We start from the raw sequence: 57,671 nt of genomic DNA, 5'->3' as shown, positions 1-57,671 counted from the left end.
GCCTGCCTTGTCGGCCAGAACCCGGCGTCGCGGTCGGTTGGAATATAGCGGTGGGCTTCCTCGCAGATTACCAGTGTCTGTAGGCTGCCCTCACTTGAAAGGGCGATATCGAATGCCAGTCTGCACAAGACGGAAGCAACAGCGTTGACAACCTCGGATGGTAAGCCTGCAAGCTGGAATGTGCAGATGGGTTTTCCGTTCAGCGGGATGCGAAAAATCCGGCCAATGGCCTGTCGCATTGTTTCCGAGCCGCCAGTTACAGCGAACATGAAACGGAAGCGGGGATCGGCAGAGATCGATTCAAGCCGAGCTTTGAGGCTGCGCAGATAGGGACGTTCCGCCTTGCTGTCGAGGAGACCCATACGCTCATCGATGAGGGCTATCAGGTCAAGCAGACGGTAGGCGATGGGCGTGTCGGCGCTGACGCTCTGGCGGTCGGCAAGCTGCCGTCGCAATGTTTTCGCGGCTGACAGTTCTGTGCCCTGCATTTTTTCGCGGGCTAGCTGGACCAGATCACGCAATATATCGAGTTCCATCGGGTCCGGCGCGCGCCCGCGAAAGATCACATCTGCAAATTCATCCAGCCGCAGCATCCAGAATGGCAGTTCGATATTCGTCTGATCGACCGCCACGGCCAGATCGGGAAATGCGCTCGCGAACTCATTGTGTGGATCAAGAATGAGCACACGCAGATTGGGCTTTTCGGCGACGATCCGGCGTAGCAGCAGGATGACTGCGCTCGACTTGCCGACGCCCGTTGTGCCGACGATAGCGAAATGCCGGGAGATAAGATCATCGACCGATATGTAAGCCGGAACGGTTGCGTCCTGCGTGAGTGTACCGATTGAAACGCTGCTGTGACCTGTTTGCGCATAAATGGCGGCAAGGTCGGTGGCGCGGATACGGTGAGCAATAGCGCCGGGATGGGGAAACTGCGAAATACCGCCGTTGAAAGTGGTCTGCCCGGTCGGTTGCACGCGAACTTCACCCAGAAACTCGACATGGACATGGAGCGTGTTGTCACCGCCGCGTATCCAGACATCACCGGGAACAAGCACGTTGCGGATGAGTCCCACGACGCGATTGTCGCCTGCCTGAATGGATATAAGCTGACCTACGGCCCAATAATCGTCAGATGCTGCCGAAGAGGGGCCTGATAGCGCTGAGACGATGGCACTCTCGCCATCGCATTGGATGACATAGCCTTCCGTGCGATTGCGCTGCACATATTCGCTCTGTTCTCGCGCGTTGGAACTGTCCCCAATTTCGCTCATGCTGCCCACTCCGCCCCAACTTTCAACAGGAGGTTTCGTGTCAGGATAAGAATCTTCCGTTGAAATAAAGTTATCGTTTGGGGCGGGTGAGCCTAAGAAAATATCGCGGGCGATGTATTTATGCGTTGACGACGCCAAATCCGGCTATTAGTGTCCGCCACCATGAACACGATTATTATTCTTGTGGTACGGGCGCGCATGGGCAGGATGGTGTAACCATCCGGCGAAAGCTCCCATGCGCGAAAGACAGGCTCCCTCGGGGGCCTTTTTTATTATCCAAATCAGAAATGAAATGCAGACGACGGGAAGAGAACAATGACTGCAGGTAAACGTGAGGCGGACGCAAACGCCGCAGAAACGCAGGAAGCAAGCAATCCACGCGAAATGACCGGCGCAGAAATGGTCATTCAGGCTTTGATCGATCAGGGTGTGGAGAGCATCTTCGGTTATCCCGGCGGCGCTGTGCTTCCGATCTATGACGAACTGTTCCAGCAGGACAAGGTTCAGCACGTTCTGGTCCGACACGAGCAGGGCGCAGGACACGCTGCGGAAGGCTATGCGCGTTCGACCGGCAAAGTCGGTGTGATGCTTGTTACCTCCGGTCCGGGTGCGACCAATGCAGTTACGCCGCTGCAGGATGCCCTGATGGATTCCATTCCGCTGGTTTGCATTTCTGGTCAGGTTCCGACAACGCTGATCGGCTCCGATGCGTTTCAGGAATGCGATACGATTGGTATCACGCGCCCCTGCACCAAGCACAACTGGCTGGTGAAGGACGTCAACGATCTGGCGCGCATCCTGCATGAAGCCTTTCATGTCGCTTCCACCGGTCGTCCCGGTCCCGTTGTGGTCGACATTCCGAAGGATATCCAGTTCGCCAAGGGTATTTACACGCCACCGGAAACCGCGCCGCGCACCAGCTACCGTCCGGTTCTCGACGGCAAGGCGCAGGCAATTTCGGACGCCGTTCGTCTGCTCGTCAATGCAAAGAAGCCCGTCATCTATTCTGGCGGCGGTGTGATTAATTCCGGCCCGGCAGCTTCCCGTCTGCTGCGCGAGCTGGTTGAGATCAGCAATTTCCCGATCACATCCACGCTGATGGGGCTGGGCGCCTATCCGGCCTCCGGCAAGAATTGGCTCGGCATGCTCGGTATGCATGGCACTTACGAAGCCAACATGACCATGCATGACTGCGATGTCATGCTGTGCGTCGGTGCCCGTTTCGATGACCGTATTACCGGACGTCTGAACGCATTTTCTCCGAACTCGAAGAAAATTCATATCGATATCGACCCATCCTCCATCAACAAAAGCGTTCGCGTTGATGTTCCGATCATCGGCGATGTTGCGCATGTTCTGGAAGATATTGTTCGGCAGTTCCGTGCCTCTGACAAGAAGCCGGAAAAGCAGGCAATCGGTGCCTGGTGGGAACAGATCGATCGCTGGCGTGCCCGCAATTCGCTCGCCTATGCGCCGAACAAGGACGTCATCATGCCGCAATATGCAATTCAGCGGCTTTATGAACTGACCAAGGATCGGAAGACTTACATCACCACGGAAGTTGGTCAGCACCAGATGTGGGCTGCGCAATTCTATGGCTTCGAGGAACCGAACCGCTGGCTGACCTCTGGTGGCCTCGGCACCATGGGTTACGGCCTGCCGGCAGCGCTCGGAGTACAGATCGCACACCCTGATGCACTGGTTATCGATATCGCGGGCGATGCCTCGATCCAGATGTGCATTCAGGAAATGTCGGCTGCCATCCAGCATAATGCGCCAATCAAGATATTCATCCTGAATAACCAGTATATGGGCATGGTGCGCCAGTGGCAGCAGCTCCTGCATGGCAATCGCCTGTCGCACTCCTATACCGAGGCGATGCCGGATTTCGTGAAGCTGGCTGAAGCCTATGGCGCACATGGTATCCGTTGTGACAAGCCGGGCAACCTCGATGCCGCCATTCAGGAAATGATCGACATCGACAAGCCGGTTATTTTCGATTGCCGCGTGGCAAATCTCGCCAACTGCTTCCCAATGATCCCATCGGGTAAGGCGCATAACGAAATGCTGTTGCCGGATGAAGCAACGGATGAAGCTGTCGCCAACGCCATCGATGCCAAGGGCCGCGCGCTCGTCTGATCCGGAGGAAAGAAATCATGAATGCACAGAACCTAGCTTCCGGATCGGCCTATTTCATTGCAGCCGAAACGCAAACGCCGGAAACGCATACGCTTGCGGTACTCGTTGACAACGAGCCGGGTGTCCTTGCCCGCGTGATCGGTCTTTTCTCCGGACGTGGCTACAATATTGAAAGTCTGACGGTTTCGGAAACCGAGCATGAAAAGCACTTGTCGCGCATTACGATTGTGACGCGCGGCACGCCGCACGTGCTTGACCAGATCCGCCACCAGCTGGCCCGGATTGTTCCAGTTCACCGCGTCGTCGATCTCAGCCATCGCGCCTCTGAGCTTGGCCACGACCGTCCGGTTGAACGTGAACTGGCACTGGTGAAGGTTGCCGGCAAAGGTGAGGCGAGGGCGGAAACGCTTCGTCTTGCCGACGCGTTCAAGGCCAAGGTGGTTGATGCGACGACGGATCACTTCATCCTGGAGATCACCGGGAAGACTGCCAAGATTGATCAGTTCATCTCGATCATGAAGCCACTCGGACTGGTTGAGACCTGCCGTACGGGTGTTGCAGCCATGAACCGTGGCCCGGAAGGCATGTAAAAGCTTTCAACTGAAATCGATACAATATGTTTGAAAACCGGCACAATGTTTCGATTGTGCCGGTTTTTTATTGAGCTAATTTGTCCCCATAAATTGGGGCCGTCCTATGTCTGTTGAAATTTTTCTGGCGCTTCTTGTCTTCGCCTTCGTGTCGTCCGTTACGCCGGGGCCAAATAATCTCATGCTTCTGGCATCAGGCGTAAACTTTGGTTTCCGTCGAACGATCCCGCATATGCTGGGGATCGGTGTGGGCTTCTTCGTGTTGCTGCTTGCGATCGGCTTCGGGCTCGGCGCTTTGATCGAAACGGTGCCGTCATTCTATGCCGCGCTGAAATTCGCTGGTGGCGCCTATATGCTCTACCTTGCCTGGAAGATTGCTATGTCGCGTTCCATCGGAGAGGCAAAGCATCGAGATAAAGCTGAGCCAATGACTTTCTTGCAGGCAGCGGCATTTCAATGGGTCAATCCGAAAGCCTGGGTAATGGCGATCACGGGAATTGCCACCTATGCCAATCACGACAACTATTATGTCGCCGTGCTCCTGGTCAGCTCCGCCTTCGCGATTGTGAATTTGCCGAGCGTTTCGGTCTGGGCAGGGTTTGGCACATTGCTGCGCAACTGGCTTTCTGACCCTGTTCGATTGAAATGGTTCAACCTTATCATGGCCCTGCTGCTCGTTCTGAGCCTATGGCCGATGCTGAAATAGAGAATGAAGAGGCGAATTATGAACCAGCTTCCAACTTATGATGATGTTATTTCGGCCGCAAAGCAGATCGAAGGATACGCACACCATACGCCGGTGTTCACGTCGTCAACTATCGACCGCGAAACCGGCGCTCAGTTCTTTTTCAAGTGCGAGAATTTCCAGCGCATAGGTGCCTTCAAATTTCGTGGTGCTTTCAATGCTCTGTCGCGGTTTACGGATGAGCAAAAAGCGCGAGGCGTGTTGGCTTTCTCGTCCGGTAATCACGCGCAGGCGATCGCGCTTGCGGCAAAACTGCTCGGTATTGGCGCGACTATCATCATGCCTGAGGATGCGCCGCGCGCGAAACTTGATGCAACGCGAGGCTACGGCGCGAAGGTTGTGACCTATAACCGTTACGAAGAAGACCGCGATGTGCTTTCGAAGCGTCTGGCCGAAGACGGTGGGCTGACCCTCATTCCGCCATTCAATCATCCGGATATCATCGCCGGGCAGGGAACTGCGGCAAAGGAATTGATTGAGGAAACCGGTCCCCTCGATGCCCTGTTCGTCTGTCTTGGCGGTGGTGGCCTGTTGGCCGGTTCGGCGCTAGCGGCAAAAGCCTTGTCGCCGGAATGCGACGTCTACGGTGTCGAGCCGATGGCGGGAAATGATGGCCAGCAGTCGTTCCGCTCCGGCAAGATTGTGCACATCGACGTGCCGAAGACCTTGGCGGATGGCGCCCAGACACAAGCTCTTGGCGACATGACCTTTGCCATCATCCGCGAAACTGTTCGTGATATTCTGGCCGTTAGCGACGATGAACTGGTTGACGGTATGAAATTCTTCGCCAGTCGGATGAAAATGGTGGTCGAACCGACAGGCTGTCTCGCTTTTGCTGGCGCACGACAGATGGCGTCGAAGCTGCAAGGCAAGCGTGTGGGGGTGATCGTCAGTGGTGGCAATGTCGATCTTGACAGATTTGCAGCGCTGGTGAGCAAAACCGTTTGATCACGGTTTGATCTTGTTTTCGGGCGGCGAATCCTGTCTGAAAGGATCATGCAGTTTTCACCGGAACAGGATCAGGCGCTGAAGGCCGTCGGGCAGTGGCTCAAAGACGGCCGCAGCCCTATTTTCAGATTGTTCGGCTATGCGGGTACGGGCAAGACGACGCTCGCCCGCTATTTTGCCGAGCATGTGGATGGCGATGTGCAGTTTGCGGCCTTTACCGGCAAGGCGGCACAGGTGCTGCGCTCGAAAGGCGCTAGCAACGCACGCACGCTTCATTCGCTGATCTATCGCCCACGTGGCGAAGAAGCGATTGAGGACGAAACGACTGGCAAGACTTCCATCGCGCCGACCTTCTCGCTTAACCGGCAGAGCCCTGTCGCCAAAGCGGCGATGATCGTCGTGGACGAATGTTCCATGGTCGATGAGGCGCTGGGGCGGGATTTGATGAGTTTCGGCACACCCATCCTCGTTCTTGGCGATCCGGGGCAATTGCCGCCGATTTCCGGCGGCGGCTTTTTCACGGAACACGAGCCGGATTATCTTCTGACCGAGATTCATCGTCAGGCGCAGGACAATCCGATCATCCGTATGGCGCTTGATGTGCGGGAAGGGCGTGAACTTCCTTATGGTGACCATGGCGCTGCAAAGGTTATCGGAAAAGGCGACGTCAATCAGGAGATGGTGTTAGCCGCCGATCAGGTGCTCGTCGGTACCAACCGGACGCGCCGCCGCTATAACCAGCGCCTTCGGGAGCTAAAAGGCTTTACTGCTGATTACCCGCAGGCTGGCGACAAACTGGTTTGCCTGCGCAACGATCCTGCCAAGGGACTTCTCAACGGATCGCTCTGGAAGGTGATGACATCGTCCAAGGAAACGGTGAAGCCCGGTATCAATCTGCTGGTTACACCTGAGGATGATGATCGCGGTGTGGCGAAGATCAAGCTGCTGAAGGCGCAGTTCGAAGACCCCGACAGTGAAATTCCGTGGCAGACCAAGAAACGCTACGACGATTTCGATTACGGTTATGCTTTGACTGTGCACAAGGCACAGGGCTCCCAATGGGATGAAGTCGTGCTCTTCGATGAAAGTTTTGCGTTTCGCGATACGCGTGAGCGGTGGCTTTATACGGCGATCACGCGGGCTGCCGAACGTTTGACCATTGTAAAATAATTACTCGTCTGTCGGTCGGGCACTCAGCCATTCCCAGGCCTCGTTTTCTTCGTCTGCTTCGAAAGCGCGAAGTTCTATCGACAGGAAAGGCTGCATGAGGGTTATGCTGGCCTGTATCCACAGGGGGCCGCCGACGATTGCATAGTGGCGAAGCTTTTTCAGGGATTTGGAGCGCATGGACAGCATGCTTTCCGAGAATGCAGCCGTCCAGTCGAAACCTTCATATCCGGTTAGGCGGATCAGGAGGTCAATTTCTTCATGTGTTTCGTAAGCTGCGTCAAGAAGCCCGTAGAGGTTCTCCAATGACGCATCGTCGAGATGTCCTTCGATTGCAAAAGCAAAAACGTCTTCCCGGTTTGTTGGAATGCGGCGAATGACGGGTATGTCCTCATTTCGCATCATAGACCTCCATCATTGATCAGATTTAAACGTCGAAGCGGGGGCAAAGGTTGCGGACAGTCTCCAAATTGATGCGAACTGGAAAAACTATGCAAACCCAGATTGTTGCAGGCAGATTTCATGGTTGGGGATTGCGGCTGCGGTGCGACGGCAAAGCACTCACATTTTTTCGTGGCAGGCGTTATAAAGCGGGATATCTATCCGGGAGTCTCCAATGCCTGCGAAATTATCGGTCAATCTCAATGCTGTTGCGATGCTGCGAAATCGGCGTGATTTGCCTTGGCCAAGCGTTACCGGTCTGGGCCGCGCTGCGCTTGCCGCAGGCGCTGCGGGATTGACAGTGCATCCGCGTCCCGATCAGCGTCACATCCGGTTTTCCGATCTGGGTGATATACGCGCTTTGATCGATGATGAGTTTCCGCAAGCGGAGTTCAATATCGAAGGTTTTCCAAGCGAAGCATTTCTCGATCTGGTGGAGAAACATCAGCCTGAGCAGGTGACGCTCGTTCCTGATGATCCAACACAGGCGACCTCGGATCATGGATGGGATTTCGTGTCGAGATCTGACTTTCTGGCTCCTATCGTGGCCCGTTTGAAAGCGGGCGGAATGCGGGTGTCATTGTTCGCCGACCCCGATCCGCTTGGATACGAACGCGCAGCTGCTATCGGTGTGGACCGTGTGGAGCTCTATACCGGCCCTTATGGTGCTACCTATGATGACCCGGCAGCCGCAACACGTGAACTGGATCGACTGGAAAAGGCTGCAAATGCCGCTACGGCGCTAGGCCTCGATATCAATGCGGGGCATGATCTTACAGTAGACAACCTGCCGGCGCTGGTAAAACGTATCCCTCAGTTGAGTGAAGTTTCCATTGGACATGGATTGACCGCCGATGCACTCATGTATGGAATGCCGGTAACTGTAAGCCGCTATATTGCGGCATTGGCATAAGATGTTAGTTAATGCGCTTGGTGCATGGCTCGGGTTGAAGCTTTGCAAAAAGCGCATTTGCATTCGGGTGAGACAAGCTTTAGGCGTCCGCCACTATTCAGATGCGTTGGGGGACGCAGGATCGTATGAGGGAAGCATTGAAGCAGTTTTCCGACGTCTGCTTTCTGCGCCGAGGCAGTTCTATTGCGGTTGCATTCGGACGAATTGCTACGTTCAATCGATACCAAGCTTATGATTAAAGCTGATTTGGGAAACGGTGCGGCGACGATGCGGCAATTCGCAACTTTTTGCGAATACACTCATTATCTGAAATCGATCTCCAGTAACTCCAGCCAGAATCTTTTCAGGAAGTTGCGAGGTGCCTGCATATGAGCGGCGAGCTAAATGGCAATGACACGCCCACACAGGCCGCTATGCCTGCCGTTGGTGTTCCTGAAAGCGTCGCTTTTGCTGAAGATGCCGAGCAGCACAATGAGAGCATGAAAACGCTGGTGCTTGGGGCGCTGGGCGTTGTCTACGGTGACATCGGCACCAGCCCCATCTATGCTTTTCGTGAAGCCCTTCATGCGGCGGCGAGCGATGGCATTCTCGCCCGCAGTGACATTCTGGGTGTTGTTTCTCTGATCTTCTGGGCACTGACGCTGGTTGTGACCATCAAGTATGTGCTGTTTGTTCTGCGCGCCGATAATAACGGCGAAGGCGGCATTCTTTCGTTGATGGCTCTTGTCAGAGGTGCGTTGAAAGGCCGGCCTGACCTTATCTTGGGGGTAGGCATCTGCGGTGCGGCGCTGTTCTTCGGTGACGCGGTCATTACGCCCGCAATCTCCGTTCTATCGGCGATGGAAGGTCTTGAGATTGTCGCTCCTGATCTTACTCCGTTCGTTGTTCCGATAACTGTCGTCATTCTTGTGACGCTGTTTTCGGTCCAGAAACTCGGCACTGGCAAGGTGGCCATCGTCTTCGGACCGATTATGGCATTGTGGTTTTTGGCGCTGGGTGCGTCGGGTCTCTGGCATATTTTCGATGATCCTACGGTGATGGTGGCGCTGAATCCCTATTATGCTGTACGCTTTCTGATGATCAGCCCGGGCATTGCCTTTATCACGGTTGGTGCCGTGTTCCTCGCAATGACCGGTGCCGAAGCTCTTTACGCCGATCTCGGTCATTTTGGACGCAAGCCAATCGTTCGCGCATGGCTTTGGATCGTGTTCCCATGCCTTCTGCTCAACTATTTTGGGCAGGCAGCCTTCATCCTTTCACATGGCGAAGCCGCTGCATTGCCATTCTTCCAGATGATGCCGAGCTTCGCGCTGTTGCCCATGGTCCTGCTGGCAACTGCAGCGACTGTTATCGCTAGCCAGGCAGTTATTACGGGCGCTTATTCGGTGGCACGTCAGGCCGTTCAGCTCAACATTCTGCCGCGCCTTGAAATCCAGCACACCTCGGAAAAGCTGCACGGCCAGATTTATATTCCGCGCGTCAATCTGCTTTTAGGGCTGGCGGTGGTTATTCTGGTGCTCGGGTTCGAGAAGTCCAGCAATCTGGCCGCTGCATATGGCATTGCAGTTACCGGCAACATGCTGGTCACGACGGTCCTTCTCTATATCGTGATGACACGCATCTGGAATTGGCGCGTGAGCCGCGCCCTTCCGATTATTGTTGGCTTCCTGATCATCGATATTATGTTCTTCGGTGCAAATATCATCAAAGTCCATGAGGGTGGTTGGGCTTCGATTGGTATTGCTGCGATACTTGTTCTCATCATGTGGACCTGGGTGCGCGGAACGCGGCATCTCTTTAACAAGACCCGCAAGGCCGAAGTCCCGCTTGATCTGATCGTCCAACAAATGACCAAACGTCCGCCGACCATCGTGCCGGGCACGGCTGTATTCTTGACTGGCGATCCCAAAAGCGCTCCCACTGCGCTCATGCACAGCCTGAAGCACTATAAGGTTTTGCACGAGAATAACGTCATACTGACGGTTGTGACGGCATCGAAGCCATGGGTTTCAAGTGCCGACCGCGCGCGTGTATCCCAATATAACGAACGCTTCATGCAGGTGACGCTTACCTTCGGCTATATGCAGCAACCGAATATTCCACGAGCGCTCGGCATCTGTCGAAAGCTTGGCTGGAAATTCGATATCATGACGACGTCGTTCTTCCTGTCGCGCCGCTCGCTCAAGGCATCGGCCCATTCCGGCTTGCCGCTCTGGCAGGACAAGCTGTTTATCCTGCTTGCCCGAACGGCATCGGACGCGACCGAATATTTCCAGATCCCCACCGGTCGTGTGGTGGAAATTGGAACGCAGGTGAATCTGTAACTCATCTGAATTGATAGTTTTAAAGAGCGCTTTTCCGGTTTCGGGGAGGCGCTTTTTTGCATTTGTTGTCGATGAAAATTAATCCCGCTTTAGGCGACCGTAATTTTTGAAAACATGCTTGACCGCTGAAGAAACAGTAATTATGAATTGGGAACCGTACCGTACGGTACAAGGTGGAGGAAAAGACCCGTGACTGATACCAGCGACGAAATGCAGGCTCAAAAGCAGCAGGCTCTTTCGCCGCGTCAGAACGATGTTCTGGAGCAGGCGTTGCGCCTTCTAGTGGAAGGCGGGGACCGCGCTTTGACGACGGCAAGTATTGCTCGTGCCGCCAACTGCTCGAAAGAAAGCCTCTATAAATGGTTTGGCGATCGCGACGGTCTGTTGACGGCGATGGTTCGCTGGCAGGCATCGAAAGTTCGCGTCGTGCCGCTGACCCGTGAAAAGCTGGATGCGGAATCTCTTTTCTCGAGCCTGGAACATTTCGCGCGCGACTGGCTGCTGGTGCTGTCGGGAAAAACCTCCATTGCCCTGAACCGGCTGGCGGTGAGCCATGCGGCGTCCGGCAAGTCCACATTAGGTGATATCGTTCTGGCCAACGGCCCTGTGGCCATGGCCAAGCGCCTCAAGCCCATTCTCCATATGGGGCAGGAGGCACGTTTGCTGGCCTTCGACGATATCGATGAGGCATTTCGCACGTTTTTCGGGCTTGTCGTCCGGGACATGCAAATACGGTTGCTGCTTGGCGACCATCTGGAACTGACTGACGACGTGGTCATCCGGGACGCCCGGCGCGCCACCAAGCAGTTTTTCGCCCTCTATGGGGCCTAATCACATCGGTGAACGCAAGGAAGCCGAAGAACAATCTGAACGAAGGGAATAAGGAAATGCGCGTTTACTACGATCGGGATGCAGACGTTAACCTGATCAAGTCGAAGAAGGTGGTTATCGTCGGTTATGGCAGCCAGGGCCGCGCCCATGCGCTGAACCTCAAGGATTCCGGTGCCGCTAACGTGCGTGTGGCCCTTCGTGAAGGTTCTGCGACCGCGAAGAAGGCACAGGCTGACGGCTTCGAGGTGATGAATGTTGCTGACGCCGCCAAGTGGGCCGATCTCATGATGATGGCAACGCCTGACGAACTGCAGGCTGATATCTACAAGGAACACATTCACGACAATCTCCGTGATGGCGCGGCAATCGCTTTCGCTCATGGTCTCAACGTGCATTTTGGCCTCATCGAGCCAAAGAAGTCGGTTGACGTCGTCATGATCGCACCGAAGGGCCCAGGCCATACGGTGCGCGGCGAATACCAGAAGGGCGGCGGCGTTCCTTGCCTCATCGCCATTCATCAGGATGCCTCGGGCAATGCTCATGATCTGGCTCTCTCCTACGCTTCGGGCGTTGGCGGCGGTCGTTCAGGCGTCATCGAAACCACCTTCAAGGAAGAGTGCGAAACTGATCTGTTCGGCGAGCAGGCTGTTCTTTGCGGCGGCGTGGTTGAACTGATCCGCACCGGTTTTGAAGTTCTGGTCGAAGCTGGCTATGCGCCGGAAATGGCTTACTTCGAGTGCTTGCACGAAATGAAGCTGATCGTGGACCTGATCTACGAAGGCGGCATCGCCAACATGAACTACTCGATCTCGAACACTGCAGAGTGGGGCGAATACGTCACTGGTCCGCGCATCATCACTGCTGAAACCAAGGAAGAAATGAAGCGCGTTCTGAAGGACATTCAGACTGGCAAGTTCACTTCCGATTGGATGCAGGAATATCGCGCAGGTGCTGCTCGCTTCAAGGGCATCCGTCGCAACAACGATAGCCACCAGATCGAAGAAGTCGGCGAAAAGCTCCGCGGCATGATGCCATGGATCGCAGCGAACAAGCTTGTCGACAAGGCTCGCAACTAAAATCGGCGGGGTTCAGGTTCTGGCCGTCTGCAAACGACATGGGCGCCAGAACCAGAATGCCATCTGGTTTTCGGCCGCGATGAAGGTCGAAAAGAGGGGGCGCTTCTTGCGCCCCCTTCATAGTTGGCACTCTATGGCCGGGTTGATCGTCAACGTAAGGCGAACGAAAAGAACCCAAATTCTGTGCCAGATTTTTCGTTTCGTGCACTTTGAGGCCCAAAACAATTCCGAATATCTTTATTCCATAGAAGCATGGGAAAAGCTGTTCTCGCTTGCCGAAAAGTGCGCTAGAGCTTCACATCCAATAGCCAAGTTTTGAGGAGACTTAGCTATTACAAGTTCCGTAAAATGTACGGATAGTCTAATTGAGGAGATTTCCCGTGTTGGACTGGGAAAATGTATTTGCAACGCGCTCGAAACGTATGCGCGCATCGGAAATCCGCGAACTGCTGAAGCTTCTGGAACGCCCAGATATTATTTCGTTTGCGGGCGGAATTCCTGATCCGGCTCTTTTCCCGCACGAAGAATTCCAGGCAGCCTATAAGGACATTCTTACGGGTCCAGAAGCCAACGCAGCGCTGCAATATTCCGTTTCGGAAGGCTACAAGCCGCTGCGCACCTGGTTGGTCGGAGAACTTGCCAAGATTGGCATTCCCTGCACGGAAGACAATGTGTTCATCACATCGGGTTCGCAGCAGGCTCTCGATTATCTGGGCAAGCTGTTTTTGTCGCCCGCCGACACAGCACTGGTGACCGCACCGACCTATCTTGGCGCGCTGCAGGCTTTCAACGCTTACGAGCCCAATTACGATATGCTGGCGATCAACGGCAACCGCACGCCGGAATCCTATGCAGAGGCTGCCAAGAAAGCCGGCGGTCAGGTCAAGTTCGCTTATCTGTCTGCCGATTTCAGCAACCCGACAGGGGAAACCGTCGATCTTGCCGGTCGTGAGAAACTGCTCGCACAGGCTGATGAGCTCGATATTCCGGTTATCGAAGATGCGGCTTATCAGTATCTTCGCTACAATGGCGATGCGATTTCGCCAATTCTGGCGTTGGACATTGCCCGCAATGGCAGTGACATCGAGAAGACCCGCACCATCTATTGCGGTTCCTTCTCCAAGACGCTGGCTCCGGGTTTGCGTGTCGGCTATGTGGTTGCGTCGAAGCCAGTCATTCGTAAGCTTGTTCTCATGAAACAGGCTGCGGACCTTCATTCGTCCACGATCAACCAGATCGCTATTCAGCGTGTTGCGAGCGGCGGCTTTGGTACTCAGGTCGCGAAGCTGCACAAGGTTTATAAGCACCGTCGCGACAAGATGCTCGAAGCGCTGGCGAAATATATGCCTGAAACCACAAGCTGGACGAAGCCTGAAGGCGGTATGTTCATCTGGGTCACGCTGCCGGAAGGCATGGATGGCGCAGCGCTACTTGCTGCATCCATCGATAGCGAGAAAGTGGCGTTTGTTCCGGGGCGGGCATTTTTTGCCGATGGTAGCGGTGCCAACACGCTGCGCCTCAGCTATTCATGCGCCAACGACGAGATGATCGATGAAGGCATCAAGCGCCTTGGTCGTTTGATACGTGCTCATACGAAATCCGCTGCCGCCTAGGTTGGTGGAAATAAAAAAAGCCGGGTTCAGACCCGGCTTTTTTCTTACTGGAATGGCGAATTGCAGCCTGTTCTGGGACCAGCCAACGGCTGGAATGTATTGTCGGATGTTCGGTAGCTGCGATAGCGGTTTGAACACCACTGGATATGATTGCTGCTGGGGCGCGCGCCCGCAGCCGGTGGCTGCATCGTGCGTCGATATTGCAGAGCATCGCCGTTCTTGTAGTTCAATACGCCATGTTCGGTGATATAAGTTCCACTTTCCCGGCAAAGCGTTGAACCGTAGCAGTTGCGAGCGCTCGGATCTGTGCGATTGGCACCTGCCTGACCGCCGATAATCAACGGTCCGCTCGGTTTCAGCGAGGGAAGATATTGGCTGTTACGCAGTTCGACGGCTGAACCCACACTTGCAATGCCTGCAACGAATAGCCCTGTCAGTATCGTCAGGCGCACAATTTTTCGCATCGTTTCAGCTCGCTTTAATCAACGTTCTCCCGATATATGGGTATACTTTATATCCAAGTCACCGCTTCGGCAGAAATTTATTGGTTTCGGAAATCATCCTCTTGCCAATCGCCCAGCAAGCAGAGAGATTGCGAAGACATGTTTACCATAGCTACTTTCAATGTCGAAAATCTGATGCGCCGGTTTGATTTTTCCGGCTTTCGCAATGAATTGCATCAGGATCGCACCCTGCAATTGTTCGAAATCAACGATGAGGCGCAGTATCGCCTTCTTGAGCAGGCGCGCGCTGTGGCGCACGCAGACGACACACGCCAGATGACGGCTCTGGCGATTGCCGAAACGCGGGCCGATATTCTCTGCCTGCAAGAGGTGGATAATCTGGCGGCGTTGAATGCGTTTGAATATGGCTATCTTTTCAAGATGATAGGCCACGGTTTCCGACATAAATATCTCATAGATGGCAATGACAGCCGCGGCATAGATGTTGCCGTTATGATGCGCGACACGACACGGGACGGGCAGCCCATCGAAGTCGACGAAGTCACCAGCTATGCTTATGTAACCTATAATGATTTTGGCCTCTACGAGCCCGTACTTGGGGAACTTGGCCTGGAACCCCATGACCGAATCTTCAAGCGGGATTGCCTGAATTTGGATATCCGCATTGCCGGGAAGCCCATATCGCTCTTCGTTACGCATCTGAAATCGATGACGGGCGCGCGCAACGGATTTGACGGACGGACAGCATCTCTGCCGGTGAGACGCGCAGAGGCGCGCGCCATGCGCCGTATCATCGAGGATAAGTTCGGACCATCCAATGTTGCAGATCGCCGCTGGCTGATTTGTGGTGATTTCAATGATTATCGTGAGCGGATCATTATCGGGGGCGATGAATGGAACGGCTATCAGTTCACGCCAATGGTTGAAGAAGAAAGTGCGTTGGACGTGCTCTTAGCCGATGGGTTTGCGGTCAATCTGGTCGAGCGCCGTCCCGTTATGGACCGCTGGACGCTTTACCATACGCGCGGGCCGCAGGAGCGTCATCTTTGCCAGCTTGATTACATCATGGCATCGCCTTCTTTTGCGAAGAAAAATGAGAAGGCGGTTCCGAATATCATTCGGCGTGGCCAGCCTTGGCGCACGATTTTTCCACCTGATCAGCAGATCGAGCGTTATCCTAGAACAGGTTGGGATCGCCCGAAAGCAAGCGATCATTGTCCGGTTGCAGTGACATTGAACATGGTTTGAGCGATGAAGCAGGTTCGGGAAAATACTGTCCACATTATTGACAGTGCCGATGTCCGGGTACTGCCCGGTCCTTTATCATATACCGTGGATAACCACGAAGCGATTGCTTCGAACTGGACACGTGAGCGGGCGGCCAACCCTACTTTGTTCGATGGCGAATTCTATCTGGCACCACACGCAGAACTGATTGGCGGCGTGTTTCAGGCTGGCTTCAAGCGCACCAGTTTTGCAACGCTGATGCACTGGCGGCATGACGTATCGCAGGAACGTCCGTGGCACATTTTCGGTGTCGGTGTGGTCGTCTCGAGCGAAGGACATTTGATCGCCGGGCGTATGAGCACACAAAATGCCGGGGCGGGAAGGGTCTATTTTCCGGCGGGCTCAGTGGATGATAATGACATTGTCGATGGAGCTGTCGATTATGACGCCAATCGGCAACGGGAGGTTCGCGAGGAAACGGGTCTTGATCTTCTTGACGCGCGTGCGGAGCGACAGATCAATCTTGTGACAGGAAACCGTAGCATCGCGCTTTTCCGCCGTTATTATTTCGATGCGCCGTCAACCGATCTGGTATCACGGATTGAACGATATCTTTCTGCGGAGGAAGAACCGGAACTATCAGAGATCATACCAGTGAAGGCAGCTCGAACGATGGGAGACGCAACACCGTCCTATGTGCGAGCATTTGCCGACTGGCATTTCAACAATCTCTAAAGCTTGGCCAGACTTGCAGATGACAGCGGCGCGAAATTGGCTATGCTCGCAGACAATGCGAAGCATGAGACATTGGAGTGAAACCGACCTCGCAGTCGGTTTTGTGTGTAGGTCGAGGGGAGAATAAGGGATGAATGACGCCGCCGTTTCCGGCAGATTTTATGAGGTTTTCGACGTTTTCGCCGACAAGGCTCTGGCTGGAAATCCGCTGGCTGTCGTCCATGATAGCGAAGGTTTGACCGATGCGCGTATGCAGGCCATCGCACGCGAGTTCAATCTTTCCGAAACGGTTTTCATTTTTCCCCCGAACAATCCCGCACATGAAGCGGCGGTGCGTATCTTCACGCCTGATTATGAGCTTCCCTTTGCCGGGCACCCGACAGTGGGGGCTGCCGTGTCGCTGGCTCGCCGTCGTAAAACTGGTGATGAGACCGACAGGCTCGTGGCTTTGGAAGAGAAGGTCGGTATTGTTCGCTGCGGCGTGATATTGGGCGAAAATAGCGCCTTCGCCGAGTTCGATCTGCCCCGCCTGCCGGAGCGAGTTGATGTCAAGGTCGAGAAAGAAGAGGCCGCTGCTGCGATCGGTCTCGGTACACATGAGATCGGATTTGAGAACCATGTGCCTGGCGTCTGGAGCGCGGGCACACCTTATCTGCTCGTGCCGGTTCACAATCTGATTGCCGCAGCAAAAGTGTCCATTGACCCGGTCTATGTGAACGAAAGCCTCCCACACGTCGATGGCCGACCTTTGCCGATTTACGTCTATTGCCGCGAAACGATTTTGTTCGACAGCAATTTCCATGCGCGCATGTTTGTAACGGGGGCGAATGTCTATGAAGATCCGGCTACGGGCTCGGCTGCAGCCGCCTTTGCAGGCATGATTCAGAAGAACGACAAACCTGTTGACGGCAGTTCGCAGTGGTGGATCGAGCAGGGAATGGAGATGGGGCGACCTTCGCGGATTCGTCTCGAACTGGACGTTGCCAAGCAGCAGCTCACGGGAGCGAGGATTGGAGGCACGGCGGTCAAGATCGCGGAAGGGCGTTTGTTCGTCTGATAAATTAGCTCTACTTGTGTTTTGATTACAGTCAAAGCTGTAGGCCCGCCCTATGTTAGTTTGTTGGCAGATAAACAAACAGCGGAGGCGTGCCATGATGATCAGGGAAATGTCGGAATACGATATCCGGGACATGATACAGCACACCCATCTCGGGCGGCTGGCTTATGTTCTCGACAATCGTCCGTTTATCGTACCGCTTAGTTTCCGGTTCAGTGGCGGCTCGCTCTATTCTTTTACCACCGATGGGCAGAAGACCGAGGCCCTGCGCAAGAATGATGCAGTTTGTATCCTCTTCGATCATATCGAATCCCGGACAAACTGGCACACCGTTGTGCTGAATGGTCATTATCGGGAAATCGATCGTGAGGACGAAAAAAATGCGATCGTCGCGCTTATGGCTTCGGAACCGACCTGGTGGGAACCGGCATACATAAAAACGGTCGCGAAGGACGGACACGAACGCAAACTTGAACCGATCTTCTTCCGTATCGATATCGAAAGCGCGACGGGTCACCAGACTGGCTGAAAAGGAAGAAGGCCCGATAATTTCGGGCCCTTTCGATGTGGCTTTATTTTACCACTAGAACCGGTGTGTTGCTGCGTGTCAGGACTTCGTAGGTTTGACTGCCAAGAAGCATACCTTTCAGTCCGCGACGACCATGAGAGGCCATGACGATAAGATCGTTGCGCAGTTCTTTAGAAGTTTCAATGATCGATGTCGCCGGATGTGGGGCAACCACATGAAGCGTATGAACTTCGACTTCCGTTTCAGCCGCCAGTTCGCGCGCACGAGCGAGGGATTTATCGGCATACTCGTTCCATTCTTGCTCGAAGCGCTCGATGAAGGCAGGGCTATCAGTCCAGCCGCCAGGAAGCCCCGAAACGGAATAGGGAGCGGTCACAGTCAGTACCGTCGCCTTCGCGCCGACTGTTCGTGCCAGTTTAAATGCGTGGACGAGCCCGCGCTCTGCAAATTCTGACCCGTCGGTGGTTACGAGAATATTCTTGTACATGCTGCCCTCGCTGTTGCTTTTCCATCTTTAAGCTACAGCATCGGGCCAAAAATCGGGATCGATTTTTTGGAAAGCACAATGCGTAATTTCAGTAAATTAGAGCGACCTTTGCGCGTCCAAATGGACGTACGGCGCTCTGATGCGTTAAAGAACCATTTCAAACCCTTGCCTGACGAGTTGTTTAGACGGAACGATTTCATGCCCCTCGACTGCGATGCATTTCATGCCAGCTGGATAGCGACAGTTCTCAATCTCGACTGGCCGTCACGCAGTTCGTCCCGTATCGAGGACGATGCTGAACGCATAAAGCGTCAGAAAGAAGAGCTGCTCAGACTTTTCGATGAAGCATCTGAGCATGGTATCAATGCTGTCATCTTTCAGGTTTCGCCGACTGCCGATGCATTTTATCAGTCATCCTATTTGCCGTGGTCGTCCTATCTGACTGGAACTCTCGGTAAAGATCCCGGCTTTGATCCGCTGAAATTTGCAATTCAGGAAGCGCATAAGCGCGGCATAGAACTGCATGCATGGCTTAATCCCTACCGTGTTTCGATGGATACGAAGCCGTCTACCCGCAAGGAATTGCGGAATTCGTCAAACGAGTCGCCAGTCAGTGTTTTCAAGTCCCACCCCGACTGGGTCGGTGTTTCAGCCGACCGTTACGTCCTTGATCCTGGCATTCCGGCTGTCCGTGAATGGGTGACGAATGTGACGGCAGAGGTCGTCCAGAAATACGATATCGATGGGATTCAGTTCGATGACTACTTCTACTACGAGACAGCATCGTCGAAACTTGACGACGACAAATCATACGCACGGTTTGGGACACGGTTCTCGAGCAAATACGAATGGCGTCGCTACAATACCCATACGTTGGTGCGAGAGATTTCAGACAAGATAAAAGCCATCAAACCAAATGTTCGCTTCGGCATCAGTCCGAGTGGCGTTTGGCGCAACGCTGCGGACGATCCGCGTGGTTCTGCAACTCGCGCCGGGAAAACGAACTATGACGGAGATTTTGCTGACACCCGGCGCTGGGTGAAAGAAGGCATGATCGACTATATCGCGCCGCAGATTTACTGGTCCTTTGGCCGCAAAGATGTGTCTTACGGGACGATTGCGAAATGGTGGGCCGATACCGTTCGCGGCACGAAGACCGATCTTTATATTGGTTTGGCACTCTATCGGGCCGGTTCTGGAACCACACTTGAACCCAGTTGGCAGGCGGGCGAGGGCGTGACCGAAATCAAGCGCCAGCTAGAATTCAATGAATCTTTGCCGGAGGTGAAAGGGAGCATTCTCTTTCGTCAGGGTTTCCTCTCCGACCCGAAGCTGAAAGGTGTGTCGAACTATCTGAAAAAGACGTGGGGCAAGTGCAGGCCACGGAAAAACTAACGGCAAAAAAACGACGACGATTTGCGGAATTGTTGTTTGTTTGATTGAAATCAAAGAGCTTCGTTTGAGCGGGTGCTAACCAACAATCGTTGCCGGTTTCCACCAGAGTCGGTGACCCGGGGTGCCGAGGCCCTACTCGAATGGCACCCCGGCTAAATCAATCTGTCGAGCGCATGAGCGCGATCTTTCTGTAACGTCGTCTGTCGACAGCCAGCGGGTGCTGTCGACGTTACTCCCCTCTGTTTCATAAAATCAGCACCCGCGTCTCTAGCAACATTGTTCTGTATTTTAGCGGTTCTTGATCCTAATCAAGGCGGGCAGCCTTTACTCCGATTAGAGCAGGTTTAACCGGGAGTTTACGATTCTGGATCGCTTCCCCCAATTCACCGGTTGCTAAATGAAAAGGTAGTTCCATATCCTCCCGAGAAGGTTCTGGCAGACGCCGGAGGCGGGGCGGTGGGGACAATCAAAACCCTTGCAGGCAGCGACCGCTTGCCGGTGCTTCATTTGAAGACGGTATTGTGACGACGATGGCAATGAGGGTGTTTCATTATGGCTTTCAACCGTAAGCAATGGATACTGGCTGGAGCGATTATCGTCCTTGCCGCAGGCGGGTACTATGCCTGGAAAGCGCTGAACGGCGATGGGTTGCCGGACGGTATCGCCAAGGGCAATGGACGCATCGAGGCGGTTGAAATCGATATTTCGACGAAGAGCCCGGGTCGCATTCGCGAAATCCTCGCAGATGAAGGGGATTTCGTTCAGGCAGATGATATTCTCGCACGTATGGATACGGATCAGCTGGAAAGCCAGCGCAAGCAGGCTGAGGCGCAATTGCGCCGTGCTGAGATCGGTATCGAGACAGCGCGCAGTCTTGTCACGCAGCGCGAAGCCGAACACACGGCTGCAGAAGCGACGGTGGCACAGCGCGAAGCGCAACTGGATGCCGCCCAGCGCCGTCTGGCCCGCTCCCAGCAATTGACGCAATCGCGCACGGTTTCCCAGCAAGTCCTGGACGATGACCGTGCAACTGCGCAGGGTGCGGAGGCGGCTGTCGGTGCAGCCAAGGCGCAACTTGCGGCCACTGAGGCCGCCATTGGGGCTGCCAAGGCACAGGTCGTGGATGCCGAAGCATCGGTTGAAGCCGCCAAGGCGGCAATCGCGAGCATTGAGGCCGATATCAACGACGCCACTTTGAGAGCGCCGAAGCCGGGACGTGTTCAATACCGCGTTGCCCAACCGGGTGAAGTGCTTTCCGCAGGTGGGAGGGTGCTCAATCTTGTAGACGTCAGCGACGTTTACATGACTTTCTTCCTGCCGACGGGGCAGGCCGGGCGGGTGGCCATGGGGGCCGACGCCCGGATTGTTCTCGATGCCGCGCCGCAATATGTCATTCCTGCAAAGATCAGCTTTGTGGCCGATGTGGCCCAATTTACGCCGAAGACCGTAGAAACGGAGGAAGAGCGCCAGAAGCTGATGTTCCGCGTGAAGGCAAAAATCCCGCAAGAACTGCTTCAAAAATATATCCAACAGGTGAAAACCGGATTGCCGGGCATGGCCTATGTCAAGCTTGACCCCAATGCCGAATGGCCGAAGAATCTCGCGGAAACCGTGAAATGAATGGTTCTACTGTCAAAGCTGGCGCCAATGACGACAGCTTTGTCGTCCGGGCGCAAGGCGTAGGGCTGTCCTATGGGAAGACGCGCGCTCTGCGCGACGTCAACGTTGATATTCCCGTCGGCTGCATGGTCGGTCTGATCGGACCTGACGGGGTCGGGAAATCAAGCCTGTTATCGTTGGTCGCCGGAGCGCGAACGATGCAACAGGGATGCATCGAGGTTCTCGGCGGTGATATTTCGGACAAGCGTCATCTCCAGTCTGCCTATCCCCGTATCGCCTATATGCCGCAGGGACTTGGGAAGAACCTCTATCCCACGCTTTCGGTGTTCGAGAATATCGACTTTTTCGGACGGCTGTTCGGGCATAATCGAAAAGAACGTGAGCGTCGTATCGCCGATCTTCTGGCGCGCACGGGTATGTCGGCTTTCGCCGATCGTCCGGCTGGCAAACTATCGGGCGGCATGAAGCAGAAGACCAGCCTCTGCTGTTCGCTCATCCATGATCCCGATCTACTCATACTCGATGAGCCGACGACCGGTGTCGACCCCCTATCCCGGCGCCAGTTCTGGGAGCTGATTGATGATATCCGCAAGGATCGCCCCGGAATGAGCGTCATTGTCGCGACCGCTTATATGGAAGAGGCCGAGCGTTTCGACTGGCTGGTCGCGATGAATGATGGACAGATTCTGGCGACGGGTACACCGCAGGAATTGCTGCAGCGCACCAACACTCCAAATCTCGATGCGGCCTTCATTGCGCTCCTGCCGGAGGAATTGCGGAAAGGCCATCAGGACATAGAAATTCCGCACCGGGATTTCGGTGCCGATGCTGAAATCGCCATTGAGGCAGAACACGTCACCGTTCGTTTTGGCAGCTTCACTGCGGTGAATAATGTAAGTTTTCGAATTCCGCGCGGTGAAATCTTCGGTTTTTTGGGTTCCAACGGTTGCGGCAAGACCACGACCATGAAGGTTCTGACCGGACTGTTGCCTGCCAGCGACGGAACGGCGCGACTGTTCGGGCGAGAGGTCGATCCCAAGGATATCGATATACGCCGCCATGTCGGATATATGTCGCAAGCATTTTCGCTTTATTCGGAGTTGACCGTTCGTCAGAATCTGGAACTCCACGCCAAATTGTTCGATATGGCGCCGGATCTGACCGAACGCCGTATCAAGGAATTGACCGAACGCTTTGATCTCATTGAGGTCATGGATTCCTTACCCGATGCCTTGCCGCTCGGCATCCGCCAGCGCCTGTCACTGGCTGTGGCTTTGATCCATTCACCTGATATTCTCATTCTCGATGAGCCGACATCGGGTGTGGACCCGGTCGCTCGTGATGCTTTCTGGCAAATCCTCGCTGATTTGTCGCGCAAGGACAATGTGACGATTTTCGTCTCCACCCATTTCATGAACGAAGCGGAGCTTTGTGACCGGATTTCACTGATGCATGCGGGCAAGGTGCTGATCAGCGATACGCCGAAGGCGATTACCAAGAGTCGCAATGCTGAAACTCTGGAGGAAGCCTTCGTCGCATATCTGCAGGACGCTATTGGCGAGACAGAACAGTCAGCGCCATTGCCGGTAGCCAATTCAGATCAAATGGGAGAGGTAGGCGAAACACACCCAAAGAAGACTCCAGGCTGGTTGCCAGACCTGCGGCGAATGCTGGCTTACACACGACGTGAGGCTTTGGAACTGAAGCGTGATCCGATCCGCGCAACGCTGGCTATTCTGGGTAGCGTTATCCTGATGTTCGTTATTGGTTACGGTATTAACCTGGATGTCGAGGATCTGAAGTTCGCCGTGCTTGATCGTGACGATACGACGATCAGCCGCGATTACACGCAGCAGATTGCAGGCTCGCGATATTTTTCTGAACAGGCTCCCATAACCGATTATGATGATCTGGACCGGCGAATGCGCGATGGAGAGATCAGTCTGGCTATCGAGATACCGCCGAATTTCGGCGCAAATGTCATGCGCGGCCGCCCGGTGGAAGTTGCTGCCTGGATTGACGGTGCGATGCCCACTCGTGCCGAGACGATCAAAGGCTATGTTCAAGGCATGCACGCCAACTGGCTGACGCAAAAAGCCCGCGAGCTTTATGGCAATGCGGCGAATGTTGGCAGTTTCAACCTGGAGATACGCTACCGTTATAATCCAGATGTGCAAAGCCTCGTAGCGATGGTGCCGGCAGTGATTCCGCTACTGCTTCTCATGATCCCTTCGATGCTGGCAGTGTTGAGCGTGGTTCGGGAAAAGGAACTGGGGTCGATCATCAATTTTTACGTGACGCCGGTGACGAAATTCGAGTTTTTGTTCGGCAAGCAGTTGCCCTATATCGGGCTGGCATTTTTGAATTTCCTGATGCTGACAGCCTTTGCGGTGTTTATTTTCCGGGTGCCGTTCACAGGGAGTTTTCCGACTTATGCGCTGGCGGCGCTGCTCTATGTCACAATTGCGACCGGCATGGGGTTGGTGCTGTCCACCTTCATGAACAGCCAGATTGCAGCGATCTTCGGAACGGCACTTCTGACACTCATTCCGGCTGTGCAATATTCCGGTATCATTGACCCCGTATCGTCGCTGCAAGGTGCGGGCGCGTTCATCGGTAAAATCTATCCCGCGACTTATTTTGTGACCATTTCTCGCGGGGTTTTCTCCAAGGCACTGGGTTTTGTCGATCTGGCAGGTTCGTTTTTGCCGTTGTTAATCGCGGTGCCGGTTCTCATGGCGCTCGCTATCGTTCTTCTCAAGAAACAGGCGAGCTAAGATGCGGATATCTAACATATTCCAGCTTGGAGTGAAGGAACTGCGTGGTTTGGCGCGCGATCCGATGCTGCTGATCCTGATTGTCTATGCCTTTACGCTTGCGATCTATACGGCATCGAAAGCAATGCCCGAAACCCTCAACAATGCGGCGATAGCGATTGTCGACGAAGATCAGTCGCCGGTTTCGAGCCGGATCACGACGGCATTTTATCCGCCATATTTCGTGCCTCCGAAGCTGATTTCATCCTATGAAATGGATGCCCGGATGGATGAGGGGCTTGATACTTTCGCACTGAACATACCGCCGAATTTCCAGCGTGATCTTCTGGCGGGTCGTTCGCCGACAATTCAGCTCAATGTCGATGCAACCCGAATGAGCCAGGCCTTTACCGGTGGCGGCTATGTGCAGTCGATTGTGTCGAGCGAGGTAAGCGAATTCCTCAATCGCTATCGCGGTAGCGCACAAACGCCGGTTGAACTCAATCTCAGAGCGAGATTCAATCAGGATTTGAACAAGGGCTGGTTTGGTGCGATCAACAATGTGATTTCATCGGTTACGATGCTATCGATCATCCTGACGGGCGCGGCGCTCATTCGGGAACGCGAACACGGAACCATAGAGCATCTATTGGTAATGCCCGTGACGCCGGTTGAAATCATGGTCAGCAAGATTTGGTCCATGGGGCTTGTCGTGCTGGTTGCTTCTGCATTCGCATTGGTCTTCGTGGTACAGGGGCTGCTTGCCGTTCCTATCTATGGGTCGGTGTCGCTGTTTCTCGTTGGTGCTGCGCTCCAGCTCTTCGCAACGACCAGCCTTGGTATTTTTCTGGCTACGGCGGCCGGTTCGATGCCGCAGTTCGGAATGTTGCTCATGCTGGTGCTTTTGCCTTTGCAGGTGCTTTCGGGAGGGACAACACCTCGCGAAAGCATGCCTGAAATCATCCAGACAATCATGCTGGCAGCGCCGAATACGCATTTCGTCATATTGGCCCAATCGATCCTGTTTCGCGGAGCAGGGCTGGGTGTCGTCTGGCCGCAATTTCTGGCGCTGATCGTCATTGGCTCTGTGCTGTTCTACTTCGCGCTTCAGCGTTTCCGTGCGTTCCTGCGATAGGAAAATTCTTTAAAATCAGGAGGCTGAATCCATTCCCTGCGAATGTGATTCAGTTTTCTGTGCCGGATTGTGCTTTAGTGGAGTTGCGAATCCTTAACCATGTTGCTATCGCAATTCTCAGGAAACGGTTCCGCTGTTCAGGCGGATGAAAAGGGAACACGGTGAAGCCATCCTGGTTGATGCCGCGACTGCCCCCGCAACTGTAACCGGAGAGCTATCCTCCACAGCCGTGCAAGCGGTAAAAGCCACTGAGAGCAGTCGATGCACTCGGGAAGGCGGAGGGAAAGCGACGACCCGGAAGTCAGGAGACCTGCCGTATCCGGTCACCCATGCATGGATACGGGGTGTGTCCAGGCGCGGCTGTCCGTGGCGGTGACATTGTTGAAATGTTGCCGTCAGGGAGAAGGGCCTTCAGTGCCACTATCACTTCAACCTGCGGTGCGAGGAAAAGCCGGTATCGTTCTTCGGTTCGGCGGGTTGAGGGAAAATGCATCTTTTGAAATCATCTGTTTTATTGGTATCGGCCAGCGTTCTTGCGCTGCCGTCCACGACGCTTGCTCAAAGTCTGCCGAATAGTGCTGACAGTGTCGTCCTCGATACAATCGTGGTTACACCATTGCGCCGCGCGTCTTCGCTGCAGCGCTCGACCTCATCTGTAACGGTTATCGATTCAGCCGATATCGAACGGTCGGCTGCTCCCGATCTCCAATCGTTGCTGAAGTCCTATAGCGGTATCTCCATAAAGACGAACGGCGGGCAGGGCTCGTCGTCGGACATTTACATGCGTGGCATGTCTTCCAAGCAGACGGTTGTTCTCATCAATGGTGTGCGCACGGCGTCGGCGACAACCGGAGCAACTGCGCTTGCGAACATTCCTCTGAGTTCCATCGACCGTGTTGAAATTGCCAAGGGCTCTCATTCTGCGCAATACGGCGCCGATGCCATGGGCGGGGTGATCAATATCATCACCAAGCAAGGCGGAGCCTGCGGTGCTCGCTCCTGGTGCGGCAGTCTTTCTACCGGTGTCAGCCATCCATGGGGTGGATATGCTTCCGGGACCATACAGGGAAGAAGCAATGATGGTGTTGACTATGCCTTTGGTGCGGCCATAACCGGCACGCAAGGATATGACTTCACCACATCGGATGCCTATGGCCACGAACCGGATCGCGATGGATTCTTGCAGGGCTCATTCAACTTTGCGCTGTCGAAGGATTTCGACTGGGGCAAAATTTATGCGGACGGTCTCCTTAGCCGAGGGCGCAATCAGTATGATGCCAAGGCACCATCACCGAACCAGGCCGATAGTACCGCATTTACCGGCAAGATCGGAACACGCATCGATCATACGGCGGATTGGTCATCGACGCTGGAATTCAGCACCGGTATCGACAACAGCCGTAACTTCAGGAAAGGCGTGAGCGGTTCGGACCGGTTTGAAACCAAGCGTTATGGCGTTTTTGCCTCGACCGAGAAGAGTTTCGACACCGGCACGGTCAACCACACCGTGACCGCTGGTGTGGAAGCCTATCGCGAGGAGATCAACACCACCGTTGCTTATGATGAAACCAGCCGCGATCTGGCTGCTGTATTTGGTCAGTATTCGCTGGAGTATGAGGCGCTGCGCTTCGATGGCGGGCTGCGTTACGACCATAATGGGCAGTTCGGCGATGTCGTGACCTACAATCTCGGTACGAGTTATGAAGTTCTGCCGGACCTTGTTTTGCGGTCATCCTACGCCACGGGTTTTAGGGCGCCGACTTTCAACGAGCTTTATTATCCAGGCTTCGCCAATCCTGATTTGCAGCCGGAAAAGTCCCGATCATATGAAATCGGCTTGAACTGGCAGGCTACGGCTTCGACAAGCCTTGATATGGCATTCTATCAGACATGGTTGCGCGATGCGATTATGAGCACTGCGCCAACCTATCTGCCTTACAATGTCGCAAGTGCAAGGGTTACAGGCTTCGAAGCTACGCTGGCGCATCGTTTTGATGATCGCTGGGGCGTCAAGGGTTCTATCGACCTGAAGCAGCCAATTGATGAGGATACGGAAAAGGATCTTCCTTATCGTGAACGTTTCAAGGCTGCGGCGGAGGTCAATTTCACGCCGATTGAACAGCTCGATCTGACTGCAAGAGTGATCTATGGCGGTTCGCGTTATGCTGATGCTGCGAACAGCAAGAAACTCGGAGACTATGTGACTGCTGATTTCGTGGCAGTCTATTCCATCGACAAGCAATCGCAGTTGAAGTTCTCGGTGGAGAATATCTTTGACAAGGACTATCAGACCAGCTCTGGCTATATTGCGCCGGGGCGCACCATCAATGTCGGATTGACCCGGAATTTCTGAGGCTGAACAGAGAATGAAAAGGGCGTCCGCAAATTGGATAACCAGCTTCTGCCTCGCGGCGGGGCTGGCCCTATTCGTTCGAAATTCAGCAAACGCGGGGGACATTCCCCATCACGTCGTTTCCATCAACGTATGCACCGATCAGCTGGCATTGTTGCTGGCCAATGAGGGCCAGTTGCGATCGGTTTCTTACTTGTCGCAGGACCCGGAACTATCCGTGATGGCTGCAAAAGCCCGCGAGGTGCCGGTCAACCATGCGCAGGCAGAAGAAGTCTTTCTGATGAAGCCTGACCTTGTGCTGGCGGGCACATTCTCGTCGAGGGCAACGGTAGGGCTGTTGCGCAAGCTGGGTGTTCGTGTGGAAGAGTTCGCGCCTGCCCGCACGTTCGGCGATATAGAGGATCATCTGCGTCGCATGGGCGAGGTGCTCGGAAGACAGGCGGAAGCCAGCCGGGAAATCGACAAAATGAAAACTGCTCTGGCGGCAATCCAGCCTCCGATCCGTCGCAAGACGGTCGCGCTTTATTATGCCAACAGTTACACATCCGGCCGGGGGATGCTGGTTGATGAGGCCGTGCGTCTTGCCGGGCTTGATAATCTGGCCGACAAGGCAGGGATCAGCGGTTCTGCGCCGCTGCCGCTGGAAAAGCTGGTGCTCGAGAAGCCGGATATTCTGGTGCGCAGTTCAAGAGATCGCGCGCCTGCGCTGGCTTTCGAGAATTTCGAACATCCGGCACTGCGGGCGCTTGAAAAACAGGCGAGGGCGGTGACGATAGCGGATAATCTGACGGTTTGCGGTGGTCCATTCAGTGTGGAAGCTGTGGCAGAGCTCGCGGAGGCGGCGCGTGACTGAACGGAACCGCTTCTATCTTCTGCTCGTCGGGCTGGCCATGCTTGTGGTTTTGCTTTTCATCGTTTCACTGCTGACAGGGCCTGCTGCGATCAGTATGACTGACAGCCTCAGGGCGCTTTTCGGCGATGATAGCGAAATGATCGCACTCGTCATGCGTGAAATCCGCCTGCCGCGGGCACTGCTCGCGCTCCTCATCGGCGCTTCTCTTGGATTGTCTGGCGCTGCCTTGCAGGGCTACCTGCGCAACCCGCTCGCGGAACCCGGCCTGCTGGGTGTGAGCGCATCCGCGTCATTCGGCGCTGTTATTGCTATTTATAGCGGTCTCTCGCTTCTGTTCCCGCTGGCTTTGCCGCTCCTCGCGCTTGCAGGTGCCTTTGTGTCGGTGTTTCTCGTCAAGCTTCTGGCGGGGCGCAATGCTGGTACGCTTGCGGTCATATTGGCCGGTGTCGCGGTGACCAGTCTCGCCGGTGCATTGACGGCGCTGGCGCTCAACCTGTCGCCCAACCCGTTTGCCGCAATGGAAATCGTGTTCTGGATGCTCGGATCGCTGGCGGATAGATCAATGACACATGTGGCACTCGCTGCACCGTTTATCCTCATTGGCTGGGCCATGCTTCTGGCGCTTGGGCGGTCGCTCGACAGTTTGACACTAGGCGCAGATGCTGCGGCCACAATGGGCGTCAATCTGGCCCGCGTGCAGCTTTTTGCCGTGCTGGGCACAGCTTCGTGCGTGGGCGCTTCCACCGCTGTTGCCGGTGCAATCGGTTTCGTAGGGCTGGTGGTTCCTCATCTTCTGCGACCGCTTGTCGGTGCGCGTCCGTCGCGATTGCTGGTTGCCAGCGGTTTCGGTGGGGCTGCTCTGTTGTTGGCTGCTGACGTGTTGGTGCGTGTCGTTATGCCGGGGCGTGAACTGAAACTGGGCGTCCTGACGGCAATCATTGGTGCCCCATTCTTTCTGTGGCTTGTGTTTAAATATCGGAGGCAGCTCGTATGACATCGCTTTCGGTAAAAAATCTTTCCGTTACGCTTGGCGGGAAGGCAGTACTCAGCGACGCAAGTTTCGATATGCATGGTGGTGAATTCATCGGACTGATCGGACCTAACGGTGCTGGCAAGACGACATTGTTGCGCGCCATTTTGGGACTTGTGAGGTCCAGCGGGGAAATTTCGTTCGACACAGGCGATGTGCGCCACATGAGCGCTTCGACAAAAGCACAGAACCTCGCTTATCTGCCGCAGGAGCGTGATGTCGCGTGGCCGGTATCCGTGGAGATGCTTGTTTCTTTGGGACGCTCCGCCTTGAAGCCGGTTTTTGCGAGCATGAGCGCACAGGATAAAATGCTCATCGAGACCGCAATGCAGCGTATGGATGTTACCCGATTTCGGGAACGGTCGGCGATCGAGCTTTCCGGCGGAGAACGGGCACGCGTGCTGATTGCGCGCGTTCTGGCGCAGGATACGCCCGTAATACTCGCCGATGAGCCGGTGGCTGGGCTCGACCCTTCTCATCAGCTTGGATTGATGGAAAGTTTTGCCGAACTTGCAAAAGAGGGGAGGACTGTTGTCGCCTCATTGCATGAGTTGAGCCTTGCGGCACAGCATTGCACGCGCCTTATTTTGCTCGACAAGGGACGTATCGTTGCAGATGGGGAGCCAACGAAAGTTCTCACGCCACAGTTGCTGCACGACGTCTATGGTATTCGAGCGAAAATCATGACGGTGGATGGCGAGTTCATCGTCCATCCGACCTCACGTATTGGCTAGACATTTTTCCACCGATGCTCGCGGGAAGAGGCGTAGATGGCTTCTACAGCCTTCTGGACTTCATAACCTTCGCGGAAATCGGCGTGATTGGTCTTCTGCCCCGCAATGGCCAACAGGAAGTCGCGAACTTCGATCGTCTTGAGATCGTTGAAGCCGATCTGGTGGCCGCCCGCTACGCAAAATGCGCCATAGGGTTCGTGTTCGGGGCCAGCAAAGATCTTGCGGAAGCCTTGTTGTCCTTTTTTGTCGGAAAAGAGAAACAGGTCGAGCTCATTGAAGCGTTCCTGTGAAAAGAAGAGGGAGCCTTTCGATCCGGAAATTTCGAAGTCGTGCTGCATCTTGCGACCGCTGGTGATCCAGCTCGCTTCGATTGTGCCCGTTGCCCCGTTTTCAAAACGCACGAAAGCGCGGCAGACATCGTCTGTTTCCACGGGTTTCATCTGCGAAAGGTTCAAACTATCTGGGCGCTCATTGATGATGGTGACGGCGTCTCCCATGACCGTCGTTATCGGCCCAACGAGATAGCGTGCGGCGGCAATGATGTGACTGCCGATATCGGCTAACGCTCCTCCACCGCCTGCCGGATCGAGACGCCAGGTCCATGGAATACGCGCATCGGCCATGAAGTCTTCCGCATGAATACCGCGAAAATTGCGAATTTCGCCCAGTTCACCGCTGTCGATGATTTCCTTGGCCAGTTTTATCATCGGGTTTTTCAGATAGTTGAACCCAACGGCTGTCTGAACACCTTGCCGTTCTGCGGCGAGCGTCATTTCGAGGCACTCGGCAGCGGTGGGTGCAAGCGGCTTTTCGCAATAGACGTGTTTGCCCGCTTCAATGGCGGCGAGCGCCATCTCCTTGTGAAACCGGTTTGGCGTCGTGATGTCGATGAGATTGATATCCGGGTTGGTGATCAATTCCCGCCAATCTCCAGTGGCATTTGCAAATCCCAGTTGTTTTGCGGCTTTTGACGCCGTTTCAGAATTCACATCGGCCAATGTGTGAAGCTGCACATCGATAGGTAGGTCGAAAACGCGATTGACGTTAGCGAGCGCAAGGGCGTGCGTCTTGCCCATGAAGCCGGACCCGATCAAGCCCGCCACCACAACCTCAGCTCTATCAGCCATTGTCATTCCTCCAGAAACGATGGTCGAAGCGTTTGGTGCTGCGCAACTCCTTTGGGAAATAAGCATATCGTCGGCAGCTTATGCGATTGACATGAGCTACCAGAAATGGAATTATAATTCTACGAGAATTTGTTATGAATGTTTCATTCTATTGAAAAGATCCACGATCTGCATGTGTTCACGGGTAAAACGCTTGGAGGAGCGCCGGAATACAGCAGGCGGAAGGTAAAGCGTTAACGCAAACCGGCGGGGAGTGCCGGACAAGGGAGGAGTGAACATGCAATCTCTATTGAAATCGGCAGTGGCCGGGGTGGCGTTGCTGGCTGCGTCTTTCGCAGCACACGCGGCCGATATTAATATCGTTGTCGTCAGTCACGGTCAGGCATCGGATCCGTTCTGGTCTGTCGTCAAGAACGGCGTTGCCGAAGCGGCAAAGGATACGGGCGCGAAGGTCGATTATCGTGCGCCAGAAACCTTTGACATGGTGCAGATGGCCCAGCTTATCGATGCGGCGATCAATCAGAAGCCGCAGGGTATTGTGGTTTCCATTCCAGATGCGGATGCGCTTGGACCATCGATCCAGCGTGCTGTAGCAGCCGGTATTCCCGTCATTTCCATGAATTCCGGTTCCGATGCCTCGAAGAAGCTCGGCGCTCTGCTGCATGTTGGACAGGATGAATTTGATGCCGGTAAGGTAGCAGGTGAAGCATTGAAGAATGCTGGCGGCAAAAAGGGCATTTGCGTCAACCAGGAAGTGGGTAACGTCTCGCTCGATCAGCGCTGCGCAGGCTTCAAAGAGGGCTTTGGTGATGTAACGGTTCTGCCGACATCGACCGATCCTGCTGAAAACGAAGCCAAGGTTCGCGCTGCTCTGGCATCTGATGCTGCCGTCGACACAATCCTGACGCTCAATGCGACACTTGCAGGTGAACCGGCCGTGAAAGCCGCCGCCGAAAGCGGTCGCAGCGGAATCCACGTTGCGACGTTCGACATGTCGGCTGGCTTCCTGGAAGCTGTTGAAAAGGGACAGGCGGACTTCGCCATCGACCAGCAGCAGTTCCTGCAAGGCTACCTTCCGGTCTCGTTCCTCGCGCTTAATGCGAAGTACGGTTTGATGCCGGGCGGCAATGTTCCATCGGGCCCGAACCTGATCACCAAAGACAAGGCCAAGCAGGTCGTGGAACTTTCGGCCAAGGGCATCCGGTAAGCATTGTTTCGACCATCTGATATCGAACCCGCCCATGAAAATGGGCGGGAACGGGTCTCTGTGCCCAGAATGCATCAGGAGAAGATCATGAGTGAGCCACTTCCCCATGAAAAGGCCAACACAGCGGCGCTATCGAAGGATGAGCGGCTTCAGTCGGCGAGCCCAATGCAACGGCTCCTGAGCCGACCGGAATTAGGAGCGGTATCCGGCCTGATCCTAATTACGGTCTTTTTCGTTTCAGTTGCCAATCCGGCGATGTTTACTGCTGCCGGCATCATGAACTTCATGGCTCCTGCTTCGCAGCTCGGCATTCTGGCAGTCGCCGCAGCGCTTCTTATGATCGGCGGTGAATTCGACCTGTCTATTGGCTCGATGGTAGCTTTTGCAGGCCTGATCTTCGCCGCTGCCCTTGTCGTCTGGCAGGTGCCGCTCGGTATTGCCATCATCGTCACACTGCTGTTCGCCGCTTTCGTGGGGATGGTGAATGCGCAGATTGTTATCCGGACTGGATTGCCATCATTTATTGTGACGCTCGCATTCCTGTTCATTTTGCGTGGTCTGTCGCTAGTCGGGCTGAAATGGGCAACAGGTGGCGCTACGCAGCTGCGTGGCGTGAAGGAAGCTGTAGCGGGCAGTTATCTTGCGGGCCTGTTTTCCGGCGATGCTTTTCAGGGACTTTTCGCCTGGATGGCTGAAAACGATCTGATTGACAAATTTCCCAATGGTGAGCCTTCGGTAAAAGGCGTGCCGGTCGAGGTTCTGTGGTTCATCGCCATCGCACTTATTGCAACCTATGTGCTGGTACGCACACGCTTTGGCAACTGGATTTTCGCGGCCGGCGGTGATGCTCTGGCTGCACGCAATTCCGGTGTTCCTGTCCGTCGCGTCAAGACAACGCTATTCATGTGCACGGCAATGGCTGCGGCATTGGTGGCTATTCTTACCGTTCTGGATGCCGGTTCAACTGATGCGCGCCGGGGCTTCCAGAAGGAGTTCGAGGCGATTATCGCTGCGGTCATTGGCGGCTGTCTGCTGACCGGCGGTTATGGTTCTGCAATCGGTGCGTTCTTCGGCGCGATCATCTTCGGCATGGTTCTGATCGGGCTGACCTATACCCAGATCGATCAGGACTGGTATCTGGTCTTCCTGGGAGGAATGCTTCTAATCGCGGTGCTCTTCAACAATTTCATTCGCAAGCGCGCGACCGGCGAGCGCTGAGAGGGAGATTTGCCATGACGACACCCATCATCGAAGTTCGCAATCTCGTTAAACATTTCGGTCCGGTCATTGCATTGAACGGTGTTTCATTGAGCGTCGAACCGGGGCAGGTCCATTGCCTGCTTGGCGACAATGGAGCCGGTAAATCAACCCTGATCAAGACGCTTTCTGGCGTGCACAAGCCGACCAGTGGCGACTTTCTGGTCGAAGGAAAGCCTGTCACCTTCAACAGTCCGCGCGATGCGCTCGATCATGGGATTGCGACAGTTTATCAGGATCTTGCGATGATCCCGCTAATGTCGGTCATGCGGAATTTCTTTCTGGGACGGGAACCGACCAAAGGCATCGGCCCGATACGCTGGTTCGATACGCAGCAGGCGGAAGAAGTTACGCGTGAGGAGATGCGCAAGATCGGGATCGATGTCCGTGATCCGCAGCAGGCTGTCGGAACGCTTTCCGGCGGTGAGCGGCAGTGTGTGGCGATTGCCCGCGCCGTCTATTTCGGCGCGAAAGTGTTGATCCTCGATGAACCGACTTCCGCGCTGGGGGTCCGGCAAACGGCGATGGTTCTCAAATACATCAATCTGGTGCGCTCACGCGGGCTGGGTGTGATCTTCATTACACACAATGTCCGTCATGCTCATGCGGTCGGTGACAAATTCACAGTTCTCAATCGCGGGATAACGCTTGGAACGCGAACGAAGAACGATGTGGACATGGACGAATTGCAAAGCCTCATGGCAGGTGGGCAGGAACTCGCCGACCTGACTGCTGAACTGGGCGGTCGGGTCTGACCGGGATTTTCGGAGCGTAGAATGAACGGACAATTCAATGGCAAAGTTGCCGTCATTACCGGAAGCACGCAAGGGCTTGGCGCAGCAACTGCGAAACTGTTTGCAGAGAGAGGCGCCAAAGGTCTCGTTATATGCGGGCGTTCGGTTGAAAAAGGGCGAGCGCAAGTCGATCAGTTGGCAAATCTCGGAGCCAAAGCGGTCTTCGTGCAGGCTGATCTTGAGAAGGTGGAAGACTGCCGCAAGATCGTTTCGGAAGCCGACCGTGTTTTTGGAAGGCTGGACGTTCTCGTAAACGCTGCTGGTTTGACGGATCGGGGCACCATTCTGGATACGAGCCCGGAATTGTTCGACCGCTTGTTTGCGGTGAATACACGAGCGCCATTCTTCCTCATTCAAGAAGCGATAGAGCTGTTCCGGCGCGACAAGATTGAGGGAACGATTGTCAATATTTCTTCGATGTCGTCCATGGGCGGCCAGCCTTTCATTGCAGCCTATTGCGCTTCCAAGGGGGCGCTGGACACACTGACCCGCAACGTAGCCTATTCGGTTTTGCGCAATCGTATTCGCATCAATAGCCTGAATATTGGCTGGATGGCATCAGACGGCGAAGACCGTATCCAACGCGAGTTTCACAATGCGCCGGAGAACTGGCTGGATGAAGCGGCTAAGAGCCAGCCTTTCGGAAGGCTGATTGAACCGGTCGAAGTTGCCCGCGCGATAGCATTTCTGGCTTCGGAAGAATCCGGCTTGATGACTGGCGCCATCGTGAATTTCGATCAATCCATTTGGGGCGCTTACGGTTCATCTCCACATCCCGATCAGCCGCTTTGAGCGTTTGATAGTATCTGTGTGTTTGAATGAACGGGATAGTAACCGGTTCAATAGCTGAAATGGCGCGGAAGGTATTTCGTTGAAATTACCAATGATTTTTGTGTTGCCTTGTTCGAGTATTGCTTGAGAAAGCCCAAAAATATTGTGAGGAACATTTACGATCCTGCTTGCGCTTGCAATTTCAGGTAGTTAGAGCATCTGTCTGCCTGACCGATTCAGGCTGTGTGTTTTAAGCAGTTGTTTCAGCCGTATTTACGCGATGTCGAAACCTCCCTTTCGTCAGTGAATTCGTTCTGGCAATGGCTTGCACAGACACCGTTTTAATTTGCGCTGAAAGGACCAGCATCGTGGAGCAGGCAAAGAACGGAACCCGTAAGGGTGGGCGCAAGGCGCTGTGGGCGGCAGTTGCGGTAATCGCTATCGCTGCTGCCGGTTTGACCGGATACAAGATCACACTTGAGAACACGATCACGTCGCAGCTTGAAAAGCGTGGCGGCAAAGCATCTTCCGTCGAAGCCGACTTTCTCGGACGTATTCATCTGCGCGACGTGACGTTGCCGTTGAAGGATGGCTCCAACGTCCGTATCGCTTCGGTTGACGGTCGCCCCAAGTTTCTGTTCCTGACCGGCATGTTGAATGCGTCGGGCATTGATACGGAGATCGGAAACTACAAGGTTTCCATTCCAAGCGTGGCAATCGAAGACGCTAATTTCGATACAGCCATGCTGAAGGATACTTTCGGCAATAGCGGTCTGACGCTGCCGGAACGCGTTGGTCGTTTCTCGGCAAAGCGCCTGACTGCGCAGGAAATCAAGGTTGTCCAGACAGTCGCGAATAACGAACAGAACATCGTCTATAAGGACGTTGCGCTGGAAGATATCAACCTCGGTAAGGTTGCTCGTTATACGGCGGGCGGCACGATTTTCGACTTCACGATCCAAGTGCCGGGTGAAGACGGCGAAAAAGTCACGGACAAGATGACAGGCACCATGGGTGCCGCAGAGGGCAAAGACATTGATGGTGTCTTCCTCGCCCGCCTCTATACCGAAAAGGCAGGCCCGGACGATAAGGAAGCAAAGCCGGTCTATGGCCCGTTTTCGGCGAAGAACATCGTCATGAAGACGAAGGATGCGAACTTCAGCTACGATGAGATTCGCAGCAACGGTTTCACGGCTCGTATGCCCGCCGTACCGTTCACCGAAACCTTGGAGAAGCTCCAGTCTCTCGAAAATGCGGACGAACTTTCACAGGAAGAGACGCGCGAGCTTATTCTTCAGTTGAGTTCCCTGTTCGACACGATCGGTAAGGGCGATGTCGAAATGCTCGGCATGAAGATCGAGCCAACTGATTCATCGAAAGGCAAGGGCAGTATCGAACGCGTCGCAGTTGCTTTCGACAATCAGAAGATGGATGCGACCATCAAAGGCTTGGCCTTCTCCGAAGGTCAGGACTACATGAAGATGGAGGAAGCTTCCTTGAAGGGCTTCTCCTGGGCGACTTCAGTCGAAGCCTTGAAGAAGTTTGCGGCGCTGAATGAGGACGAAGTTGAAAACTTCCCTTTCACGACCATGCTTCCGGAATTCGGCACGCTTCGGGTAGTGGGGATCGACGCCGATCTGCCGTACGAAAAGTCTGAAGATGTGGACGCAGGCGAGGAAAATGCGGATGAGGGAGAGCAGGCTGCAACCGAAGAATCGTCGGTTCCTTCGCTGCCTGAACGCATTCAGTTTGCCATGAAGAACTATGAAGTCGCTCTCAACAAGCCTTACAACGGTATTCCGACCGATGTGCGCGTCGCTTACGAAGACATGTCGATCAAAGTGCCGACACAGGCTGATGACGAGTTCTACCAGCAGCTTCGGAAGCTTGGTTATGATAGTCTCACCATGTCTTCAAACTTCGAAGCAAGCTGGGATGAGGCAAACCAGGATCTGATCATCAAGGACATTTCGATCAGCGGTAAGGATATGGGTTCCGTATCCATGTCTGGTTTGATGGGCGGACTGACGAAGGAATTCTTCTCTGGCGATAAGGTGATGATGCAGGTCGCTCTGCTCGGGCTCAAGGCCAAGCAGGTAAACCTGAAGGTTGAAGAAAAGGGCATTATCGCTAACGCGATCAAAATTTATGCCGAAGAAAAAGATATGTCGGAAGACGAAGTACGCGGCACGATGTCTCTGATGGCTGCAGCCGCTCTGCAAGAGCTGGCAGCGGAGCAGCCACAGTTGCAGGATGTTGCGACGGCGTTTTCGACGTTCTTGGCTAAGCCGAATATTTTCGAGCTGACCGTCAAGTCGAAAGCCGAAAAAGGCATTGGCGCTCTCGAAATGGTAGCTGCATCGCAGGATCCGACCTTGCTGCTCGACAAGGTCGATATCGAAGCCAAGGCGGAATGATCGACTATTCCGCTGATCTGAGTGAAACGCCGGCCTTTGGCCGGCGTTTCTGTAATCAGAGCTTCACCAAAACATTACACAAGGGTCATGCCCTTGATATATAAGGGTCCTAGTAAGCCTCGGAAATAACGAGGCCAACATGACCAGAAAAAATGTCCTGCTTATCGTCGTTGATCAATGGCGAGCAGATTTTATCCCCCACCTGATGCGGGCGGAGGGTCGCGAACCCTTCCTCAAAACTCCCAATCTTGATCGCTTGTGCCGGGAAGGCTTGACCTTCCGCAACCACGTCACAACCTGTGTGCCGTGTGGACCAGCAAGGGCAAGCTTGCTTACTGGCCTTTACCTGATGAACCATCGGGCGGTACAGAACACTGTTCCGCTTGATCAGCGCCATTTGAACCTCGGCAAAGCCCTCCGCGCCATCGGCTATGATCCCGCGCTCATTGGTTACACGACGACGACGCCTGACCCGCGTTCGACGTCCCCAAGAGATCCGCGTTTCACGGTTCTTGGCGATATCATGGACGGGTTTCGCTCAGTGGGCGCATTCGAACCCAATATGGACGGATATTTCGGCTGGGTGGCGCAGAACGGTTTTGAACTGCCGGAGAACCGGGAAGATATCTGGCTGCCAGAAGGGGAGTATTCCGTTCCCGGTGCTACCGACAAGCCGTCGCGTATCCCGAAGGAGTTCTCGGATTCCACATTCTTCACGGAACGCGCGCTGACCTACCTTAAGGGCAGGGATGGCAAGCCATTCTTTCTGCATCTAGGTTACTACCGCCCGCACCCGCCATTCGTCGCCTCCGCGCCTTATCATGCGATGTACAAGGCCGAAGATATGCCTGCGCCGGTTCGCGCGGAAAGTCCGGATGCCGAAGCGGCACAGCATCCGCTTATGAAGCACTATATAGATCATATCAGGCGTGGTTCGTTTTTCCATGGGGCGGAAGGCTCCGGCGCAACGCTGGACGAAGGCGAGATTCGCCAGATGCGCGCCACCTATTGCGGCCTGATTACGGAAATCGACGATTGTCTGGGGCGGGTCTTCGCTTACCTTGATGAAACTGGTCAGTGGGACGACACACTAATCATCTTCACCAGCGACCATGGTGAGCAGCTCGGTGATCATCATCTGCTCGGCAAGATCGGCTACAACGACGAAAGTTTCCGTATTCCTTTGGTTATAAAGGATGCGGGGGAGAACCGGCACGCTGGCCAGATCGAAGATGGGTTTTCCGAAAGCATCGATGTCATGCCCACCATCCTCGAATGGCTCGGCGGGGAAACGCCACGCGCTTGCGACGGACGTTCGCTGTTGCCATTTCTGGGTGAGGGAAAACCCGCCGACTGGCGCACAGAATTGCATTACGAATTCGACTTCCGCGACGTCTTCTACGATCAGCCGCAGAACTCGGTACAGCTCTCCCAGGATGATTGCAGCCTCTGTGTGATCGAGGACGAGAACTACAAGTACGTGCATTTTGCGGCCCTGCCGCCGCTGTTCTTCGATTTGAAGGCGGACCCGCACGAATTCAACAATCTGGCTGAAGACCCCGCTTATGCGGCTCTCGTTCGCGACTACGCCCAGAAGGCTTTGTCGTGGCGACTGTCTCATGCCGACCGGACACTGACCCATTACAGATCCGGCCCGCAAGGGCTCACAACGCGCAACCATTGATCTCAGGAGCAACCAAATGATCAATCTGACCCGACGCGGAATGCTTGGCCTTTCAGCCGGCGCCGCCGGTTCGCTCGTCCTGCCGCGATTTGCAATCGCACAGGCTGACAATCGCCCATCGATCACCATTGCTGTGCAGAAGGTGGCAAACAGCAACACGCTTGACGTTCTTCGCGAACAGTCGAATGTCGGCGAACGCGTTTTCTTTTCCAGTATCTGGGAGGCGTTGATCGACCGCGACTGGCTGGGCGGTCTTTCGGCTGTGCCTGGTCTTGCGACCGAATGGACCCGCATCGATGACAAGACGGTCGAGCTAAAGCTCCGTCAGGGGGTGAAGTTCCACAATGGCGATGAGATGACCGCCGAAGACGTTGCCTTCACTTTTGGCAAGGAGCGCATGTTTGGCGACACGCAACCAGCCGAAGGCAAGACGATTTACGTCACGGAGAAAAATCCGCTCGGTCGTGAAAGCAAGGAACTGCCGCTTGAAGTGCCAGCGACGGCACGTCGTTCCTGGCCAGCCTTGCTGGGTGTCGAAATTGTCGACAAATACACGGTGCGCTTCAAGAATGGTACGCCAGACGTCACCATGGAAGGCCGTATCTCCCGTTACGGTAGCCAGATTATGAGCCGTCGTGGCTGGGAAGAGTCGCCTAGCTATCTCGACTGGGCGCGCAAGCCGGTTACCACCGGGCCCTACAAGGTTGTCGAGTTCAAGCCGGACAACATGCTGGTGCTCGAAGCTCACGACGAATATTGGGGTGGACGCCCACCGCTGAAGCAGATCCGTTTCATCGAGGTGCCGGAAGTTGCCTCCCGCATCAATGGTCTGCTCTCGGGCGAATATCAGTTTGCCTGCGATATTCCACCGGATCAGATCGAAGGTATCGAAAAGAATGACGCTTTCGAGGTTCAGGGCGGTACGATCCTCAACCACCGTCTAACTGTATTCGACAAGTTCCATCCGCAACTGGAAAATCCGTTGGTGCGTCGCGCATTTACCCATGCGATCGACCGTCAGGCGATCGTGGATTCGTTGTGGGCCGGTCGTACGGTCGTTCCGGCTGGTCTCCAGTGGGACTACTATGGCGATATGTTCGTTCAGGGCTGGAGTGTTCCGGAATATAACCCGGATCTCGCCAAGCAGCTTCTAAAAGAAGCCGGTTACAAGGGCGATGCCATCCCTTACCGCCTGCTCAACAACTACTACACGAACCAGACCCCAACCGCGCAGATCCTTGTGGAGATGTGGAACCAGGTGGGGCTGAACGTCGAAATTCAGATGCAGGAAAACTGGCAGCAGGTTCTGGAGAAGAGCCCAGGACGTGCCGTGCGCGACTGGTCCAATTCCGCACCGTTCAACGATCCGGTTTCGTCTATCGTCAGCCAGCATGGCCCGAATGGTCAGCAGCAACAGGTCGGTGAATGGACGAATGAGGAGGCGAACAAGCTTTCCGTCATTATGGAAACGAGCACGGATCACGCCAAGCGCAAGGAAGCATTCAAGCGGATGCTGGAAATCTGCGAACGTGAAGATCCAGCCTACACCGTCCTTCACCAGAACGCGACTTTCACCGCCAAGCCGAAGTCATTGAAGTGGAAGGCGGCGCCCGCTTTCGCGATGGACTTCCGCAAAAACAACTGGGCCTGATCCATTTGTAGAGGCGAGCCCGGCTCAATCGGGCTCGCTTTTCCTTTGGGGTTTCAAACCCCGCGACTGTGAATGAACCAGAAGGATTGCATGATGCCGCTAGTCGAAATTTCCAATCTCAAAGTGGCCTTTGATGGCGTGCCGGTTCTGCATGGTATCGACCTTTCGATTGAGCGAGGCGAAGCTGTCGGATTAGTCGGGGAGTCCGGCTGCGGCAAGTCTGTGACCTGGCTGGCAGCGCTCGGTCTCTTGCCGAAAAAGGCGTCGATCTCCGGTAGTGTTCTCCTTGAAGGAACAGAATTGCTGACTGCATCGCGCAGCACACTCGAAGGTGTTCGGGGTGGCCGTATTGCGATGATCTTTCAGGACCCATCGAGTTCTCTAAATCCGGTTATTCGGGTCGGGCGCCAGATTGAGGAGGCCGTGCGGCTTCATCGCAATCTGAGAGGACCTGCAGCCCGATCAGAGGTTTTGCGATTGATGGAATTGGTGGGAATACCCGATGCGCGTCGCCGTATCGATAATTATCCGCACGAATTTTCCGGTGGCCAGAACCAGCGTTTGATGATTGCCATGGCGCTGGCGGGCAATCCTGATATCCTTATCGCGGATGAGCCCACGACAGCACTTGATGCTACGATTCAGGCTCAAATTCTTGATCTATTGGCCGCATTGCGTGCGGAAACCGGCATGGCTGTGGTCTTTATCAGCCATGATCTTGGTGCAGTGTCGCAAATTTGCGAACGTGTTTCCGTCATGTATGCCGGGCGTATCGTTGAACAGGCCCGGACCGAAGCGCTCTTTGCTGCTCCGCGCCATCCTTATACGCACGGCCTGTTCGATTCTATTCCGAACCTTGATGGCGGGCGCAATCGTCTGATCCCCATTGAGGGCACAGTTCCTGAGCCGGGCAAGCTTCCGCAAGGTTGCGCATTTTCGCCACGCTGCTTGAGCGCGAGTGATCTGTGCGCGCGAAGCCTCCCCAGGCTCGGTGTTCCGCAGGACGATGCCGGTGAGGGGCGCATGGTCTCGTGCTTTCATCCCTATCCGGCTACCTCGCATTTGCCGCCATCCATGAGTGACCATGTTTCAGTCCCGGCGAGCACAAGGGCAATAGCACAATGACAGCTGCTCTCATCGAAGCTCGCGACCTTGTCAAAACCTACACGTCGCGCAAAGGTCCGTTCGCAAAACCGGTCGCGGTGCGCGCGGTCGACGGGCTTTCCATATCGGTCGCTCCGGCAACAACACTGGGCATTGTTGGCGAGTCCGGTTCGGGTAAATCCACGACCGGGCGGCTGCTTCTCGGTCTGGAAGATCCCAGCGAGGGAGAGGTGACGTTTGAAGGTTCAGCCCTACCTCGCCAGAAGACCGCAAGCTGGCGCGCTTTGCGGGCGCGTATGCAGCTTGTCTATCAGGACCCTCTGGCAGCTCTGGACCGACGGTTGCCGATTGGCCGTCAGATTGCCGAACCACTGGAGATTCACGGAATTGGAACCGCTGCTGAGCAGAAAGCGCGTGTTGCAGAGCTGATGCGAGCGGTCGGCCTTCGTCCCGATCAGGCTTCGCGCTATCCGCATGAGCTTTCAGGCGGGCAGCGCCAGCGTGTCGTCATTGCACGCGCCATCGCATGCAAGCCGCAACTCATTGTTTGCGACGAACCTGTATCGGCGCTGGATGTTTCCATTCAGGCGCAGGTTGTGAATCTTTTGCGCGATTTGCAGGAACGCGAAGGCATCGCCATGGTTTTCATCAGCCATGATCTGAAGGTGGTACGCAATATTTCGGATCGTGTTGCGGTCATGTATCTGGGCCGGATCGTCGAAGAGGCGTCCTCGGACGAGATTTTTGCCAAACCGCTTCACCCCTACACGCAGGCGCTGGTGTCCAGTGTCCCTGTCGCTGGAACTCCTCTCAGCGATCGCATCATCCTGCAGGGAGAGCCGCCGAACCCTGCCGCGCGACCTAATGGCTGTGCGTTTCACCCCCGCTGCCGTTTCGCGGCTCCGCGCTGCAGCAGCGAGACACCTGAACTCCTCGACATGCCAGCGGGACGCAAAGTGGCCTGCCATTTTGCAGGAACCCTGCAGACGGACAATATTCATGCTTAGATTTCTGATGGTTCGCGGGGTTCGCGCATTTGTGACCATTCTTCTTGTGGTGACATTCGCTTTCGTCGTTTTGCGTATGTCCGGTGATCCGGCCCAGATCATCATGGGACCGGACGCGCCACCGGAAGCGATAGCTGCCTTCCGGAAGAACTGGGGGCTCGATGATCCGCTCTGGCAGCAATATTTGCGCTATTTCGGCGCTATTGCGCGTGGCGATCTTGGGATATCGATGCGCGATGGCCAATCTGCAATCGCACTGGTGACCGAGCGCATTCCCGCGACGCTTCAACTTACGATACCGGCATTGTTGATCAAACTTGGGCTTGGCATTCCGGCCGGAATTTATGCTGCGTTGCATCGCAACAGCTTCATTGACCGGGCTGTCATGGCTACTGCCGTCATCGGCTTCACTTTACCGAGTTTTGTACTTGGCTTGTTGCTCGTGCTGGTGTTCTCGGTTTCGTTGGGCTGGTTGCCCTCGGGCGGGCAGGACAGCTGGATGCATGCCATTCTACCCATAATCACCATGGGGCTCGGCGGCGCGGCCATTCTGGCGCGGTTCTCCCGCAGCGCAATGATCGAGATTCTGGGGCAGCCCTATATTCGCACGGCGAGCGCCAAAGGTGTGTCCTGGCGAAATGTTGTCTGGCGTCATGCATTGCCTAACGCGGCCATCCCGATTGTCACTATCGTCGGGTTTATGGTCGGATCGCTGATTGCAGGTGCGGTGGTGGTTGAATCGCTCTTTTCCTGGCCAGGCGTGGGCAGATTGCTCGTGGTTTCGGTAGCCAATCGCGATCTTGCTATCGTGCAATGCATATTGCTTCTCGTGGCCGCGACGATGGTGATCTCCAATTTCATTGTTGATCTTCTCTATGGTTATCTCGATCCGCGTCTGCGTCAGGCGCAGGGCAAGGCGTGAGGCTGAACCGATGACGGATATGACCGCCAATACCGCCACTGTTTCCACGCAACCGAAAAAGAGCCGTAAAAGCATTCCGCTGATGGTCATCATCGGCTTTGTCTGGATCGCCGCAATGATCCTGATTGCGCTGACTGCGGACTGGATAAAACCCTACAACATTACAGCCTTTGACCTGAAAAACCGCCTCGCACTGCCGGGGAACGCACAGCATTGGCTGGGTACTGATGAGCTGGGACGTGACGTGCTTTCACGCCTCATCGAATCCATTCGCATTTCGCTGCTCATCGCGTTTGGTGCGACGATCATTTCAGCGGTGTTCGGGACGACACTGGGTTTCCTCGCAGCTTATTTTCGAGGCGCGGTGGAGCAGGTTGTGGTCATGCTGGCTGATTTTCAGGCGGCGTTGCCATTCCTGATTTTGTCGCTTGCCGTGCTGGCATTTTTCGGAAGCTCGCTTTTGTTGCTGACCTGCCTGATGGGCTTCTACGGCTGGGAACGTTATGCCCGTATCGCGCGTGGGCTGGCTGTCTCAGCGAATGCACAAGGTTATGCAGCAGCGGTTACCCAGCTCGGCGCTACGCCGTCGCGGGTGTATCTCAAACATATCCTCCCGAACATTGCTTCAACGCTAATCGTCTCGATGACGTTGACATTCCCGGAGATTATTCTCCTTGAAAGCAGCCTCTCGTTTCTGGGCCTCGGCGTACAGCCGCCGATGACCAGCCTTGGTAATATGGTTGGTTATGGTCGCGAATATCTCACTCGCGCACCGTGGATCATGCTCGCGCCGTCATTTGTGATCATGTTCACGACGCTGTCGATCAGCTTTGTGGGTGATTGGCTACGCGACAAGCTGGACCCGACCACGAGATAAGACCGGTCAACTTCCAACACTTGGACCTTGCGATTCTGAAAGCGAGTTGTTTAGTGTGAGGCGACAGAATTTTTATAGGAACTGACGTCTTATGTTGAAGAACATCAATCCATTGCTGACCGGCTCGCTGCTCGAGGTTCTTGCCGATATGGGGCACGGAGACGATCTCGTGATTGTTGATGCCAATTATCCGGCGCAGTCCTCTGGTGTCCACGTGCTGGACTTTCCGGGGATCACTGCAACGGATATGGCCGAGGCAGTGTTGTCGCTGTTGCCTTTGGACGATTTTGTCGACAAGCCAGCCGCCGTCATGCAGGCGCCCAATGAAACGCCGGCGATTTTCAAGGAATTTGAATCGGTCATAGAAAAGGCTGAGGGGCGAAAGATTTCCGTCGATCCAGTTGAAAGATTTGCTTTTTATCACCGCGCTCGCGATGCGTTCGCGATCATTCGGACCGGTGAGAAGCGGCTTTATGGCAATATCATTTTCAAGAAGGGCGTCATCCGCTCTTGAACGGTGAAATTGACATCGGCGTATGAAAAACCCGGGCATTGAGCCCGGGTTTTTTATTTCAGCTTTATTCTTGTGGCTTCTCTGCCTGATCCTTCATCGGGCCTTTATGCTCACCACCTTTGTGGTTGCCCATATGATGTGGACCTTTGTGGTGAGAGCCTCTGGCTTGGTGATACATCTTCGCGGCGCGCATTTCGCTGCGATCGATTTTGCCATCCTCATTTCGATCCAGTGCAGCGAATTCCTTCTTACGCTGGTTCTCCACTTCCGCAAGCGTAACCTTGCCGTCGCCATTGACGTCGAGGCGACGCTCCATGCGGTCAGCTGCCCGGCTCACGATGCGCTTGAGTGCCAGTGCTTCGATTTCGGCGCGAGAAAGTACGCCGTCGCCATCGGTATCGGCGGCCTTGAGGTCATCCATGCGTGAGAATTTCTCAAGATCGACGGGGCCACGCTTGCCCTTCATGTCCTTGTTTGGGGCAACGGCCGTCTCTGCTGCCGGTTTATCAGTATTTGCACTGCTATTTTCTTGTGCCAGTGCGGGTACAGCAAGCAAAGATGTTGCAATTACAGCGATAAATGCGGTCTTCGATTTCATGGCTATTTGACTCCATTACTCTTTTACAGGGGCGCCGCTAAAAGGCGTGCGAGTAATGTCTGTCTTTTTAGATGAACCGCATATGAATATGCCAATTAATTATCGGTAATGTATTGGGGAGTGTATGAGCAAACCAGAGTTGAAGCATTCTCCAAAGCGAAAAATCATCCGCAGGCACTGAGACACATATTCGTTCGGGCAAGAAGAATTTTTCTGATCCATCAGGATCAGTTATCAGCGGAAGCGTTTGTTTTCAGAAGAAAAAGTGGTGGGTGATGTAGGGATCGAACCTACGACCCGCTGATTAAGAGTCAGCTGCTCTACCAACTGAGCTAATCACCCACTCGCTTTGCCGAGGCAGCGGCCCCAGTGAAGTGAGCGGTTCTATAACGGCCTCTTTTCCACCTGTCCAGCCTCCAACTGCAAAATTTCTGAAAAAAATAACAGCTTGCGTAAAAAGCCCGGAAATGCGGGCCTTCCGAAAATCCATAACTGCGCGTTACCGGTGTCTTTTTCAGGGTGTGTGCATTCTGGTTGTGTTTTCTGGTCGCTCTTTTGAGAATCAAAAATGAGAGATTCTTGATTTGATTCATTTTTTCACGTTTTCGGCGTTGTAAGCGGAACCCTGCGGCTCCATATTCGCCGATGCTGGACTAATACGTGCGGCGGGGAGGTTTCGTTCAGGGAGTAGAGTCACGCTGCAAATGTCGCAGCCATGTCATCAATTATTGATGCTTGTCTGAGAAACTACGGCATATAAAAGACTTGATCGGTTGGTAGTGGTTCTGAAGTCACGGACACCGGCGCCGCCCCTAAAATTTGTGAGAGCAAGGCGCTTTATGCACCGGGTTGCCCTTGCCGAAGAAAACAGAAACGGCTCATATCGTTTCAAAATCCGGTTCGCGACATTTGAGGACGGAATGGAAAGTATAATAGGCGATCTCGGACAGTTTATTTCCGATCATCGGGCATGGGCTGGGCCTATCGTGGGCGTTATCGCCTTCGGCGAATCTCTCGCCATTATAGGAATGTTCATTCCAGCTACGCCGATCATGATCGCTATCGGCGGCCTCGTGGGTGCCGGAATCATCGAACCCATTCCCGTTATAATCGGTGCGATTATCGGCGCAGTGATTGGCGATATCATCTCCTATTTCCTGGGCTGGTGGCTGGGCCGCAATATTATTCACAAGTGGCCGCTCAACAAACACCGCAGCGGTGTGGCGCGTGCACGCCTTCTCTTCCGTCGCTATGGTTTTTCTGCAGTGTTCCTTGGTCGTTTCTTCGGCCCTGTGCGCTGTACCGTGCCGATGGTTGCCGGTATGATGTCTATGGATCAGACACGCTTCCAGACAGCCAATGTCCTCTCCGCGCTTGTATGGGCTCCGCTGATGTTCCTTCCGGGCTGGCTGGCAGGTCGTGGAGCAGGCGTTTTCGCCAGAATGGATGGCGATCACATGTTCTGGTTCGTGATCGGAATCACTATCGTCACCATCATTGCGACGGTTATCGGTGTGCGCTTTTTCAAAGCTCGTCCACGTCGGGAGCGTAAGCGCCGCGTTCAGGTCTCTCCCGCCGAATAATCGACCTCTTGTGCTACAGGCTTCGGTCTGCATAATAACAGACCATATGTTCCATGTGGCAACCGGTGTGGCTGAGGATTCAGGCCTCGCGACACCTCATATAAGGTTCATCGCGCTTTATGCCCGACGACAGTTCTGACGATTCGTCTTCTCGAAGTCCGAATTCCCCGGAGGGGTGTTCGGGCTTCCTGCGCATTGAACAATTCCCGATAGCCTTTGCCTGCAAGAGACTGGACCGCACAGATGCGGCCCGGTCACAAAGCTGTTGCGACGAATTTCCCAATTTCCATTTCTGCTGATCTTTAAAGGAGCCGACATATCATGGACTGGTCCATGGACTGGATTGCTGACCCCAATGCCTGGATAGGTTTGGTGACATTGGTGGTGCTCGAGATCGTTCTCGGTATCGACAATCTCGTCTTTATTGCCATTCTGGCCGACAAACTGCCCCCACACCAACGTAATCGCGCGCGACTTATCGGCCTTACTCTGGCTCTTTTGATGCGTCTGGTGCTGCTGGCGTCGATTTCCTGGATCGTCACCCTCCGTGAGCCATTGGTTTCGCTGATGGGGATGTCGTTCTCGGGCCGAGACATCATTATGCTAATTGGTGGTCTGTTTCTCCTCGCCAAGGGCACGATGGAGCTACATGAGCGGCTGGAGGGTGATCATGGGCCTAAGAGTTCCAAGGTCGTGCATGCTGTGTTCTGGCAGGTGATCGTTCAGATTGTCGTGCTTGATGCCGTGTTCTCGCTGGATAGTGTCATCACGGCTGTGGGCATGGTTCAGCATCTGCCGGTCATGATGATTGCTGTCATTATCGCCATCGGCGTAATGATGCTTGCTTCCAAGCCGCTGATGGATTTTGTCAACAAACACCCCACCGTTGTCATCCTGTGTCTTGGCTTCCTGATGATGATCGGTTTCAGTCTGGTCGTGGAGGGTTTCGGCTTCCATATTCCAAAGGGATATCTTTATGCGGCGATCGGCTTCTCGGTGTTGATCGAAGCGGCCAACCAGATGTCGCGACACAATCGCGAAAAGCTGGTCACGACCAACGATCTGCGAGAGCGCACTGCGGGTGCCGTCCTGCGTCTACTCGGTGGCAGTCGCGGCGAAAACCCGCTTTCCGACACGGTTGACGTGATTGCTCAGCAGACAGCGGCCAGTGATGTCTTCCTGCCGGAAGAAAAGGAGATGATCCGCGGCGTTCTTGATCTGGCTGATCGACCTGTGCGTTCTATCATGTCGCCGCGCAACGAGATCGAGTGGCTTGACCTCGATGAAGACGAAGCGGAACTTGATGCGGCCATTCGTGAGCTGTCACATTCTCGCGTCATCGTTGCGCGCCGTCAGGTGGACGAGTTCATCGGCGTGGCGTTGGTCCGGGACCTTTTGCTCGATATTGGTGACAAGAAGCCTGTCGACTGGGACAAGATCGTAAAACAGCCGCTTGTGGTGCATGAAAATGCAAACGTGCTGCGCGTTATGGAGCAGTTGCGTAATTCACCTGTCCAGATCGCAGTCGTCGTCGATGAGCATGGCTCTTTCGAAGGCGTCGTGACGCCGACCGACGTTCTGGAAGCCATTGCTGGTGAGTTCCCGGATGAAGACGAAGAGGCGGCTGTCGCGCAGTCGGACGGGCAGGGTGGTTATCTTGTAGACGGCTTTACCGATATTCGCCGGTTAAGCGGCCTTCTGGAACGCGACCTTCTGGATGACGGTGACCGTTATACTACCCTTGCCGGCTATGTTCTCTGGCATCTCGGACACCTGCCTTTGGGTGGAGAAAGCTTCGTTGCCGATGGCCTGGAGTTCAAGATCGAGTCGATGAATGGTCGTCATATCGGCAAGGTACGCATTACGCCCTCAACCGACTATGAGGTTTAACAGGAATGAATTTGCGGGTTGTTTGGTCTGGCTCGCAAATTATTTCACGCAGTTAACTCCGATAAAATAAGTAGGTTATTGACAAAAGCCGAGAAGCCTTCAAAATTAACCTATCGTTCATTGTTGCGGCGAAAACGCGACAATATTTGAGCGTAAGGCAATGAGGAGGCCAGGCATGAAGCGAACCGTTCAACAGCTCGCTACGACAATGAAGAATACGGTTTTGCGTGTTCCGGCCCTTCTGGAGCGGCCTTGGAGCGAGATGAAGTTGAATGCAGAAGAGATTGCAGCCCGCCGCCGTAGTCGGCTGGAGCGTGGCGAGCATAATTTTCTCTGGTGCTGGCAGCATCGCGGTTTCTGGTAAGTCCAGAGTCTAAGAAAGTTATGAAGGCAGGAGACGGAGGTCTTCTGCCTTTTTGCATTTCTTTTTATGGTTTCGCTCCTGATGAGAATTATTTTCTCACGCCAGCATGAGGTTTGGGTACGGGTTCCATGAATGGTGATAAAAGTAGTTTATATATTTAAATCAATGATTTAGATTGATTTTGCCTCTTCTCACGTTAGATTTGTTTTCCGAAAACAATCCAGTTTAGAGCGCTTTTCGCAAACAGCGTGGTGGGGATGGGTCTAATGAGAAAAATTATTCTATATGCGGCGGTAGCCCTCGGTCTCGGCTCTGCACCGGTTCATGCACAGGAGCCGAAGGAAATACTCAATGTTTCCTATGACATTGCGCGGGAACTCTACGAACAGGTCAATCAAGCCTTCATCGCTGACTGGAAGACCAAGACCGGCGAGGATCTAACCGTCAATCAATCCCATGCTGGCTCCTCCAAGCAGGCGCGTTCGATTCTGGAAGGGCTTGAGGCGGATGTGGTGACCTTCAATCAGGTGACCGACGTTCAGGTCCTCCATGACAAGGGTAATCTGATTCCCGCGGACTGGCAGAAGCGGCTTCCTAACAACTCCTCGCCTTACTATTCGCTCCCTGCATTCCTCGTTCGTGAGGGCAATCCGAAGAACATCAAGAATTGGGACGATCTGGCGCGTGACGACGTGAAGGTGATCTTCCCGAACCCGAAGACCTCAGGCAATGCGCGCTATACCTATCTTGCTGCGACGGCCTATGCGAACGAGGCGTTCAAGGGTGATCAGGCGAAGGTACACGAGTTCATCGGGAAGATTTTCAAGAATGTTCCAGTCTTCGATACCGGCGGACGTGGAGCAACGACGACTTTTGCCGAACGTGGCATTGGCGACGTGCTGGTGACGTTTGAAGCAGAAACACGCGGAACCGAAAAGGTTCTCGGACCGGACAAATATGACGTTGTCGTACCGGAAGTCAGCCTGCTGGCAGAGTTTCCCGTTACGGTCGTCGACAAGGTGGTAGACAAGCGTGGATCGCGCAAGATAGCGGAAGCCTATCTGAACTATCTCTATTCGCCGGAAGGTCAGGAAATTCTGGCTCAGAACTTCAACCGTGTGCACGACAAGGATGTCATTGCAAAGCACAAGGACATCTATCCTGATGTGCGTCTCGTGACGGTTGAAGATGCTTTCGGTGGCTGGGAGAAGGTGCAGAAGGAACATTTCGCCGAAGGCGGGGTGCTTGATCAGCTATTCACAGGCAAATAACAAAGCCAACTGGCGATCCCGGACGGGATCGCCTTGCTTTTTGGAAAAATCCAGTGGCGCTTCTAAGCATGAAACGTAATTCTGTGCTGCCGGGGTTCGGACTGACCCTCGGCTGCACTTTGCTTTATCTGGCTGTTATCGTGGCCTTGCCACTGCTGGCCATGATTCTGAAAACGGCAAGTCTTGGCTGGAGTGACTTCTGGAGCATTGTGACTTCAGATCGGGCGCTAGCGACCTATAAGATCACCTTGAGCGCAGCCGCAGTGGCCACTGTTTTTAACGGCTTGTTCGGTCTTCTGCTGGCTTGGGTACTGACGCGATATGAATTTCCCGGCAAACGTCTGATCGATGCCGCCGTCGATCTTCCTTTCGCGCTGCCGACTGCCATAGCCGGTCTGGCATTGGTGACGCTATTCGCCCAAAATGGCTGGTTCGGACGGTTCCTTGAACCGATCGGGATAAAGGTTGCTTATGCGCCGCTCGGCATCATGATCGCGATGTTTTTCACCAGCATCCCGTTCGTTATCCGCACGGTTCAGCCGGTGCTTGAAGATATGAGTGCTGATGTGGAAGAAGCTGCCCGCAGCCTTGGGGCCAGCTCCTGGCAGACATTCTCACACATTATCTGGCCGACCATCTTTCCAGCTTTCCTTGCAGGCTCGTCGCTGTCCTTTGCCCGCAGCCTCGGTGAGTTTGGTTCGATTGTCTTCATCTCTGGCAATCTCCCCTTTGAAACCGAAGTGACGTCGTTGCTCGTTTTCATCCGACTCGACGAGTATGACTATCCTGCAGCCGCTGCACTTGCATTCGTGATGCTCATTACGGCTTTCGTGATGCTTCTTGTGACCAATCTCATTCAGGCAAGGCAGCTTCGTTATGCAGAACGCTAGCGCAAGCCTGCAGGCACGAAATTCCGGACCAGTGCGCAATCTGTTGATCTGGCTGGCGGCTGGCTTGTCGGTGGTCTGCATTGGAGCGCCTCTGGCCATTATCTTCTCCTACGCATTCAGCAAGGGCGCCGATGTCTTCTTCGGTGAAATATTGAAGCCTGATACGTTGCATGCGGTCTGGCTGACCATTCTCACAGCAATCGTCGTGGTGCCGATCAACATGGCCTTCGGTGTCTGTGTCGCATGGCTTGTGACCAAGTTCCGTTTTCCAGGACGGCGGTTGCTGATCACTTTCGTTGAGATACCGTTTTCGGTCTCGCCCATCGTGGCCGGCGTGACCTACCTCTTCCTGTATGGATCGCAAGGTTTGCTGGGGCCATTGCTGGAAACTTATGACATCAAGGTGATGTTTACGGTTCCGGCGATCTTCCTTGTCAGTCTCTTCGTCACTTCACCTTTCGTGGCGCGTGAACTGATTCCGCTAATGGAAGTGCAGGGGAGCGATGAAGAAGAAGCGGCTCTGACGCTTGGCGCCAATGCCTGGCAAACCTTCTTCTATGTCACCTTGCCCAATATCAAATGGGCTTTGCTCTATGGTGCGGTGCTTTGCAATGCGCGCGTAATGGGAGAGTTTGGGGCAACGTCTGTCGTTTCGGGTGCAATCCGAGGCAAGACCAATACGCTGCCGCTTCAGGTGGAACTACTGTTCAATGACTATAACGTCGCTGGTGCATTCGCTGCGGCTTCGACGCTCGCTTTGATCGCTCTTCTGACGCTCGTCTTGAAGGTTCTGCTTGAACGCAGGCAAGGTGCTTAAATACAAAAGAGCTGGAGCGGTTCCATTTTGACTGGAACCGCTCTCACGGTCACGCTGCTTGGGAAAGCGTGTTGGCTACCGGTTCTCTGTGAAGAGAGGATGCAAGGATAATCCCCTCCGGCCAGCGACTGAAACCACTTGCTACGTTGATGTGGCCAGAATGGCCAAGATCGACAAAACCCGATCCCCAAACGTGCGAAAGGGCTTCAGCTTTGGCAAAGCTCATATATTCATCGTTGCGGCTTGCCACGACGATGGAAGGGAAGCCCAGCTCATGGCGCGGCAGCGGGGCAAAGCTCTGGAAACGGCTGTCCTTGCGGGCCATAGTTTCCGCGTCGGCAGGTGCAACGAGAAGGGCGCCCGCCACATGTGCTGCCGACGGTCGGCTGGCCAGATGTGCGACCAGTGCGCAGCCGAGACTATGGGCGACCAGAACGGCGCCCGGATTTTCGGCGAGTTTGGCTTCGAGTGCGTGCATCCAGTCGGATAGCACCGGATAGTGCCAGTCGTCCTGTTCGACAAGCAATGCTGACGGATCGTCATGCAACCATTGGCGCTGCCAGTGGCCTGCTTCCGATCCCTTGTAGCCGGGGATGATCAATGTCGCAGGCATGCGTTTTTCCTCTTGGATAAAGCCTTGGGAGGGCGTTCAGTTTCGCAATTTGTTCCATTTGCGAAACTGGTTCCAAGATAGGCGGCCATGGCCGCCATTTTAAGGAAAAAAAATTCAAATTATGGCGGGTTTTGTGAAGAATATACTCCGTCGTTGATCTGCTTCTATTTTCGCTGTTTATCGTTCCAGCGCAGGAGAAACTGGGATTTCTCGAAGACCAACACGACCACAAGCGACATCGCGAATGGGATAAGCAGGTAGAGCAGACGGAAGACGATCAGCGCAGCCAGAACATCAGCCTGATTCATATCCGGCAAGCCAGTCAGGAAAACGAGTTCCAGAACACCAAGGCCGCCCGGAGCGTGCGATATCAGGGCTGCAGAGAATGAGACCAGGAAAATGCCAAGAATAATGAGGAAACCGGGATTGCCGGCCTCTGGCAAGGCAAAATAAATGATACCAGCGGCACCGATCAGCTCCAGCGGTGCGACGATGAGCTGCTGCACTACAACCGACAGCCGCGGATATTCCAGACGGAAACTGCCGATCTGAAGCGGACGCAGGCGCAGCCAGCTACCGAAGACATAAAGCAGTACGAATGCCAGCATTAGAAGTGCAATGACGATGGAGACGGTTGGTGTCAGTTCCTCGTTGAAGCGCATGAGAATATGCGGCTCCAGCAGGAGAACGACGCTGGAAGTAATGACAACACCAAGAATGAATGTGAATGAACAGAAAGCGATGAGGACGGCGATTTCGCTGCCGGGCATGCCTTGAGAAGAATAGGCCCTGTAGCGCACCACGGCACCGGAGACGACTGAAGCGCCAATATTGTGCGACAGCGCGTAGGTGGTGAAGGAGCAAAGCGCGATAAACAGCCAGGAAATCTTGCGTCTGAGGTGCAGCAGCGCGATGCGATCATAACCAGCAAGCGAACTGTAGGCCAGAAGTGCTGAAGCCGCCGCGAGCGCCCAATGATGGGCGCGGATGGCGTAAAGACTGTCCAGAACATCATCGAGCGAAATGCTGCGAAGTTCGCGATAGAGAAGCCAAGCCGAAATACCGACTGCGCAAATGCCCACGACCGGCCAGATGTAATCCTTTGCTTTCATCAACCGGTCACCATGCCTTCATGCTTCATATCATCCCCTTTTTTGCCCATGATATCGGTCGACCCATCTCCCGATATTATCCCTAATGCGTCGGCCTGAAATTCGTTTTCCTCTGAAACGGTTTCGGTATTTTTCCTCTTGATCTCAGTTCCGATTGCCTTTGCCATGGCTGCTGCGATTTCTTCTTCTCCCAGAATGACGAAATCTGCGCCAAGATCATGCAAATATTGTGCTTCTGCCTTTGAACAGGCCCGCACGACGATGCTGATTTCCGGATTGGCGGCTCTGGCCAATGCCGTCACCCGCCCAGCCTCGAAAGCGTTGGGTATTGCAATAACCAGGTTTCGAGCCGTTACCGGATTGGCCGCCTTCAGTATATCTGAATCCGAGGCGTTCCCTGTAATAACCTGGATGCCTTTATCCTTGAGCGAGGCGCTGACTTTCGACGAATCCTCAATGACGAGAAAAGGCGTCTCTGCCTGCAATCCTGCTGCGATCCTTTCGCCGATCTGGCCGTAACCAACGATAATCGTGTGTGCGGTCAGTAAAGTCTGCGGCAATGGCTCGGGCTCAGAAATATTGAGTTCGGCACTGGTGTTATCACCGGCTGACGTTTTGCCTTTGCTTCGCTTTTCGATCCATGGTCGCATCCGTTCCGCGACAATGAACATGACCGGGTTGAGGAAAATCGAGAGGATTGCGCCTGCGAGAATGAGGTCGCGTCCGGCTGGCGGGAGGAGATTAAGGCTGACGCCCAATCCCGCAAGAATGAAGGAGAACTCACCAATCTGCGCAAGGCTCGCCGAAATGGTGAGCGCTGTGCTGACAGGGCGACGGAAAGCGCGCACGATGAAGAATGCTGCGACCGATTTACCGATCAGAATGATGGCGAGCGTTCCGAGCAGGGGCAGCGGATCGCGAAGTAGACTCATCGGGTCGAACAACATGCCGACAGAGATGAAGAACAGCACCGCGAAAGCGTCGCGCAAGGGGAGGGACTCCTCCGCGGCTCGATGGCTGAGTTCGGATTCGCTCATCACCATGCCGGCGAAGAATGCGCCCAATGCGAAGGAAACGCCAAACAGATGGGCTGCGCCGAAAGCGACGCCCAGCGCAATCGCGAGCACACCAAGACGAAACAGTTCGCGAGAGCCGGTCTGAGCCACGACGTTCAGAAGCCACGGTATGACCTTACGCCCGACGATGAGCATCAGGGCGACAAACAGAACAACCTTGGCAATGGTGAGAAGGATGATGCCACCAATGCCGAGGCCAAGCCATGAAACGATAGGATCACTCGCTGCTGAGCCTTCTGCACGGCCGGTTACACTGGCGACTGCCGGAAGCAACACCAGTGCCATGACCATGGCAAGGTCTTCGACGATCAGCCAGCCTACTGCGATGCGTCCACGTTCGGTGTCGATCAGGCGGCGCTCTTGCATGGCGCGCAACAGGACGACGGTACTGGCGGTCGAAAGTGCGAGGCCAAAAACCAGACCCGCCTGTACATCCCAACCAAGGGCGAGCCCAAGGCCGGTGCCGAGGGCTGCGGCTGCTGCAATCTGCGCGAGCGCGCCGGGTACTGCTATGGCTTTGACGGAAAGAAGATCTTTGAGGGAAAAGTGCAGGCCGACGCCGAACATCAGCAGGATGACGCCAATTTCGGCTAGCTGCAGAATCAGATCCTGATCAGCGACGAATCCGGGCGTGTGCGGGCCAGCAATGACACCGGCCAGAAGATAGCCGACGAGGGGGGAGATTTTCAGGCGGGTGGCTATCGCACCGAAGATGAAGGCCAGGCATAACCCGATGACGATTGTCGCTATCAAAGGCGTGTCATGGGGCATCAGGTGCCTTCCCCCTCTGGCTTTTCAATTGTGTAAGTGGGAGCCGGGCAAGGTTTGAGCCTTGCCCGGCAAGCGGGCTATTTCTGCGCTGCGGCGCTGTCTTCAATTGCCTGATGGGCTTCCTTGCGGTGTTGCCACCAGTTGCCGAGCAGAAGCAGGATCGGAGCGGCGATGAAGATCGACGACGATGTAGCGATAAAGATACCGAACAGCATCGGCACGGCAAAATTATGAACCGCGCTACCGCCCCAGATTGCCATCGGGAGCATACACAGGAACGTCGTCATCGATGTGTAAACACAGCGGACGAGCACCTGATTGATACTCATATCGACAATCTCGCGTAGCGGCTTTGATTTATAAAGACGCATGTTTTCACGCATGCGGTCATAAACCACGACCTTATCGTTTACCGAGTAACCGATAGCGGTCAGAAGCGCTGCAATGGCTGTCAGGTTAAAATCGAGCTGGAACAGCGCGAAGAAGCCGACCATCTTCGTGGTGTCGAGGATAAGCGTGATGATTGCGCCCATCGCAAAGAACCACTCGAAGCGCCACCAGAGATAGATGAGCATGCCGAGTGCCGACAAGATGACGGCGATGAAGCCTGAACGGGCCAGTTCACCGGAGACTTTCGGGCCGACGACTTCTGTCCGCTCGATTTTCACACCTGGATCAAGTTCGGTCACGGCTTCGCGCATCTTGTTGACGGCAACGGTCTGCGCTTCCTCGCCACCTTCCTGACGCTGGACGCGGATCAGGACATCATTCGGGCTACCGGCTGACTGAAGCGCTACTTCGCCAAGACCCAGTGCGCCTAGCTTGGCGCGAAGTTGCGCCAGATCGGCTGGCTGTGACGTGACGATTTCCGCCTGAATGCCGCCCTTGAAGTCAATGCCGTAATTCAATCCCGGTTTG

General features: G+C 54.6%; 50 protein-coding genes, 1 tRNA gene and 1 riboswitch (2 of these 52 cut by a window edge). Of the genes, 40 read left to right on the top strand and 11 right to left on the bottom strand.

The window, feature by feature from the left end; genetic code table 11:
- Positions 1–1,274, bottom strand: partial view of an ATP-binding protein gene (locus KWJ32_RS12970; RefSeq protein ID WP_010659771.1) — the 5' portion only. The gene continues 607 nt to the left of window position 1, outside the view; 1,274 of the gene's 1,881 nt are visible here — the first part of the coding sequence; its start codon is at positions 1,272–1,274; its stop codon lies off the left edge, out of view.
- Between the two features lie 315 nt (positions 1,275–1,589).
- On the opposite strand from KWJ32_RS12970, the gene KWJ32_RS12965 reads away from it, so the two are divergent.
- From KWJ32_RS12965 to KWJ32_RS12945, 5 genes are all read left to right on the top strand, one after another.
- Positions 1,590–3,413, top strand: coding sequence for an acetolactate synthase 3 large subunit (locus KWJ32_RS12965; RefSeq protein ID WP_012091798.1), 1,824 nt, complete (start codon positions 1,590–1,592; stop codon positions 3,411–3,413).
- 17 nt (positions 3,414–3,430) lie between these two features.
- Positions 3,431–4,003, top strand: coding sequence for an acetolactate synthase small subunit (gene ilvN, locus KWJ32_RS12960; protein WP_010659773.1), 573 nt, complete (start codon positions 3,431–3,433; stop codon positions 4,001–4,003).
- Positions 4,004–4,109: 106 nt separating this feature from the next.
- On the top strand, positions 4,110–4,709 hold the full coding sequence (locus KWJ32_RS12955) for a LysE family translocator (protein ID WP_010659774.1): 600 nt from the start codon (positions 4,110–4,112) through the stop codon (positions 4,707–4,709).
- Between the two features lie 18 nt (positions 4,710–4,727).
- On the top strand, positions 4,728–5,696 hold the full coding sequence (locus tag KWJ32_RS12950) for a threo-3-hydroxy-L-aspartate ammonia-lyase (protein ID WP_012091799.1): 969 nt from the start codon (positions 4,728–4,730) through the stop codon (positions 5,694–5,696).
- Between the two features lie 48 nt (positions 5,697–5,744).
- Positions 5,745–6,866 (top strand): ATP-dependent RecD-like DNA helicase, encoded by a 1,122-nt coding sequence (locus KWJ32_RS12945; RefSeq protein ID WP_010659776.1) that lies wholly within the window; start codon positions 5,745–5,747, stop codon positions 6,864–6,866.
- On the opposite strand, the gene KWJ32_RS12940 is transcribed toward KWJ32_RS12945, so the two are convergent.
- Entirely contained in the window at positions 6,867–7,265 is a 399-nt protein-coding gene (locus KWJ32_RS12940) for an STAS/SEC14 domain-containing protein (protein ID WP_012091800.1), read from the bottom strand.
- 214 nt (positions 7,266–7,479) lie between these two features.
- On the opposite strand from KWJ32_RS12940, the gene KWJ32_RS12935 reads away from it, so the two are divergent.
- The 5 genes from KWJ32_RS12935 to KWJ32_RS12915 all read left to right on the top strand — a co-directional run bounded on the left by KWJ32_RS12935 (position 7,480) and on the right by KWJ32_RS12915 (position 14,061).
- Positions 7,480–8,217: a pyridoxine 5'-phosphate synthase gene (locus KWJ32_RS12935; RefSeq protein ID WP_012091801.1), complete on the top strand. Its 738-nt coding sequence runs from the start codon at positions 7,480–7,482 to the stop codon at positions 8,215–8,217.
- A gap of 368 nt (positions 8,218–8,585) precedes the next feature.
- On the top strand, positions 8,586–10,541 hold the full coding sequence (locus KWJ32_RS12930; protein WP_010659779.1) for a potassium transporter Kup: 1,956 nt from the start codon (positions 8,586–8,588) through the stop codon (positions 10,539–10,541).
- A gap of 189 nt (positions 10,542–10,730) precedes the next feature.
- Positions 10,731–11,372, top strand: coding sequence for a TetR/AcrR family transcriptional regulator (locus KWJ32_RS12925; RefSeq protein ID WP_010659780.1), 642 nt, complete (start codon positions 10,731–10,733; stop codon positions 11,370–11,372).
- Positions 11,373–11,428: 56 nt separating this feature from the next.
- The gene (gene ilvC / locus KWJ32_RS12920) at positions 11,429–12,448 is read left to right on the top strand and encodes a ketol-acid reductoisomerase (RefSeq protein ID WP_010659781.1); all 1,020 of its coding nucleotides are present in this window, start codon (positions 11,429–11,431) and stop codon (positions 12,446–12,448) included.
- Between the two features lie 380 nt (positions 12,449–12,828).
- The gene (locus KWJ32_RS12915; RefSeq protein WP_012091803.1) at positions 12,829–14,061 is read left to right on the top strand and encodes a PLP-dependent aminotransferase family protein; all 1,233 of its coding nucleotides are present in this window, start codon (positions 12,829–12,831) and stop codon (positions 14,059–14,061) included.
- Positions 14,062–14,105: 44 nt separating this feature from the next.
- Here the strand turns inward: KWJ32_RS12915 and KWJ32_RS12910 are convergent, their stop codons facing one another.
- Positions 14,106–14,525 (bottom strand): BA14K family protein, encoded by a 420-nt coding sequence (locus tag KWJ32_RS12910; protein WP_012091804.1) that lies wholly within the window; start codon positions 14,523–14,525, stop codon positions 14,106–14,108.
- 138 nt (positions 14,526–14,663) lie between these two features.
- On the opposite strand from KWJ32_RS12910, the gene KWJ32_RS12905 reads away from it, so the two are divergent.
- From KWJ32_RS12905 to KWJ32_RS12890, 4 genes are all read left to right on the top strand, one after another.
- On the top strand, positions 14,664–15,773 hold the full coding sequence (locus tag KWJ32_RS12905) for an endonuclease/exonuclease/phosphatase family protein (protein ID WP_012091805.1): 1,110 nt from the start codon (positions 14,664–14,666) through the stop codon (positions 15,771–15,773).
- A gap of 3 nt (positions 15,774–15,776) precedes the next feature.
- Positions 15,777–16,487, top strand: a complete 711-nt coding sequence (locus KWJ32_RS12900) for an NUDIX domain-containing protein (protein WP_012091806.1) — start codon at positions 15,777–15,779, stop codon at positions 16,485–16,487.
- A gap of 130 nt (positions 16,488–16,617) precedes the next feature.
- Positions 16,618–17,544 carry a PhzF family phenazine biosynthesis protein gene (locus tag KWJ32_RS12895; protein WP_010659786.1) on the top strand — a complete coding sequence of 309 codons (927 nt, stop codon included), beginning with the start codon at positions 16,618–16,620 and terminating at the stop codon, positions 17,542–17,544.
- A 94-nt stretch (positions 17,545–17,638) separates the two neighbouring features.
- Positions 17,639–18,073: a pyridoxamine 5'-phosphate oxidase family protein gene (locus tag KWJ32_RS12890; RefSeq protein WP_012091807.1), complete on the top strand. Its 435-nt coding sequence runs from the start codon at positions 17,639–17,641 to the stop codon at positions 18,071–18,073.
- A 43-nt stretch (positions 18,074–18,116) separates the two neighbouring features.
- On the opposite strand, the gene KWJ32_RS12885 is transcribed toward KWJ32_RS12890, so the two are convergent.
- Complete coding sequence (locus tag KWJ32_RS12885; protein WP_010659788.1) at positions 18,117–18,560, bottom strand: universal stress protein; 444 nt, start codon at positions 18,558–18,560, stop codon at positions 18,117–18,119.
- A gap of 198 nt (positions 18,561–18,758) precedes the next feature.
- Here KWJ32_RS12885 and KWJ32_RS12880 point away from each other — a divergent pair, with 198 nt between their 5' ends.
- From KWJ32_RS12880 to KWJ32_RS12845, 8 genes are all read left to right on the top strand, one after another.
- On the top strand, positions 18,759–19,955 hold the full coding sequence (locus tag KWJ32_RS12880; RefSeq protein WP_040129204.1) for a glycoside hydrolase family 10 protein: 1,197 nt from the start codon (positions 18,759–18,761) through the stop codon (positions 19,953–19,955).
- A 552-nt stretch (positions 19,956–20,507) separates the two neighbouring features.
- Positions 20,508–21,575, top strand: coding sequence for an HlyD family efflux transporter periplasmic adaptor subunit (locus KWJ32_RS12875; protein ID WP_012091809.1), 1,068 nt, complete (start codon positions 20,508–20,510; stop codon positions 21,573–21,575).
- Positions 21,572–24,352: a ribosome-associated ATPase/putative transporter RbbA gene (gene rbbA / locus KWJ32_RS12870; protein ID WP_012091810.1), complete on the top strand. Its 2,781-nt coding sequence runs from the start codon at positions 21,572–21,574 to the stop codon at positions 24,350–24,352. The genes KWJ32_RS12875 and rbbA overlap by 4 nt, the downstream gene beginning before the upstream one ends.
- Position 24,353: 1 nt before the next feature.
- Positions 24,354–25,466: an ABC transporter permease gene (locus KWJ32_RS12865; protein ID WP_012091811.1), complete on the top strand. Its 1,113-nt coding sequence runs from the start codon at positions 24,354–24,356 to the stop codon at positions 25,464–25,466.
- 108 nt (positions 25,467–25,574) lie between these two features.
- Positions 25,575–25,799, top strand: a riboswitch (cobalamin riboswitch).
- Between the two features lie 154 nt (positions 25,800–25,953).
- The gene (locus tag KWJ32_RS12860) at positions 25,954–27,819 is read left to right on the top strand and encodes a TonB-dependent receptor (protein ID WP_012091812.1); all 1,866 of its coding nucleotides are present in this window, start codon (positions 25,954–25,956) and stop codon (positions 27,817–27,819) included.
- A 13-nt stretch (positions 27,820–27,832) separates the two neighbouring features.
- Complete coding sequence (locus KWJ32_RS12855; RefSeq protein WP_012091813.1) at positions 27,833–28,672, top strand: ABC transporter substrate-binding protein; 840 nt, start codon at positions 27,833–27,835, stop codon at positions 28,670–28,672.
- Positions 28,665–29,666 carry an iron ABC transporter permease gene (locus tag KWJ32_RS12850; RefSeq protein ID WP_012091814.1) on the top strand — a complete coding sequence of 334 codons (1,002 nt, stop codon included), beginning with the start codon at positions 28,665–28,667 and terminating at the stop codon, positions 29,664–29,666. The genes KWJ32_RS12855 and KWJ32_RS12850 overlap by 8 nt, the downstream gene beginning before the upstream one ends.
- Entirely contained in the window at positions 29,663–30,436 is a 774-nt protein-coding gene (locus KWJ32_RS12845) for an ABC transporter ATP-binding protein (RefSeq protein ID WP_012091815.1), read from the top strand. Before KWJ32_RS12850 ends, KWJ32_RS12845 begins: the two co-directional genes overlap by 4 nt.
- On the opposite strand, the gene KWJ32_RS12840 is transcribed toward KWJ32_RS12845, so the two are convergent.
- Positions 30,433–31,563 (bottom strand): Gfo/Idh/MocA family oxidoreductase, encoded by a 1,131-nt coding sequence (locus KWJ32_RS12840; RefSeq protein WP_012091816.1) that lies wholly within the window; start codon positions 31,561–31,563, stop codon positions 30,433–30,435. The genes KWJ32_RS12845 and KWJ32_RS12840 overlap by 4 nt on opposite strands.
- Before the next feature lie 277 nt (positions 31,564–31,840).
- Between KWJ32_RS12840 and KWJ32_RS12835 the strand changes: the two genes are divergently transcribed.
- The 12 genes from KWJ32_RS12835 to KWJ32_RS12780 all read left to right on the top strand — a co-directional run bounded on the left by KWJ32_RS12835 (position 31,841) and on the right by KWJ32_RS12780 (position 45,768).
- Positions 31,841–32,770 carry a sugar ABC transporter substrate-binding protein gene (locus tag KWJ32_RS12835; protein WP_012091817.1) on the top strand — a complete coding sequence of 310 codons (930 nt, stop codon included), beginning with the start codon at positions 31,841–31,843 and terminating at the stop codon, positions 32,768–32,770.
- Between the two features lie 87 nt (positions 32,771–32,857).
- On the top strand, positions 32,858–33,988 hold the full coding sequence (locus tag KWJ32_RS12830) for an ABC transporter permease (RefSeq protein ID WP_012091818.1): 1,131 nt from the start codon (positions 32,858–32,860) through the stop codon (positions 33,986–33,988).
- Positions 33,989–34,002: 14 nt separating this feature from the next.
- Complete coding sequence (locus KWJ32_RS12825) at positions 34,003–34,782, top strand: ATP-binding cassette domain-containing protein (protein ID WP_010659800.1); 780 nt, start codon at positions 34,003–34,005, stop codon at positions 34,780–34,782.
- Between the two features lie 21 nt (positions 34,783–34,803).
- Entirely contained in the window at positions 34,804–35,613 is an 810-nt protein-coding gene (locus KWJ32_RS12820) for an SDR family oxidoreductase (protein ID WP_012091819.1), read from the top strand.
- A gap of 347 nt (positions 35,614–35,960) precedes the next feature.
- Complete coding sequence (locus KWJ32_RS12815) at positions 35,961–38,009, top strand: hypothetical protein (RefSeq protein WP_040129207.1); 2,049 nt, start codon at positions 35,961–35,963, stop codon at positions 38,007–38,009.
- A gap of 139 nt (positions 38,010–38,148) precedes the next feature.
- The gene (pehA, locus tag KWJ32_RS12810; protein WP_012091821.1) at positions 38,149–39,693 is read left to right on the top strand and encodes a phosphoric/sulfuric ester hydrolase PehA; all 1,545 of its coding nucleotides are present in this window, start codon (positions 38,149–38,151) and stop codon (positions 39,691–39,693) included.
- Between the two features lie 16 nt (positions 39,694–39,709).
- Positions 39,710–41,344: an ABC transporter substrate-binding protein gene (locus KWJ32_RS12805; RefSeq protein WP_010659805.1), complete on the top strand. Its 1,635-nt coding sequence runs from the start codon at positions 39,710–39,712 to the stop codon at positions 41,342–41,344.
- A 90-nt stretch (positions 41,345–41,434) separates the two neighbouring features.
- Positions 41,435–42,469: an ABC transporter ATP-binding protein gene (locus tag KWJ32_RS12800; protein ID WP_012091822.1), complete on the top strand. Its 1,035-nt coding sequence runs from the start codon at positions 41,435–41,437 to the stop codon at positions 42,467–42,469.
- Positions 42,466–43,455, top strand: coding sequence for an oligopeptide/dipeptide ABC transporter ATP-binding protein (locus KWJ32_RS12795; protein ID WP_012091823.1), 990 nt, complete (start codon positions 42,466–42,468; stop codon positions 43,453–43,455). The genes KWJ32_RS12800 and KWJ32_RS12795 overlap by 4 nt, the downstream gene beginning before the upstream one ends.
- A complete protein-coding gene (locus KWJ32_RS12790; RefSeq protein ID WP_012091824.1) occupies positions 43,448–44,377 on the top strand; it encodes an ABC transporter permease in 930 nt (309 codons plus the stop codon). The genes KWJ32_RS12795 and KWJ32_RS12790 overlap by 8 nt, the downstream gene beginning before the upstream one ends.
- A gap of 10 nt (positions 44,378–44,387) precedes the next feature.
- A complete protein-coding gene (locus KWJ32_RS12785; protein WP_012091825.1) occupies positions 44,388–45,254 on the top strand; it encodes an ABC transporter permease in 867 nt (288 codons plus the stop codon).
- Between the two features lie 91 nt (positions 45,255–45,345).
- Positions 45,346–45,768 (top strand): RbsD/FucU family protein, encoded by a 423-nt coding sequence (locus KWJ32_RS12780; protein ID WP_010659810.1) that lies wholly within the window; start codon positions 45,346–45,348, stop codon positions 45,766–45,768.
- A 64-nt stretch (positions 45,769–45,832) separates the two neighbouring features.
- Here the strand turns inward: KWJ32_RS12780 and KWJ32_RS12775 are convergent, their stop codons facing one another.
- Together KWJ32_RS12775 and KWJ32_RS12770 are read right to left on the bottom strand one after the other, a co-directional pair.
- Positions 45,833–46,366, bottom strand: coding sequence for a calcium-binding protein (locus KWJ32_RS12775; protein WP_012091826.1), 534 nt, complete (start codon positions 46,364–46,366; stop codon positions 45,833–45,835).
- Positions 46,367–46,632: 266 nt separating this feature from the next.
- Positions 46,633–46,708 (bottom strand) — tRNA-Lys (locus KWJ32_RS12770).
- Between the two features lie 578 nt (positions 46,709–47,286).
- Between KWJ32_RS12770 and KWJ32_RS12765 the strand changes: the two genes are divergently transcribed.
- From KWJ32_RS12765 to cysW, 6 genes are all read left to right on the top strand, one after another.
- On the top strand, positions 47,287–47,949 hold the full coding sequence (locus KWJ32_RS12765) for a DedA family protein (RefSeq protein WP_010659812.1): 663 nt from the start codon (positions 47,287–47,289) through the stop codon (positions 47,947–47,949).
- 321 nt (positions 47,950–48,270) lie between these two features.
- A complete protein-coding gene (locus tag KWJ32_RS12760; protein WP_012091834.1) occupies positions 48,271–49,839 on the top strand; it encodes a TerC family protein in 1,569 nt (522 codons plus the stop codon).
- Positions 49,840–50,014: 175 nt separating this feature from the next.
- Positions 50,015–50,203, top strand: a complete 189-nt coding sequence (locus KWJ32_RS12755; protein WP_040129218.1) for a hypothetical protein — start codon at positions 50,015–50,017, stop codon at positions 50,201–50,203.
- Positions 50,204–50,469: 266 nt separating this feature from the next.
- Positions 50,470–51,474, top strand: a complete 1,005-nt coding sequence (locus tag KWJ32_RS12750; protein WP_012091836.1) for a sulfate ABC transporter substrate-binding protein — start codon at positions 50,470–50,472, stop codon at positions 51,472–51,474.
- A gap of 68 nt (positions 51,475–51,542) precedes the next feature.
- Positions 51,543–52,364 carry a sulfate ABC transporter permease subunit CysT gene (gene cysT / locus KWJ32_RS12745; RefSeq protein ID WP_012091837.1) on the top strand — a complete coding sequence of 274 codons (822 nt, stop codon included), beginning with the start codon at positions 51,543–51,545 and terminating at the stop codon, positions 52,362–52,364.
- Positions 52,351–53,181, top strand: a complete 831-nt coding sequence (cysW, locus tag KWJ32_RS12740; RefSeq protein ID WP_012091838.1) for a sulfate ABC transporter permease subunit CysW — start codon at positions 52,351–52,353, stop codon at positions 53,179–53,181. The genes cysT and cysW overlap by 14 nt, the downstream gene beginning before the upstream one ends.
- 49 nt (positions 53,182–53,230) lie before the next feature.
- On the opposite strand, the gene KWJ32_RS12735 is transcribed toward cysW, so the two are convergent.
- From KWJ32_RS12735 to secD, 4 genes are all read right to left on the bottom strand, one after another.
- The gene (locus KWJ32_RS12735; RefSeq protein WP_012091839.1) at positions 53,231–53,794 is read right to left on the bottom strand and encodes an alpha/beta hydrolase; all 564 of its coding nucleotides are present in this window, start codon (positions 53,792–53,794) and stop codon (positions 53,231–53,233) included.
- A 164-nt stretch (positions 53,795–53,958) separates the two neighbouring features.
- Positions 53,959–54,906, bottom strand: coding sequence for a lysylphosphatidylglycerol synthase domain-containing protein (locus KWJ32_RS12730; RefSeq protein ID WP_012091840.1), 948 nt, complete (start codon positions 54,904–54,906; stop codon positions 53,959–53,961).
- Positions 54,906–56,753 carry a YbaL family putative K(+) efflux transporter gene (gene ybaL, locus KWJ32_RS12725; protein ID WP_151609989.1) on the bottom strand — a complete coding sequence of 616 codons (1,848 nt, stop codon included), beginning with the start codon at positions 56,751–56,753 and terminating at the stop codon, positions 54,906–54,908. Before ybaL ends, KWJ32_RS12730 begins: the two co-directional genes overlap by 1 nt.
- Before the next feature lie 77 nt (positions 56,754–56,830).
- A protein-coding gene (secD, locus tag KWJ32_RS12720) for a protein translocase subunit SecD (protein ID WP_012091842.1) crosses the window boundary here: on the bottom strand, positions 56,831–57,671 show its 3' end. Its footprint extends 1,694 nt past the window's final position; the window shows 841 of its 2,535 coding nt (coding positions 1,695–2,535); its start codon lies off the right edge, out of view; the stop codon is at positions 56,831–56,833.

The sequence above is a fragment of the Ochrobactrum sp. BTU2 genome (genome assembly GCF_024539785.1).
Lineage (GTDB): Bacteria > Pseudomonadota > Alphaproteobacteria > Rhizobiales > Rhizobiaceae > Brucella > Brucella anthropi.
Note: the sequence above shows the minus strand (reverse complement) of the source record. Positions and strands in the feature narration are given on the sequence as shown.

Excerpts from the sequence above, each read along its gene's own strand:
- KWJ32_RS12840 (WP_012091816.1), bottom strand. The coding sequence starts at position 31,563 with ATGGCTGATAGAGCTGAGGTTGTGGTGGCGGGCTTGATCGGGTCCGGC.
- KWJ32_RS12965 (WP_012091798.1), top strand. The coding sequence starts at position 1,590 with ATGACTGCAGGTAAACGTGAGGCGGACGCAAACGCCGCAGAAACGCAG.
- KWJ32_RS12935 (WP_012091801.1), top strand. The coding sequence starts at position 7,480 with ATGCCTGCGAAATTATCGGTCAATCTCAATGCTGTTGCGATGCTGCGA.
- KWJ32_RS12875 (WP_012091809.1), top strand. The coding sequence starts at position 20,508 with ATGGCTTTCAACCGTAAGCAATGGATACTGGCTGGAGCGATTATCGTC.
- KWJ32_RS12795 (WP_012091823.1), top strand. The coding sequence starts at position 42,466 with ATGACAGCTGCTCTCATCGAAGCTCGCGACCTTGTCAAAACCTACACG.
- ilvN (WP_010659773.1), top strand. The coding sequence starts at position 3,431 with ATGAATGCACAGAACCTAGCTTCCGGATCGGCCTATTTCATTGCAGCC.
- KWJ32_RS12835 (WP_012091817.1), top strand. The coding sequence starts at position 31,841 with ATGCAATCTCTATTGAAATCGGCAGTGGCCGGGGTGGCGTTGCTGGCT.
- KWJ32_RS12880 (WP_040129204.1), top strand. The coding sequence starts at position 18,759 with ATGCCCCTCGACTGCGATGCATTTCATGCCAGCTGGATAGCGACAGTT.
- KWJ32_RS12825 (WP_010659800.1), top strand. The coding sequence starts at position 34,003 with ATGACGACACCCATCATCGAAGTTCGCAATCTCGTTAAACATTTCGGT.
- KWJ32_RS12830 (WP_012091818.1), top strand. The coding sequence starts at position 32,858 with ATGAGTGAGCCACTTCCCCATGAAAAGGCCAACACAGCGGCGCTATCG.
- KWJ32_RS12930 (WP_010659779.1), top strand. The coding sequence starts at position 8,586 with ATGAGCGGCGAGCTAAATGGCAATGACACGCCCACACAGGCCGCTATG.
- KWJ32_RS12955 (WP_010659774.1), top strand. The coding sequence starts at position 4,110 with ATGTCTGTTGAAATTTTTCTGGCGCTTCTTGTCTTCGCCTTCGTGTCG.
- KWJ32_RS12820 (WP_012091819.1), top strand. The coding sequence starts at position 34,804 with ATGAACGGACAATTCAATGGCAAAGTTGCCGTCATTACCGGAAGCACG.
- KWJ32_RS12755 (WP_040129218.1), top strand. The coding sequence starts at position 50,015 with ATGAAGCGAACCGTTCAACAGCTCGCTACGACAATGAAGAATACGGTT.
- KWJ32_RS12940 (WP_012091800.1), bottom strand. The coding sequence starts at position 7,265 with ATGCGAAATGAGGACATACCCGTCATTCGCCGCATTCCAACAAACCGG.
- KWJ32_RS12890 (WP_012091807.1), top strand. The coding sequence starts at position 17,639 with ATGATGATCAGGGAAATGTCGGAATACGATATCCGGGACATGATACAG.
- KWJ32_RS12855 (WP_012091813.1), top strand. The coding sequence starts at position 27,833 with ATGAAAAGGGCGTCCGCAAATTGGATAACCAGCTTCTGCCTCGCGGCG.
- KWJ32_RS12910 (WP_012091804.1), bottom strand. The coding sequence starts at position 14,525 with ATGCGAAAAATTGTGCGCCTGACGATACTGACAGGGCTATTCGTTGCA.
- KWJ32_RS12735 (WP_012091839.1), bottom strand. The coding sequence starts at position 53,794 with ATGCCTGCGACATTGATCATCCCCGGCTACAAGGGATCGGAAGCAGGC.
- cysT (WP_012091837.1), top strand. The coding sequence starts at position 51,543 with ATGAAACGTAATTCTGTGCTGCCGGGGTTCGGACTGACCCTCGGCTGC.
- KWJ32_RS12950 (WP_012091799.1), top strand. The coding sequence starts at position 4,728 with ATGAACCAGCTTCCAACTTATGATGATGTTATTTCGGCCGCAAAGCAG.
- KWJ32_RS12760 (WP_012091834.1), top strand. The coding sequence starts at position 48,271 with ATGGACTGGTCCATGGACTGGATTGCTGACCCCAATGCCTGGATAGGT.
- ilvC (WP_010659781.1), top strand. The coding sequence starts at position 11,429 with ATGCGCGTTTACTACGATCGGGATGCAGACGTTAACCTGATCAAGTCG.
- KWJ32_RS12905 (WP_012091805.1), top strand. The coding sequence starts at position 14,664 with ATGTTTACCATAGCTACTTTCAATGTCGAAAATCTGATGCGCCGGTTT.
- pehA (WP_012091821.1), top strand. The coding sequence starts at position 38,149 with ATGACCAGAAAAAATGTCCTGCTTATCGTCGTTGATCAATGGCGAGCA.
- KWJ32_RS12775 (WP_012091826.1), bottom strand. The coding sequence starts at position 46,366 with ATGAAATCGAAGACCGCATTTATCGCTGTAATTGCAACATCTTTGCTT.
- KWJ32_RS12750 (WP_012091836.1), top strand. The coding sequence starts at position 50,470 with ATGAGAAAAATTATTCTATATGCGGCGGTAGCCCTCGGTCTCGGCTCT.
- KWJ32_RS12845 (WP_012091815.1), top strand. The coding sequence starts at position 29,663 with ATGACATCGCTTTCGGTAAAAAATCTTTCCGTTACGCTTGGCGGGAAG.
- KWJ32_RS12800 (WP_012091822.1), top strand. The coding sequence starts at position 41,435 with ATGATGCCGCTAGTCGAAATTTCCAATCTCAAAGTGGCCTTTGATGGC.
- KWJ32_RS12900 (WP_012091806.1), top strand. The coding sequence starts at position 15,777 with ATGAAGCAGGTTCGGGAAAATACTGTCCACATTATTGACAGTGCCGAT.
- ybaL (WP_151609989.1), bottom strand. The coding sequence starts at position 56,753 with ATGCCCCATGACACGCCTTTGATAGCGACAATCGTCATCGGGTTATGC.
- KWJ32_RS12785 (WP_012091825.1), top strand. The coding sequence starts at position 44,388 with ATGACGGATATGACCGCCAATACCGCCACTGTTTCCACGCAACCGAAA.
- KWJ32_RS12730 (WP_012091840.1), bottom strand. The coding sequence starts at position 54,906 with ATGAAAGCAAAGGATTACATCTGGCCGGTCGTGGGCATTTGCGCAGTC.
- KWJ32_RS12780 (WP_010659810.1), top strand. The coding sequence starts at position 45,346 with ATGTTGAAGAACATCAATCCATTGCTGACCGGCTCGCTGCTCGAGGTT.
- KWJ32_RS12865 (WP_012091811.1), top strand. The coding sequence starts at position 24,354 with ATGCGGATATCTAACATATTCCAGCTTGGAGTGAAGGAACTGCGTGGT.
- KWJ32_RS12805 (WP_010659805.1), top strand. The coding sequence starts at position 39,710 with ATGATCAATCTGACCCGACGCGGAATGCTTGGCCTTTCAGCCGGCGCC.
- rbbA (WP_012091810.1), top strand. The coding sequence starts at position 21,572 with ATGAATGGTTCTACTGTCAAAGCTGGCGCCAATGACGACAGCTTTGTC.
- KWJ32_RS12790 (WP_012091824.1), top strand. The coding sequence starts at position 43,448 with ATGCTTAGATTTCTGATGGTTCGCGGGGTTCGCGCATTTGTGACCATT.
- KWJ32_RS12895 (WP_010659786.1), top strand. The coding sequence starts at position 16,618 with ATGAATGACGCCGCCGTTTCCGGCAGATTTTATGAGGTTTTCGACGTT.
- KWJ32_RS12860 (WP_012091812.1), top strand. The coding sequence starts at position 25,954 with ATGCATCTTTTGAAATCATCTGTTTTATTGGTATCGGCCAGCGTTCTT.
- KWJ32_RS12765 (WP_010659812.1), top strand. The coding sequence starts at position 47,287 with ATGGAAAGTATAATAGGCGATCTCGGACAGTTTATTTCCGATCATCGG.
- cysW (WP_012091838.1), top strand. The coding sequence starts at position 52,351 with ATGCAGAACGCTAGCGCAAGCCTGCAGGCACGAAATTCCGGACCAGTG.
- KWJ32_RS12885 (WP_010659788.1), bottom strand. The coding sequence starts at position 18,560 with ATGTACAAGAATATTCTCGTAACCACCGACGGGTCAGAATTTGCAGAG.
- KWJ32_RS12945 (WP_010659776.1), top strand. The coding sequence starts at position 5,745 with ATGCAGTTTTCACCGGAACAGGATCAGGCGCTGAAGGCCGTCGGGCAG.